The sequence below is a fragment of the Caballeronia novacaledonica genome (assembly GCF_900258035.1).
Lineage (GTDB): Bacteria > Pseudomonadota > Gammaproteobacteria > Burkholderiales > Burkholderiaceae > Caballeronia > Caballeronia novacaledonica.
In genome coordinates, this window is sequence record NZ_OGTP01000006.1 from 1 (window position 1) to 57671 (window position 57671).

Annotated in this window: 46 protein-coding genes (1 of these 46 running past the window's edge); 13 read left to right on the forward strand and 33 right to left on the reverse strand. The window is 64.9% G+C overall.

The window, feature by feature from the left end; translation table 11 throughout:
- Positions 1–236: 236 nt before the first annotated feature.
- Positions 237–1781: an FGGY-family carbohydrate kinase gene (locus tag NOV72_RS11000; protein ID WP_106854632.1), complete on the reverse strand. Its 1545-nt coding sequence runs from the start codon at positions 1779–1781 to the stop codon at positions 237–239.
- Positions 1782–2105: 324 nt separating this feature from the next.
- On the opposite strand from NOV72_RS11000, the gene dalD reads away from it, so the two are divergent.
- The 3 genes from dalD (at position 2106) to NOV72_RS11015 (ending at position 6756) form a co-directional block, all read left to right on the forward strand.
- Positions 2106–3485, forward strand: coding sequence for a D-arabinitol 4-dehydrogenase (gene dalD / locus NOV72_RS11005; protein ID WP_106854633.1), 1380 nt, complete (start codon positions 2106–2108; stop codon positions 3483–3485).
- Positions 3486–3656: 171 nt separating this feature from the next.
- Entirely contained in the window at positions 3657–5138 is a 1482-nt protein-coding gene (gene xylB, locus NOV72_RS11010; RefSeq protein WP_106854634.1) for a xylulokinase, read from the forward strand.
- A gap of 670 nt (positions 5139–5808) precedes the next feature.
- The gene (locus NOV72_RS11015; RefSeq protein ID WP_106854635.1) at positions 5809–6756 is read left to right on the forward strand and encodes a sugar-binding transcriptional regulator; all 948 of its coding nucleotides are present in this window, start codon (positions 5809–5811) and stop codon (positions 6754–6756) included.
- A 35-nt stretch (positions 6757–6791) separates the two neighbouring features.
- On the opposite strand, the gene NOV72_RS11020 is transcribed toward NOV72_RS11015, so the two are convergent.
- The 6 genes from NOV72_RS11020 to NOV72_RS11045 form a co-directional block, all read right to left on the reverse strand.
- On the reverse strand, positions 6792–7928 hold the full coding sequence (locus NOV72_RS11020; protein ID WP_106854636.1) for an ABC transporter ATP-binding protein: 1137 nt from the start codon (positions 7926–7928) through the stop codon (positions 6792–6794).
- A 44-nt stretch (positions 7929–7972) separates the two neighbouring features.
- Positions 7973–8686, reverse strand: a complete 714-nt coding sequence (locus NOV72_RS11025; protein WP_106854637.1) for an HAD family hydrolase — start codon at positions 8684–8686, stop codon at positions 7973–7975.
- 10 nt (positions 8687–8696) lie between these two features.
- Positions 8697–9548, reverse strand: a complete 852-nt coding sequence (locus NOV72_RS11030; protein ID WP_106854638.1) for a carbohydrate ABC transporter permease — start codon at positions 9546–9548, stop codon at positions 8697–8699.
- On the reverse strand, positions 9545–10483 hold the full coding sequence (locus NOV72_RS11035; protein WP_106854639.1) for a carbohydrate ABC transporter permease: 939 nt from the start codon (positions 10481–10483) through the stop codon (positions 9545–9547). Before NOV72_RS11035 ends, NOV72_RS11030 begins: the two co-directional genes overlap by 4 nt.
- Positions 10484–10551: 68 nt before the next feature.
- Positions 10552–11919, reverse strand: coding sequence for an ABC transporter substrate-binding protein (locus tag NOV72_RS11040; RefSeq protein WP_245932987.1), 1368 nt, complete (start codon positions 11917–11919; stop codon positions 10552–10554).
- Positions 11920–12130: 211 nt separating this feature from the next.
- Complete coding sequence (locus tag NOV72_RS11045) at positions 12131–12904, reverse strand: L-iditol 2-dehydrogenase (RefSeq protein WP_106854847.1); 774 nt, start codon at positions 12902–12904, stop codon at positions 12131–12133.
- Positions 12905–13221: 317 nt separating this feature from the next.
- On the opposite strand from NOV72_RS11045, the gene NOV72_RS11050 reads away from it, so the two are divergent.
- From NOV72_RS11050 to NOV72_RS11065, 4 genes are read left to right on the forward strand one after another with little or no spacing between them, the layout of a single operon-like run.
- Complete coding sequence (locus NOV72_RS11050) at positions 13222–13680, forward strand: Fur family transcriptional regulator (RefSeq protein ID WP_106854850.1); 459 nt, start codon at positions 13222–13224, stop codon at positions 13678–13680.
- A gap of 41 nt (positions 13681–13721) precedes the next feature.
- The gene (locus NOV72_RS11055) at positions 13722–14603 is read left to right on the forward strand and encodes a metal ABC transporter solute-binding protein (protein ID WP_106854849.1); all 882 of its coding nucleotides are present in this window, start codon (positions 13722–13724) and stop codon (positions 14601–14603) included.
- Entirely contained in the window at positions 14600–15478 is an 879-nt protein-coding gene (locus NOV72_RS11060; RefSeq protein WP_106854848.1) for an ATP-binding cassette domain-containing protein, read from the forward strand. The genes NOV72_RS11055 and NOV72_RS11060 overlap by 4 nt, the downstream gene beginning before the upstream one ends.
- A gap of 8 nt (positions 15479–15486) precedes the next feature.
- Positions 15487–16266 (forward strand): metal ABC transporter permease, encoded by a 780-nt coding sequence (locus tag NOV72_RS11065; RefSeq protein WP_106854641.1) that lies wholly within the window; start codon positions 15487–15489, stop codon positions 16264–16266.
- Between the two features lie 683 nt (positions 16267–16949).
- On the opposite strand, the gene fghA is transcribed toward NOV72_RS11065, so the two are convergent.
- The 4 genes from fghA to NOV72_RS11090 form a co-directional block, all read right to left on the reverse strand.
- Entirely contained in the window at positions 16950–17798 is an 849-nt protein-coding gene (fghA, locus tag NOV72_RS11075) for an S-formylglutathione hydrolase (protein WP_106854643.1), read from the reverse strand.
- A gap of 14 nt (positions 17799–17812) precedes the next feature.
- Complete coding sequence (locus tag NOV72_RS11080) at positions 17813–18919, reverse strand: S-(hydroxymethyl)glutathione dehydrogenase/class III alcohol dehydrogenase (protein ID WP_106854644.1); 1107 nt, start codon at positions 18917–18919, stop codon at positions 17813–17815.
- A gap of 27 nt (positions 18920–18946) precedes the next feature.
- Positions 18947–20161, reverse strand: a complete 1215-nt coding sequence (locus tag NOV72_RS11085; RefSeq protein WP_106854645.1) for an AGE family epimerase/isomerase — start codon at positions 20159–20161, stop codon at positions 18947–18949.
- 108 nt (positions 20162–20269) lie between these two features.
- Complete coding sequence (locus NOV72_RS11090; RefSeq protein WP_106854646.1) at positions 20270–21703, reverse strand: xylulokinase; 1434 nt, start codon at positions 21701–21703, stop codon at positions 20270–20272.
- Positions 21704–22038: 335 nt separating this feature from the next.
- On the opposite strand from NOV72_RS11090, the gene NOV72_RS11095 reads away from it, so the two are divergent.
- Positions 22039–23430, forward strand: a complete 1392-nt coding sequence (locus NOV72_RS11095) for a nucleobase:cation symporter-2 family protein (RefSeq protein WP_106854647.1) — start codon at positions 22039–22041, stop codon at positions 23428–23430.
- Positions 23431–23533: 103 nt separating this feature from the next.
- On the opposite strand, the gene NOV72_RS11100 is transcribed toward NOV72_RS11095, so the two are convergent.
- The 6 genes from NOV72_RS11100 to NOV72_RS11125 form a co-directional block, all read right to left on the reverse strand.
- Entirely contained in the window at positions 23534–25000 is a 1467-nt protein-coding gene (locus NOV72_RS11100; protein ID WP_106854851.1) for an efflux transporter outer membrane subunit, read from the reverse strand.
- 1 nt (position 25001) lies between these two features.
- Complete coding sequence (locus NOV72_RS11105; protein ID WP_106854648.1) at positions 25002–28181, reverse strand: efflux RND transporter permease subunit; 3180 nt, start codon at positions 28179–28181, stop codon at positions 25002–25004.
- 16 nt (positions 28182–28197) lie between these two features.
- Entirely contained in the window at positions 28198–29364 is a 1167-nt protein-coding gene (locus NOV72_RS11110; protein ID WP_106854649.1) for an efflux RND transporter periplasmic adaptor subunit, read from the reverse strand.
- Between the two features lie 388 nt (positions 29365–29752).
- Complete coding sequence (locus NOV72_RS11115; RefSeq protein WP_106854650.1) at positions 29753–31282, reverse strand: efflux transporter outer membrane subunit; 1530 nt, start codon at positions 31280–31282, stop codon at positions 29753–29755.
- A 1-nt stretch (position 31283) separates the two neighbouring features.
- Positions 31284–34448: an efflux RND transporter permease subunit gene (locus NOV72_RS11120; protein ID WP_106854651.1), complete on the reverse strand. Its 3165-nt coding sequence runs from the start codon at positions 34446–34448 to the stop codon at positions 31284–31286.
- 18 nt (positions 34449–34466) lie between these two features.
- On the reverse strand, positions 34467–35711 hold the full coding sequence (locus NOV72_RS11125) for an efflux RND transporter periplasmic adaptor subunit (RefSeq protein ID WP_106854652.1): 1245 nt from the start codon (positions 35709–35711) through the stop codon (positions 34467–34469).
- 454 nt (positions 35712–36165) lie between these two features.
- On the opposite strand from NOV72_RS11125, the gene NOV72_RS11130 reads away from it, so the two are divergent.
- Entirely contained in the window at positions 36166–36810 is a 645-nt protein-coding gene (locus NOV72_RS11130; protein ID WP_106854653.1) for a TetR family transcriptional regulator, read from the forward strand.
- Here the strand turns inward: NOV72_RS11130 and NOV72_RS11135 are convergent.
- Positions 36793–37431, reverse strand: coding sequence for a cysteine hydrolase family protein (locus NOV72_RS11135; protein ID WP_106854852.1), 639 nt, complete (start codon positions 37429–37431; stop codon positions 36793–36795). The genes NOV72_RS11130 and NOV72_RS11135 overlap by 18 nt on opposite strands.
- Before the next feature lie 123 nt (positions 37432–37554).
- Here NOV72_RS11135 and NOV72_RS11140 point away from each other — a divergent pair, with 123 nt between their 5' ends.
- Entirely contained in the window at positions 37555–38511 is a 957-nt protein-coding gene (locus tag NOV72_RS11140; RefSeq protein WP_245932988.1) for a helix-turn-helix domain-containing protein, read from the forward strand.
- Positions 38512–38514: 3 nt separating this feature from the next.
- Here the strand turns inward: NOV72_RS11140 and NOV72_RS11145 are convergent, their stop codons facing one another.
- The 6 genes from NOV72_RS11145 to NOV72_RS11170 form a co-directional block, all read right to left on the reverse strand.
- On the reverse strand, positions 38515–39306 hold the full coding sequence (locus tag NOV72_RS11145; RefSeq protein WP_106854655.1) for an SRPBCC family protein: 792 nt from the start codon (positions 39304–39306) through the stop codon (positions 38515–38517).
- 74 nt (positions 39307–39380) lie between these two features.
- Entirely contained in the window at positions 39381–39758 is a 378-nt protein-coding gene (locus NOV72_RS11150) for a DUF427 domain-containing protein (protein WP_106854656.1), read from the reverse strand.
- Positions 39759–39903: 145 nt separating this feature from the next.
- The gene (locus NOV72_RS11155) at positions 39904–40386 is read right to left on the reverse strand and encodes a hypothetical protein (protein ID WP_106854657.1); all 483 of its coding nucleotides are present in this window, start codon (positions 40384–40386) and stop codon (positions 39904–39906) included.
- 136 nt (positions 40387–40522) lie between these two features.
- Positions 40523–42025 (reverse strand): DegQ family serine endoprotease, encoded by a 1503-nt coding sequence (locus tag NOV72_RS11160; RefSeq protein WP_106854658.1) that lies wholly within the window; start codon positions 42023–42025, stop codon positions 40523–40525.
- A 196-nt stretch (positions 42026–42221) separates the two neighbouring features.
- A complete protein-coding gene (locus tag NOV72_RS11165; RefSeq protein WP_106854659.1) occupies positions 42222–43523 on the reverse strand; it encodes an ATP-binding protein in 1302 nt (433 codons plus the stop codon).
- Complete coding sequence (locus tag NOV72_RS11170; RefSeq protein ID WP_062260179.1) at positions 43523–44185, reverse strand: response regulator; 663 nt, start codon at positions 44183–44185, stop codon at positions 43523–43525. Before NOV72_RS11170 ends, NOV72_RS11165 begins: the two co-directional genes overlap by 1 nt.
- Before the next feature lie 241 nt (positions 44186–44426).
- Between NOV72_RS11170 and dacB the strand changes: the two genes are divergently transcribed.
- Together dacB and NOV72_RS11180 are read left to right on the forward strand one after the other, a co-directional pair.
- A complete protein-coding gene (gene dacB, locus NOV72_RS11175; protein WP_106854660.1) occupies positions 44427–46025 on the forward strand; it encodes a D-alanyl-D-alanine carboxypeptidase/D-alanyl-D-alanine endopeptidase in 1599 nt (532 codons plus the stop codon).
- A 233-nt stretch (positions 46026–46258) separates the two neighbouring features.
- A complete protein-coding gene (locus tag NOV72_RS11180; protein WP_106854661.1) occupies positions 46259–47365 on the forward strand; it encodes an SGNH/GDSL hydrolase family protein in 1107 nt (368 codons plus the stop codon).
- A gap of 146 nt (positions 47366–47511) precedes the next feature.
- Here NOV72_RS11180 and NOV72_RS11185 read toward each other — a convergent pair whose 3' ends face one another.
- From NOV72_RS11185 to NOV72_RS11225, 9 genes are all read right to left on the reverse strand, one after another.
- On the reverse strand, positions 47512–48543 hold the full coding sequence (locus NOV72_RS11185; protein WP_106854662.1) for an L-threonylcarbamoyladenylate synthase: 1032 nt from the start codon (positions 48541–48543) through the stop codon (positions 47512–47514).
- A gap of 30 nt (positions 48544–48573) precedes the next feature.
- A complete protein-coding gene (locus NOV72_RS11190) occupies positions 48574–49761 on the reverse strand; it encodes a 5-(carboxyamino)imidazole ribonucleotide synthase (RefSeq protein ID WP_106854663.1) in 1188 nt (395 codons plus the stop codon).
- 46 nt (positions 49762–49807) lie between these two features.
- The gene (gene purE, locus NOV72_RS11195; protein ID WP_106854664.1) at positions 49808–50320 is read right to left on the reverse strand and encodes a 5-(carboxyamino)imidazole ribonucleotide mutase; all 513 of its coding nucleotides are present in this window, start codon (positions 50318–50320) and stop codon (positions 49808–49810) included.
- A 14-nt stretch (positions 50321–50334) separates the two neighbouring features.
- On the reverse strand, positions 50335–51225 hold the full coding sequence (locus NOV72_RS11200; RefSeq protein WP_106854853.1) for a phosphoribosylaminoimidazolesuccinocarboxamide synthase: 891 nt from the start codon (positions 51223–51225) through the stop codon (positions 50335–50337).
- Between the two features lie 136 nt (positions 51226–51361).
- The gene (fba, locus tag NOV72_RS11205; RefSeq protein WP_035497826.1) at positions 51362–52426 is read right to left on the reverse strand and encodes a class II fructose-bisphosphate aldolase; all 1065 of its coding nucleotides are present in this window, start codon (positions 52424–52426) and stop codon (positions 51362–51364) included.
- Between the two features lie 182 nt (positions 52427–52608).
- On the reverse strand, positions 52609–54405 hold the full coding sequence (pyk, locus tag NOV72_RS11210; protein WP_245932989.1) for a pyruvate kinase: 1797 nt from the start codon (positions 54403–54405) through the stop codon (positions 52609–52611).
- A gap of 4 nt (positions 54406–54409) precedes the next feature.
- Positions 54410–55600, reverse strand: a complete 1191-nt coding sequence (locus tag NOV72_RS11215) for a phosphoglycerate kinase (protein ID WP_106854665.1) — start codon at positions 55598–55600, stop codon at positions 54410–54412.
- A gap of 395 nt (positions 55601–55995) precedes the next feature.
- Positions 55996–56319: an AzlD domain-containing protein gene (locus NOV72_RS11220; RefSeq protein WP_106854666.1), complete on the reverse strand. Its 324-nt coding sequence runs from the start codon at positions 56317–56319 to the stop codon at positions 55996–55998.
- On the reverse strand, positions 56316–57086 hold the full coding sequence (locus tag NOV72_RS11225) for an AzlC family ABC transporter permease (RefSeq protein WP_106854855.1): 771 nt from the start codon (positions 57084–57086) through the stop codon (positions 56316–56318). Before NOV72_RS11225 ends, NOV72_RS11220 begins: the two co-directional genes overlap by 4 nt.
- Before the next feature lie 359 nt (positions 57087–57445).
- Between NOV72_RS11225 and NOV72_RS11230 the strand changes: the two genes are divergently transcribed.
- On the forward strand, positions 57446–57671 hold the 5' portion of the coding sequence (locus tag NOV72_RS11230; protein ID WP_106854667.1) for a branched-chain amino acid transaminase. 695 nt of this gene lie beyond the right edge of the window; only the first 226 of its 921 coding nucleotides appear in the window; the start codon lies at positions 57446–57448; its stop codon lies off the right edge, out of view.

Consider the following 57671-nt stretch of genomic DNA (forward strand, 5'->3'; position numbering starts at 1 on the left):
CGCTGCCGCTCCGCTTTGCCCATCCAAGCCTTTCTCTGTCGACTCATCGATGCTCCCACACCCTTTCCCGATAATTAAACCAGAGGTGTTGCATCGACCGGTTGAATCCGCCGCTGCTTTCTTTGGTTACTTTCTTTGCAGCAGCAAAGAAAGTGACTGCCGCCCCGCACAGGGGCAACGCTTATAGACCACTAAGAAAACGGGATCCGGCAACAAGCGAGAGCAAGAAAGCAGCATCACCGCCCCCGCAACCGATGCATCAGCGGCTTCAACGCCGGATAAAGATCGATATAAACCCCGAACCGCTCGGCATAAACACCCTGCCGCTCCGAGTCGGGTCGCGCGCGGTCAACAAGCGTGACCCACCCGCCCTCGGCGGTTTCCCGAGAGACCAATCCGACGCCAAGCGCGGCAAGCAACGCCGCCCCCATCGCCGCTTCGACATCCTGCTCGATCGACAAAACCGGATAGCCGGTCACTTCGGCGATGATCTGCATCCACAAATCCGAATGCGCCGCGCCGCCGACGACGATCAACCGGTCATCGAGCGACTGCGCCCCGCGCCGCCCCGCCTCGATGTTGTGCTTCAGCGCGAACGCGACGCCTTCGAGCACCGCGCGATAAAGCGTCGCGCGCGTATGAAAAAGATTGAGCCCGACGAACGTGCCGCTCGCCCGCGCATCCCAGACCGGACTGCGTTCGCCCATCAGATACGGCAGGAACACGACGCCGTCCGAACCGGCCGCGACCTTCGACGCCGCCTCTTCCAGCAACCGATGCGGATCGCCGTGCGGCATCGTCTTCGCCGCGGCGATTTCGCCCTGGCAGAACTGATCGCGATACCACGCGACGCACTGCCCCGCCGTGCTCGCGCCGCCGAACACATAGAGATCGTGCTTGCCGTTGTACACATGCGGCATCGACACGAGTCCGTGACTCGCATCGACAGTCTGGTTGACATAGCCCCAGCACATGCTCGTGCCGATCATCGCGACGTGATGGCCCGCCTTCGTGACGCCCGCCGCGAAAGTCGCGACCGCCGCATCGACACCGCCCGCGACGACCGGCGTGCCTGTCGCGAGCCCGAGCTTGTCGGCCCATTGCGGCTTCAATCCGCCCACCACTTCCGACGATTCGACGAGCCGCTGCGGCATCATCGATGCGGGAATGCCGAGCATGTCGAGCGCTTCCTGCGACCACGCGCGTTTCCCGATGTCGTACACGCCGCCGATATTGCCCGCCGAACTGTGATCGACGGCCAGCTCGCCCGTCAGACGCTGAATCACGAACGCATTCGGCGGCAGGAAATAGCGCGTCTTGTTCCAGACGTCGGGCTGATGGCCGCGCAGCCACAGCATCTTCGTGAAGCCGTAGTAACTGTCGACGCCGTTGCCGGTGATCTTTTCCAGCCGCTTCATGTCGACGTGTTCGCGCACCCAGTCGACTTCGGCCGTCGCGCGCCGGTCCATCCAGATGAGGCACGGATACAGCGGTTCCATGTGCTCGTCGACGGGAATGCCCGAGCCGCCGTACAGACTGCTCACGCAGAGCGACTTCACATCGCTCGCGGCGACGCCCTTCTCGCGCGCCTTCGCGACGACCGCCGCAATGCACTCCGTCACGGCGTCGAACCATACCGACGGCCATTGCTCCGCCCACAACGGCTTGGGCGTGTCCGGATGGTAAGCGCTCGAATGCTGCGCGACGATCGCGCCGCCGGTGTCGACGAGCAACGCCTTCGTGCTCTGCGTGCCGATATCGATGCCGATCACGTAATCCATGTCCGTCTCCCGCGTTCTGTTTTTAGCGCCTATCGTTAAAGGCAATTGGCTCACGCACCTTCGTTCATTGCCCGTCACGTTGCCTATACGGGTTATTCCCGATCCGCGCGCGTCCAGCGCATGCGCCGTTCACGAGGCGCGCAAATTGCGCCGCGCAGGAAGCTTCCCGGAAGGCATCGCGCCTTGACTTTCGTCCGGGCGAATACGATCATTCGATCATCGATAGAGCAAATGCTCACTTCATCCGCGTTGAGCGACTCGCGCGCCATCGCGACCCGCCGTCCGCGAAGAACGGACGCGCAGCCAATCAGAGGAAGAGACGACATGACTAGCGAAGCCAACGTGATCCTGCACATCGGCGCCGGGTCTTTTCATCGCGCGCATCAGGCGTGGTATCTGCATCGACTGAACGAGACAGGCGATGAGAGCTGGTCGCTCGCCGTCGGCAATATTCGCGGCGACATGAACGCCGTGCTCGATGCCCTCGCCGCGCAAAACGGCGAATACACGCTCGAAACCGTCACGCCGAAGGGCGAGCGCGAATACGAGACCATCCGCGCGATCAAAAAGGTCGTGCCGTGGTCCGCCGATCTGAACGAACTGATCGCGACGGGCGCGGATCCGAAGACGAAGATCGTCTCCTTCACCGTCACCGAAGGCGGCTATTACCTCGACGAGCACGACAAGCTCGACACCGCCAATCCCGATCTCGCCGCCGATCTCAAAGGCGCGAAAACGACCATCTACGGCGCGCTTGCCGCCATCCTCGACGCGCGCATGAAAAACGGCGCGGGCAAGGTGTCGCTGCAGAACTGCGACAACCTGCGCAGCAACGGCGACCGTTTCAAGGCGGGCATGCTCGAATTCCTGGAGCGGCGCGGCGAGACCGCGCTGCGCGACTGGATGATCGCGAATACGTCGTGCCCGAACGCGATGGTGGATCGCATCACGCCACGTCCGACGCCCGACGTCGCCGAGCGCGTGAAGGCCGCGACCGGCTTCGACGACAAGGCGCCCGTCATGGGCGAGAAGTTCATCCAGTGGGTGATCGAGGACAACTTCATCGCGGGGCGGCCGGCGTGGGAGAAGGTCGGCGCGGAGATGGTCGAATCGGTGCATCCGTACGAGGAAGCGAAAATCCGCATCCTCAATGCGAGCCATAGCTGTATCGCGTGGGCGGGCACGCTCGTCGGGCTGCAATACATCCACGAAGGCACGCAGGACATGGAGATTCGCGCGCTCGCGGACGCCTATGTCACCGACGACGTGATCCCCTGCCTCACGCCGAGCCCGATCGATCTCGCGAAGTATCGCGATGTCGTGCTCGACCGCTTCAGCAATCCGTATATCAAGGACACGAATCAGCGCGTCGCGGCGGACGGCTTCTCGAAGCTGCCCGGCTTCATCGCGCCGACACTCTCCGAATGCTTCGCGCGCGACGTCGATCCCGATTCGACCGCCATCCTGCCCGCGCTCTTCTTCCGCTTTCTCGAACGCTGGCACGAAGGCAAGCTGCCTTATGCCTATCAGGATGGCGTGATGGACCCGGCGAGCGCGCACGCCTTCTTCACGGCGCCCGATCCCATCGAGGCGTTCACGGCGGACAAGCTGCTGTGGGGCAGCATGGCGCAGACCGATGGTCTCGAACGCGTGATGCGCGCGGCGATTTCGAAGGTCGATGCGTGGCTCGCGAATCGGCCATAAGCGCGGTGTTATCCCCGTCCTGATCGCAGGTTAAAACCGGCGCCGCGCCGCTCGGGTAATGTGCCCATGGCGCGCCGCGCCGCGTGGCGTTAAATTAGCGCCTCCCGCTGCATTGGCGTCACGCCTCGTTTCTGGCCGGGCTCGAACCCGGCAACGACAAAGGGTCCGTTCATGTACTTAGGCATCGACCTCGGCACCTCCGAAGTGAAAGTGCTGCTGCTCGCGAGCGACGGCAGCGTCATCGGCACGGCGGGCACGCCGTTCACCGTATCGCGTCCGAAGCCGCGCTGGTCGGAGCAAAATCCGCTCGACTGGTGGGAAGGCACGCGCGCCGCGCTCTTCAAGCTGCGCGAGAAGTTTCCGAGTGAATTCGCGCAGGTGCGCGGCATCGGTCTCTCGGGCCAGATGCACGGCGCGGTGCTGCTCGATTCGCAAGACAACGTGCTGCGCCCCGCGATTCTCTGGAACGACATGCGCAGCGACAAGGAGTGCGCCGAGCTCTACGAGCGCGCGCCGAATCTGCACGAGATCGCCGGCAATCTGGCGATGCCCGGCTTCACCGCGCCGAAGCTGCTCTGGGTCGCGCACAACGAGCCCGAAATCTTCAAGCAGACCGCCTGCGTGCTCTTGCCGAAGGATTACTTGCGCATGCATCTGACGGGCACGAAGGTGTCCGATCCGTCCGATGCGGCGGGCACGCTCTGGCTCGATGTCGCGCGCCGCGACTGGTCCGACGAACTGCTCGCCGCGTGCCGCATGTCGCGCCAGCAGATGCCGTCGCTGGCCGAGGGCAGCGAGCCGTCGGGCACGTTGCGGCCTGCGCTCGCGCGGGAATTCGGCCTGAGCGATGGCGTGGTCGTCGCGGCGGGCGGCGGCGACAATGCCGCGAGCGCGGTGGGCATCGGCGCGACCGATCCGGGCGACGGCTTTCTGTCGCTCGGCACATCGGGCGTGCTGTGCGTGATCGGCGATCGTTTCCGGCCGAATCCGGCGTCGGCGGTGCATGCGTTTTGTCACGCGATTCCGGATCGCTGGCATCAGATGAGCGTGGTTTTATCGGCGGCGAGTTGTCTGCGCTGGGTGTGCAAGCTGACGTCGACGGACGAGCCGACCTTGCTCGCGGAAATCGAAGCCTTGCCGGGCGATGTGCTGCCTTCTGCGCCCTTGTTTCTGCCGTATCTGAGCGGCGAGCGCACGCCGCACAACGATCCGTACGCGCAAGGCGTGTTCTTCGGCATGACGCACGCGACCGACCGCGCGTTGCTCGGCTACTCGGTGCTCGAAGGCGTGACGCTCTCGCTGACCGACGGCCTCGACGCGCTCGAATCGGCGGGGACGCAGGCGCGGGCGTTGTCGATGCTGGGCGGCGGTGCGCGCAGTGCGTACTGGGCGCAGATGTTCGCCGATGCGCTGGATACGCCGACGCGGACGCACGGCGGCGGCGAGACCGGCGCGGCGTTGGGCGCGGCACGGCTCGGATGGCTTGCTGCCGGCGGCGATCCGGCGACGGTTTTGGCCAAGCCGGCTATTAAGCAGGAATTTACGCCTGACGGCGAGCGGCATGCCATGCTGCGGCAGCGTCTTAAGGGATTCCGCGAGCTTTATCAGCACGTGAGGCCGTTGTTCGATCCCGCTCGGCCGCGGTTGGCTTGATTTTGTGGTTGTCGTGGGCTTTCATGGAACTTGTTTTCGTGTCGGTTTATTGGCGTTGCCCCTGTGCGGGGCGGCAGTCACTTTCTTTGCTGCTGCAAAGAAAGTAACCAAAGAAACAGCTTTCCCCATCCAAAGTGCCTCACGCCGGCCGCGGCACAGGCGATTGGCCGAATGGAACGGCACTAGCGAGCGCCCTCACAAAACTCACACGGCTTGGCCCGCGCACGATCGGACGAACCAGAAGTCATAACGCACTGGTTCAGCACGAAATAGCTCCGGCACAGCGCTACGCGCTGCCGTTGGGTATGCAAGGGAAACCAGCGAGAAAGAAGCGTGCGCCGACCCGATTGACCGGTCGGCCGCGATGCGGGCCGGAGCCGTTTTGTGCTGAACCAGTGTGTTGTGTGGCGCGATGTGTCGGACCGTGCGCGAGCCAGGCCCGATTCTGCTTGTGAGGGCACTCACTAATGCGGGGCCATTCGGTCAATCGCCTGTGCCGCGGCCGGCGTGAAGTGCTTAGGATGGGGATAGCTGCTTTCTTTGGTTACTTTCTTTGCAGCAGCAAAGAAAGTGACTGCCGCCCCGCACAGGGGCAACGCTTATAAACCAAAAACAAAACGGGATCCGGCGAAACCCAACGCAAACCCAAACCACTCAAAAAAATCCCCCCGTGCCCAAATCCACCGAAAAACTCGATCTCGCAACACGCGCAGCGTGGCTCTACTACGTTGCCGGCAACACCCAAAACGAGATCGCGGAAAAGCTGCAGATCTCCCGTCCGGTGGCGCAACGACTCGTCGCGTTCGCGGTAGAAAAGAACCTGATCCGCGTGCGCGTCGATCATCGCATCGCCGATTGTCTGTCGCTCGCGAAGGCGCTCAGCGACCGCTACGGCCTCGCGATGTGCGAAGTCGTCCCCATCGACGGCGATGCGCCCGAACAAGTCGACCGCAAGCTCGCCGTCGCGGGCGCGCAGGTGATGGAGCGCTATCTGCTCGAAGAGAAACCGCTCGTCGTGTCGATCGGCAGCGGACGCACGTTGAAAGCCTGCGTCGCGCAGATCGGGCAGATCGACCGGCCGCAGCATCGTTTCGTCTCGATGGTCGGCGCCATCGCGCAGGACGGATCGTCGAATCGTTACGACGTCGCGCAGCAGCTATCGGAAAAGACCGGCGGCAAGCACTTCATGCTGCCCGCGCCGCTCATGGCCGACAGCGAAACCGAGCGCGCGCAGTGGGTCAATCACCGGCTGTATCGCATCGTCAGCGAACTCGCGCAGCAGGCGGATGTCGCGTTCGTCGGCATCGGCAATGTGGGCGTGAATTGTCCGCTGCACCAGGACGGCTTCATCACGCGCGCGGAAGTCGATGAAATGATGTCGGCGGGCGCCGTCGCCGAATGGCTCGGCCTGCCGATCGATTCGGACGGCAAGCGCGTCACGTCGAAAACCGGCGCGCGCGTGACGAGCCTCAAGCTCGATGCGCCGCCCAAACGCCCGACGATCGGCTTCGCGGGCGGCGAGCGCAAGCGCGAGGCGCTGATCGCCGCGCTGAAAGGGAAATGGCTGTCGGGACTCGTGACGGACGAATTGTGTGCGAAGGCCGCGCTCGACGCGTGAATCGATCGTGTCGAGCGCCGTGCCTGCGCGCAAGCTCACGCCGCCGTCGCGTGCTCACGCGTCCATGCATCCACGACCTTGCGCGTGAACGCCTGCCCTTCCGCGTTGAACAAATGGCAATGCTCCGGCGTCGTGCCGAGCTTCAGCTTCTCGCCGCGCGCGTGCTTCTCGAGCGGCGGAATGCGCGAAATCAATCCGTCCGGCGCGACATCCGTTTCGGCGTAGAGATAGGCCGCGTCGCCGAGCGTTTCGACCGTCATCGCCGATGCGGAAACGCCGTAGTCGCCCGCATCGGACGCGTTCGGCTGCAAGTGCTCCGGACGAACGCCGACCGTCACCGCATCGCCCGGCTTCGCGTTGCCCGGCAGCACGCCGACGAGTTGCGTCTCGCCCGTCGCGTACTTCACGAGCACGCCGTCGTTCTGAATCTGCGCGACCGTGCCCGACAGAAAATTCATCTTCGGCGAGCCGATGAAACCCGCGACGAAGCGGTTCGCCGGCGCGTGATACAGCGTGTTCGGCGTGCCGACCTGCTCGATGTTCCCCGCCGACAGCACGACGATCTTGTCCGCGAGCGTCATCGCCTCGACCTGATCGTGCGTCACGTAGATCATCGTCGTCTTGAGGTCGTCGTGCAGGCGCGCGAATTCGAGGCGCATCTTCACGCGCAACGCGGCGTCGAGGTTCGAGAGCGGCTCGTCGAACAGGAACACCTTCGGCTTGCGCGTGATCGCGCGCCCGATCGCCACGCGCTGACGCTGGCCGCCGGACAACTGCTTCGGCTTGCGATCGAGCAGATGGTCGATGTGCAGGATTTTCGCGGCGTTCTTCACGGCGGCGTCGATCGCGGGCTTCTTCTCGCCCGCGAGCTTGAGGCCGAACGCCATGTTGTCGTAGAGCGTCATGTGCGGATACAGCGCGTACGACTGGAAGACCATCGCGATGCCGCGCTTCGCGGGCGCAAGCTCGTTCACGCGCGCGTTGTCGATCATCAGGTCGCCGCCGCTGATGTCTTCCAGACCCGCGATCATGCGCATCAACGTCGACTTGCCGCAGCCCGACGGACCGACGAACACGACGAACTCGCCGTCGTTGATGTCGAGGTTGATGTTGCGCATCACCTCGGTTTCTTCATAACGCTTGCTGATGTTGCGCAGTGTCAGGCTAGCCATGGTGTGTCTCCAGTCTTCATTAGCGATGCGTCGCGCGCGTTTCGCTATCTGATTTCGAACGTCGCGTTCTGCAGCCATTGCTCGACGAGCGCAGGCAATCGCGTCATGTCGTCGAATACCTTTTGCGCGCCCGCCCTTTCGAGCGCGCCGATCTGTCCTTCGGTCGCGTGCCCGCCGCCGATGAAGCCGAGCACCGACATGCCCGCCGCCTTCGCCGCCGTCACGCCGGTCACGCTGTCTTCGACGACGAGACAGCGCAGCGGATCGATGCGCATCGCGCGCGCCGCCGCGAGATAGACGTCGGGCGCGGGCTTCGGATTCGCGACCATGTCGGCGCAAAAACGCCGCTCGCCGAAAAAGCGCAGGAGGCCCGTGCGTTGCAGCACGGCATCGACGTAGGTGGAAAAGCTGTTGCTCGCGCACGCTTTCGTGAACGGCACGGCCGCGAGCGCCTCGGCGATGCCCGGCACCGCCGGCGCCTCGACCGCCGCCGCTTCCACGGCGCGCCGGATCGCGAGGACCTGATCGTGCGTGAGCGTGCGGTTCACCGTGTCGGCGGCGCTCGCGAGCACCGCCTCGATGCGCAGGCCGAGCAGCGGCATCACGACCGGCTCGACATCGACGCCCGGCCACAGCGCCTGCAACTCGCCAACGAGCATGCGCGCCGCCACCGCTTCGCTGTCGATCAGCACGCCGTCGCAATCGCAGATCAGCAGACGATCTTCGACATTGGCCTCGTGGGAAGGAGTGAGATTCACGCTCGCATCCTCACTTCACCGCGCCAAACGTGAGGCCGCGCACGAGCTGTTTCTGCGAGACCCAGCCGACGATCAGGATCGGCGCGACCGCAAGCAGCGAAGCCGCCGAGAGCTTCGCCCAGAAAAGCCCCTCCGGACTCGAATACGACGCGATGAACACCGTGAGCGGCGCCGCGTTCGAGCTCGACAGATTGATGCTCCAGAACGCCTCGTTCCACGACAGGATGATGAGCAAGAGACCCGTCGATGCGAGACCGGGCAGCGCCATCGGCATCAGCAGATAGACGATTTCCTGCCACGTCGTCGCGCCGTCGATGCGGCCGGCTTCGAGAATGTCCTTCGGCACTTCGTTGAAGTACGTGAAGGCCATCCACACGGCGATCGGCAGGTTGATGAGCGTGTACACGATGACGAGCCCGGACACCGTATCCAGCAGGCCCGTGTTCTTCCAAAGAAGATAGATCGGCACGAGCACGCCGACCGACGGCATCATCTTCGTGGAGAGCATCCACAGCAGGACCGACTGCGTTTTCTTCGTCGGGAAAAAGGCCATTGCGTAGGCGCACGGCACGGCGAGAATCAGGCAGAGCAGCGTGACGCCGACCGAGATCAGCACCGAATTCCACGCGAAGCCGAAATAATTGCTGCGCGCGAACACTTCGCGGAAACTTTCCAGCGTCGGCGTGAAGAACAGCGACGACGAATACGCCTGCTGCTCGGTCTTGAACGCGGTGATCGTCATCCAGAAGATCGGGAAGAACAGCAGGATGGACACGATCCACGCGACGATGCCAGGCACGATGTTCTTCGCATGGCCGAGCGCGGTGGTCCGGGGACGGACGTTGACCGTTTGCGTGCTCATGACTCGTACTCCCCTTTGAGGTTCTTCGCGAGCATTCTCACGAGGAAGAACGCGACGATGTTGGCGAGAATCACCGCGAGAATGCCGCCCGCCGACGCGAGGCCAACGTCGAACTGCTGCAGGCCGAGCGCGTAGATCAGGTACGACAGGTTGGTCGTCGCGGTGCCGGGGCCGCCGCCCGTCGTCGTGTAGATTTCCGCGAAGATCGACAGCAGAAAGATGGTTTCCATCATCACGACCACGGCGACCGCGCGCTTCAGGTGCGGCAGCGTGATGAAGAAGAACATCGCGAACGGACCCGCGCCGTCGATGCGCGCCGCTTCCTTTTGCTCCTGATCGAGCGACTGAATCGCCGTGAAGAGAATCAGGAACGCGAACGGCAGCCATTGCCACGCGACGATCACGATCACCGCGAACAGCGGATAGTCGGCGAACCAGTCGATCGGCTGCATGCCCATCGAACGCATCAGGCTGGCGATGAGGCCGTACACCGGATGCAGGATCATGTTCTTCCAGATGAGCGCGGAGACCGTCGGCATCACGAAGAACGGCGCGATCACGAGCAGACGCGCGATGCCTTGCCCGAAGAACTTGCGATCGAACAGCACGGCGAGCAGCACGCCGCCCACGACCGTGATGACGAGCACCGAAATGATCAGCGTGAGCGTATGGCCGATGGACGGGCCGAACGCCGGATCGGTGACGAGGAACTCGAAGTTGTCGAAGCCCGCGAAGCCTTTGACGTCGGGATTGAGCAGGTTATAGCGCGAGAACGAAAACCAGATCGTCATCGCGAGCGGAATGGCCATCCACAGGAAGAGCAGTCCGGTCGAAGGCGTGATCAGCCATCGCACCGACTTCGCGCGCCGCTTGTCGCGTTCGGCGGCGGACTCCTCCAGATGATGATCGGTGATGGGGGGATTCAGTTGACTCATCGTTTCACCTCTCGATGATGATGCCGGCGGACCGCATCAGACGACGCGGCCCGCGTACTGCGGAAGAGTTACTTCTGATAGCCCGCCTGCTTCACGGCGCGATCCGCGGCGGCGTTCGCCGCCTTCAGCGCATTGTCGACGCTCGTCTGGCCCGCGACGACACCCGCGATCGACTGGCCGACCACCGTGCCAAACGACTGAAACTCCGGAATGCCGACGAACTGGATGCCGCTATACGGCACCTTGTGCAGCGTCGCGTCGTTCGGGTCGGCGGTTTCGATCGCTTTCAGCACGAAGTCGCCGAACGGCGCGGCCTGCTTGTACTCGGGGCGCGCGTAGGTCGACTTGCGCGTGCCCGGCGGCACCGACGCCCAGCCTTCGTCCTTGCCGACCATCTCGATGTATTCCTTCGACGTCGCCCACGCGGCGAACTTCTTCGCGGCGTCCTGCTGCTTCGACGTCTTCGGAATCGCGAGCGACCACGACCACAGCCAGTGCGAGCCCTTCGGCGTGACGGCGACGGGCGCGGCGGCAAAGCCGATCTTGTCCGACACCTGCGACTGCGACTTGTTGTAGAGCATGCCCGCGGCGACCGTCGCGTCGATCCACATCGCGCATTTGCCGGAGGACATCAGCGTGAGGTTCTCGTTGAAGCCGTTCGAGCTCGCTCCCGGCGGGCCGTCGTTCTTCAGCAGATCGGCGTAGAAGCCGACCGCCTTCTTCCATTCGGGCGTGTCGAGCTGCGCCTGCCACTTCTCGTTGAACCATTCGCCGCCGAACGTGTTCACGACCGTCGACACGTACGCCATGTTCTCGCCCCAGCCCGCCTTGCCGCGCAGGCAGATGCCGTACTGGCCTTTGGACTTGTCGGTGAGCTTGTCGGCGAACTGCTTGATCTGGTCGTAGGTCGGCTGGTCGGGCATCTTCAGGCCGGCCGCCTGGAACAGATCCTTGCGGTAGTACGTCATCGAGCTTTCGACGTAGAACGGCAGCGCATAGAGCACGCCGCCGGACGAGAGGCCGTCACGCGCGGTCTTCACGACATCGTCGAGATCGTAGTTGGCGGGCAGGCCGGTCATCGGCGAGAGCCAGCCGCGCTTGCCCCATTGCGGCGCCTCGTACGTGCCGATGGTGATCACGTCGAACTGGCCGCTGTTGGTGGTGATGTCGGTCGTCGCGCGCTGACGCAACACGTTCTCTTCGAGAATCACCCATTTGAGCTGGATGTCCGGATTGGCCTTCTCGAAGGCCGGCGCGAGCTTCTTAAGCTCGATCATGTCCGGGTTGTTCAACGTCGCGATCGTGATGGTCGTCGCGGCGTGCGACGACAGCGGCACGAGCGCGGCCACGGCCAGCGCGGCCGACAGCGCGCCGCTCACGAACGGAGCGCGACGCGCGCGCGGTTGTGCTCGAACGATGCGTTGGGTGCGTTTCATATCGGTTCGTCTCCTTTTTGTTGGCACGGGCGCAGCGGACAGGGAATGCATGACCGCAAGCGCCGTGGATGCCGCTGCCTGCTTTTGAGGTTGCGCGATCCGAAGATCGCGTGGTTACCGGGTTATTCTTTGCCGCGCCTGCCTTCGTCGTCGTGGAGATGCCGTTTCACTATAGACGGTGCTTCCCGCGCTTCAAGGCGCATGCGGTGCGTCAGCTCATCCAGTTGCCACCGTCGACGTTGATCGTCTGCGCGGTGATGTAGTCCGAATCCGATGACGCCAGAAAGAGCGCCGCGCCCGTGAGATCGGCGGGCACGCCCATGCGCCCGAGCGGCACTTCCTCGCCGACGAGCCGCTTCTTCTCGCCGAGCGGACGATTCTCGTAGCGCGCGAAGAGCGCGTCGACTTCCTTCCACATCGGTGTATCGACGACGCCCGGCGCGATGCCGTTCACGTTGATGCGCTCTTTCGCGAGCGCGAGCGCCGCCGATTGCGTGTAGCTGATCACCGCCGCCTTGGTCGCGCAGTAATGCGACACGAGCGCCTCGCCGCGCCGCCCGGCTTGCGACGACATGTTGATGATCTTGCCGCCACGGCCTTGCTCGACCATGCGAAGCGCGACCGCCTGCATCAGGAAGAACATGCCTTTGACGTTGACCGCGAAGAGGCGGTCGTAGATGTCCCAGGATTCGTCGAGGATCGGGCGCATGTCGAAGAGCGCCGCGTTGTTGAAGAGAATGTCGATGCCGCCGAAACGCTCGACGGCGCGCGCCACGATGCGCTCGATGTCTTCGCGCCGCGTGACGTCGGCCTTGAGCGCGAGCACGCTCGCGGAAACGTCCGCGAAGCGCTGTGTCATGTCGTGCTCGTCTTTCACGTCGACGATGACGACCTGCGCGCCTTCATCGAGATAGCGCCGCGCGACCGCCTCGCCGATGCCGCTCGCCGCGCCCGTGATGATCGCGACCTTGTCTTTCAGTCTCACCGATGTCTCCGATTCTTCGAATCGCCCTTCGTGTGAGCGAACGCTCTGCAAATGAGCAATTGCTCTAACTTTGATCGAATGATCGGTGTTGCGCGTGATCGTGTCAAGGCGTCGACACAGGTTTCGATGTTGCGACGCGCAAAGGCCGGGAAGTTGGGGAAAACCTGTTTTGGTGAGGGGTGGGGGAGCAAACGGCGTACCGCGGCGCGCCGAACTCGACCGCCGCTCGCGAGCGCTTCATCGCGATACGTTATATCATCTCGAAATCGTCCGACGAGCGCTCCGCCCGCTCGCGTTACACCCCGAGATAGATGAACATGACCGCATCCGTCGAAACCATGCTGGCGCAAGCCGAAGCGCTCTCCGCCGAGCGCGGCGTCGCGCTCACGCCGCTACGCCGCCAGGTCTACGAACTCGTGCTGAAGGCGCACAAGCCGATCGGCGCCTACGACCTCATCGACGCGATGGAGCCGCAGCGCGGCGCGCGCGTGCCGCCGACCACCGTGTATCGCGCGCTGGACTTTCTCGTGGAAAACGGCTTCGTGCATCGCATCGAATCGAAGAACGCGTTCATCGCGTGTTGCGACGCCGGCAAGCCGCACGAAAGCCAGTTCCTCATTTGCGACGAATGCGGCGCGACGCTCGAAATCCAGGGCCGCGAACTCGCTTCGTCGCTGTCCGCGAGCCCGCCGGCGCACGGCTTTCAGGTCCATCACCAGGTCGTGGAACTGAGCGGTCTGTGCGCCGAATGCCAGAAAAAGCATCGCGACGCGTGATTCGCGTCACGTCGAAAACCACGCATCCAGAAAGGAAATCGATGAAACTCGCGTACGTCCTGACTTGCTTCGCCGTCGCGCTCGGCCTGTGCAACACGGCATCGGCGCAGACCGCGCGCGTGCCGGTCGTCGCGGCGGAGAACTTTTACGGCGACGTCATCCGCCAGCTCGGCGGCGATCACGTGCAGGTGACGAGCATTCTCAGCAATCCGGACGAAGACCCGCATCTCTTCGAAGCGAGCCCGAAGACCGCGCGCGCGTTGCAGCACGCGGCGCTCGTCGTCTATAACGGCGCGGACTACGATCCGTGGATGGACAAGCTGCTCGCCGCATCGAAGAGCGATGACAAGCGCACCGTGATCGTCGCGGCGAAGCTCGTCGGCAGAAAGTCCGGCGACAATCCGCATCTCTGGTACGACCCGGCGACGATGCCCGCCGTCGCGAAAGCGGTGAGCGCGTATCTCGTGAGCGCCGACCCGTCGCACAAGAGCGATTACGACGCGCGCCTCGCGACCTTCCTCGATTCGATGAAGCCGATCGATGCGAGCGTCGCCCGATTGAAGACGCATTACAAGGGCGTGCCCGTCACGGCGACGGAGCCGGTGTTCGGCTATATGGCCGATGCCATCGGCTTCGAGATGCGCAACCTGCGCTTCCAGATGGCCTCGATGAACGAGACCGAGCCGAGCCCCGCCGATATCGCCGCGTTCGAAAAAGACTTGCGCGAGCGCCGTGTGCACGTGCTCATCTACAACAGCCAGGCGACGGGCGCGCTGACGAAGCGCATGCTCGCCATCGCGAAGGACGCGCATGTGCCGAGCATCAGCGTGACGGAAACCTTGCCCGCGAACAAGACGTACCAGCAATGGATGCAGTCGCAACTGGACACGCTTTCGGGCGCGCTGCAAGGATGGCAACGATGAACGTCGCAACGTCGCAAGCCGCGCTCGAAGTGGATCGCGTGACGCTCGCGCTCGGCGGGCGCGAGATTCTCAACGACACGAGTTTCACGGTCACGAACGGCGAGTTCATCGGCGTGCTCGGGCCGAACGGCGCGGGCAAGACCACGCTGATGCGCGCGCTGCTCGGGCTCGTGCCGCTCAAGAGCGGGACGATCCGCGTGAATGGCGAAGCGGTCGTGCGCGGCAATGCGTCGATCGGTTATATGCCGCAGATCCGCACCGGACTCGCCAATCGGCGCGTGCTGGGCCGCGATTTCGTCGCGATGGCCGCCGACGGGCATCACTGGGGCCTGCCGCATCGCAACGCACGCATCCGCGCCGATGTCGAGCGCGTGCTCGAACTCGTCGGCGCGCATCAACTGGCATCGCGTCCTTTGTCGGAACTGTCGGGCGGTGAGCGACAGCGTCTGTTGCTCGCGCAATGTCTGCTCGGCAATCCGCGTCTTCTGCTGCTCGACGAGCCGCTCATCAGTCTCGATCCGCGTCATCAGACGGGCGTCGTCGAACTCGTGCGGCGCGTGCAGCGCGAACTGAACATCACCGTGCTGTTCTCCGCGCACGAGCTCAATCCGCTATTGAATTCGCTCGACCGCGTGCTGTATCTGGGCAGCGGGCGCGCGGCGCTCGGCACCGTCGATGAAGTCATCTCGAAGCCGGTGCTGTCGCGGCTGTATGGATCGCCCATCGACGTGATGCGCGTGAACGGCCGCATCTTCGTGATGTCGGGCGATGTCGAAATCGACAAGCTCGATCACGCGCACGAAGAAGGCGATGAGCATGAACACGAGCATGAGCACGGCCATGCGGACAGTCACGGCCACAGTCACGTCAAATAGAAATCACAATGTTCGAATATGACTTCATGGTGAATGCATTCGCGGCGTCGGGAATCGTCGCGGTGCTGTCGGGGATCGTCGGGTATTTTCTCGTGCTGCGCGGGCAGACGTTCGCGGGTCATGCGTTGTCGCACGTCGGGTTCACCGGTGCCACGGGTGCCGTGCTGCTCGGCATGCCGCCGCTCTGGGGGATGGTCGGATTCACGCTCGCGGCGGGTGTCGGCATGGGCGCGCTCGGCGAGCGCCTTTCGGGACGCGATGTCGCCATCGGCGTGATTCTTTCGCTATCGCTCGGTTTTGGCTTGCTGTTTCTGCATTTCTTCACTGCGTATGCGACGCAGGCTACGGCATTGCTCTTCGGCAACGTGCTCGGTGTGAGTCATGAGACGTTGATCGTGCTGGCGGGTCTTGCCGCCGTTAGTCTTGGCGCGCTGGCGTTCATCATGCGGCCGTTGTTGTTCGCGTCTTTGCAGCCGGAGCTTGCGGAAGCCAAAGGCGTGTCGTTGCGGCTCGTTTCGGTGCTGTTTCTCGCGATCACCGCGCTCGCGGTCGCGGCTTGCACGCAGATCGTCGGGGTGCTCTTGGTGTTTGCGTTGATGGTCGGGCCGGCGGCCGCTGCGCAGAATGTGACGACGCGGTTGTCGTCGGGATTGGTGCTTGCAGCTTTGTTTGCGCTCGCGCAGGCGTGGGGGGGGCTCACGCTCGCCTATTACACCGATTGGCCAACCAGTTTTTGGATCACCATGCTTGCAGCGGTTGTTTATGGGGCGAGTTTGCTTCGGCGGTAGGGGCATTAGGTTTTTTTTGCCGGGTCCCGTATTCGCGTCGGTCTATTAGCGTTGCCCCTGTGCGGGGCGGCAGTCACTTTCTTTGCTGCTGCAAAGAAAGTAACCAAAGAAACAGCTATCCCCAGCCTAAGCACTTCACACCGGCCGCGGCACAGGCGATTGACCTAATGGCCCCCAGAGTAGCGAGTGCCCTCACAAAACTCTCGCGACTTGGCTCGCGCACGGTCCGACACATCGCGCCACACAACACACTGGTTCAGCACAAAACGGCTCCAGCCCGCTTCGCGGCCGACGGGTCAATCGGGTTTGCACGCGCACGCGTACTTGCTACACCTCTTTCTCACCGCGTCGCCCCGCAGACCGACGGTTTCCCTTGCAGACCCGGCGGCAGCGCGCAGCGCTGTGCCGAAGCTATTTCGTGCTGAACCAGCGCCCTAAAACATGTGGTGCGGCAGACCGTGCGCGAGCCAAGCCCTATTCTGCTTGTGAGGGCACTCGCTACTGCCGGGCCATTCAGCCAATCGCCTGTGCCGCGGCCGGCGTGAGGCACTTTGGATGGGGAAAGCTGCTTTCTTTGGTTACTTTCTTTGCAGCAGCAAAGAAAGTGACTGCCGCCCCGCACAGGGGCAACGCTAATAAACCAATAACAAAACGGGATCCGGCGAAAACAAACAAAAAAAACGTCAAAAACACAAAACCCGAGCATGATGCGCAACATGCTCCCCGACGAAAGTCGAAATAAAGAAATACCCATGATCGTAGCCCTCATGCCGCCGCACGGTCACGTTGTGCCCCGCCTTCTGCGCGTTGCGCTCCAACACCTCCGGATGCAACTGCTCGGCAAGAAACTGATCCGCGAGCCCTTGATCGATGAGAATGCCGCCTTCAAAGCGCCCCGCCGCATCACCCAGAATCAATTCGCTCGCATCGTATTGCGCCCAGGCGGAGCGATCGTCGCCGAGATAGCCCGAGAACGCCTTCACGCCCCACGGACACCGCGAAGGCGCCGCGATCGGCGCGAACGCCGACACCGACCTGTATAGATCAGGATTGCGCAACGCCAGCACGAGCGCGCCGTGACCGCCCATCGAATGCCCGAAAATGCCGATGCGATCTTCGCGAACCGGCAATGCCTTGAGCACGACCTCGCGCAATTCCTGCGTGACATACGAGTACATGCGATATCGCTTCGCCCACGGCTCGCGCGTCGCATCGACATAAAAGCCGGCGCCCGCGCCGAAGTCCCACGCATCTTTCTCGCCGGGAATATCCGCGCCGCGCGGACTCGTATCCGGCGCGATCAGCGCGATGCCGTGCTCCGCCGCGTAACGCTGCGCGCCCGCCTTGATCGGAAACGTCTCTTCCGTGCAAGTGAGGCCGGCGAGATAAAACAACGCAGGCACCTTTCCGGACGACGCCCGCGCCGGCAGAAAGACCGAGAAACGCATCGGCAGGCCGATCGTCTCCGATTCGTGCCGGTAAATGCGCTGCACGCCGTCGAAGCAACGATGTTCTTCCACGAGTTCCAGCATCGCTCTTTCCTCGCTCAATAGATGACGACGGAACGGATCGACTCGCCCTTCTTCATCAGGTCGAAGCCGTCGTTGATCTGCTCCAGCTTCAGATGATGCGTGATCAGATCGTCGATGTTGATCTTGCCTTCCATGTACCAGTCGACGATCTTCGGCACGTCCGTGCGCCCGCGCGCGCCGCCGAACGCCGAGCCTTTCCATTCGCGGCCCGTGACGAGCTGGAACGGACGCGTGCTGATCTCTTCGCCCGCCGCCGCCACGCCGATGATGAACGACTGTCCCCAGCCCTTGTGCGTGCATTCGAGCGCCTGACGCATGAGCTTCACATTGCCGACGCACTCGAACGAATAATCCGCGCCGCCATCGGTGAGTTGCACGATATGGTCGACGACGTTCTCGACCTCCTTCGGGTTGATGAAGTGCGTCATGCCGAACTTCTTCGCGAGTTCGACGCGGCCCGGATTGATATCGACGCCGATGATCTTGTCCGCGCCCACCATCTTCGCGCCCTGAATCACGTTCAGCCCGATACCGCCCAAACCGAACACGACGACATTCGCGCCCGCCTCCACTTTCGCCGAATAGACGACCGCGCCGACGCCCGTCGTCACGCCGCAGCCGATGTAGCAGATCTTGTCGAACGGCGCGTCTTCACGCACTTTCGCCACCGCGATCTCGGGCACGACGATGTAATTCGAAAACGTCGAGGTGCCCATGTAGTGAAACAAGGGCTTGCCATCGAGCGAGAAACGCGAAGTCGCATCGGGCATCAGGCCCTTACCTTGCGTCGCGCGAATCGCCTGACAGAGATTCGTCTTGCGCGACAGACAAAACTTGCATTGACGGCATTCCGGCGTGTACAGCGGAATGACGTGATCGCCCTTTCTCAACGTGCCGACGCCCGGCCCGACATCCACGATCACGCCCGCGCCTTCATGGCCGAGAATCGCCGGAAAGATGCCTTCCGGGTCCGCGCCCGACAGCGTGTAGTAATCGGTGTGACAGATGCCCGTCGCCTTGACCTCGATCAGCACTTCGCCCGCGCGCGGGCCTTCGAGATCCACTTCCTCGATCGTCAACGGCTTGCCGGCTTCCCATGCGATTGCTGCTTTCGTTTTCATCGTTCAATTCCCAAGGTTGTGAATGTCTCAGCGCACGACGTTCAGGACTTCGTAGCATGCGCCCATCGTGTGATAGTCGGTCTTTCCGGCCGGGCTTTTTTCGTCGCTGTACTGGCGGTTGTCGCGCGTGAGAATGCGATACCACGCGCCCCACTTGTGATCGACGAAATGCTCCCAGCTATATGTCCACAAGCGGTCGTAATCGTTCCAGTAACGCACGGCGAGCGCGGCGTCGCCGTCGCGTTGCGCGCGCTCCGCAAGCAGCGCCGCCGCCGCGAGCGATTCCGCCTGCACCCAGAAATACTTGTCCTCGTCGTAGAACTTGCCGTCGGGATCGAAGCCGTACACCATTCCGCCGTGCTCGTCGTCCCACGAGCATTCCAGCGCGCGGTCGAACAGCTCGCGCGCACGCGTGACGTGCCACGCTTCCGGGCGATGACGGTCGAGGATCAGCAGCAGCTTCGCCCATTCGGTCTGATGCCCAGGCTGAAAGCCCCACGGCCTGAAGATGTTGCTGCGGTCGCCCTTGTTGTAGTCCCAGTCGATCGACCAGTCCGGCTTGTAGTGCTCCCAGACCAGGCCGCCCGAAAGTGCGGCCTGACGGTTCACCATGTTGTCGGCGAGCAGGGCCGCGCGGTCGAGATAGCGCGCTTCGCCCGTTGCCTCGAACGCGGCGAGCAGCGCCTCGCACGCGTGCATGTTCGCGTTCTGGCCGCGATAGTCGGACACCTGCCAGTCGGCCGTCGCTTCGTCCTTGTAGAGGCCGTGCTGCGCGTCCCAGAAGCGCGTTTCCATCACGTTCCAGGTTTCGTCGAGCCACGCGCGCGCCTCGTCGAACCCCGCTTCGACCGCCTTCGCATACGCCAGCACGACGAACGCAAGGCCGTAGCAATGATTGGTCGCGTCCGTCACGTCGCGTCCGTTCAGCGTCCACGCATAGCCGCCCGTTTTCGGATTGCGATGAAACTCGCGCAGATATTCGATTCCATGCGCCACGCCGCCGCGATATTCGTCGAGGCCGAAGTGCTTGTACGCCATCGCGTAGTTGAACACGAAGCGCGTGCTCGACACGAGATGGCGAGACGTGCGGTCGTAGATCGTGCCGTCGTTCTTGTAGTAGTGGAAGAAACCGCCCGCCGGATCCATGCAGTGCGGGTGATAGAAGGTCATCGTGCGCAATGCGTGGTCGAGCAGGAACGCGCGCGCGCGGAAATCGGGATGTGACGGTGAAGGTGCGGGCATGGCTGAGTTCGATGTTGTCTTGACGAAGCGCGCTTCAGTTGCCGCTCATATGAAGCGACGCTTCATGATCCCCGACGCGGATGGCATCGGAATTAAGGCTACGAAAGTTTAAGCGGACTCGTTCCTGATCGCGAACCAGTCTTCGGCACGCCTGTACAGATCGATGAAACGCGCGAGCCGTGCGTCGAGCGAAGCGTCCGCGCGCGGCGTCGCGACGAGCGTCGACGTGGGCGCGAGCGAAGCGAGATCGTCGATGCGCCAGTGTCCCGCCGCGATGCCGCCGAGGATCGCCGCGCCGCGCGTCGCCGCGTTCGGGCAATCGACGGCGTGCAGTTCCACGCGCAACGCATCGGCGAGCAACTGACGCCAGCGCGCATCGACAGAGCCGCCGCCCGCGAGCCGCATCGAATCGAGCGGCGTGCCGTTCGCGCGGATCGCGTCCAGTCCGGCACGCAAGGCGAATGCCACGCCTTCGAACGCGGCGCGCATCATCGTCGCACGCGTGTCGTCGAGGCCGAGTCCGAGCCAGCCGCCGCGCGCGTCGGGGTTCATCCACGGGGAACGTTCGCCGCTCAGATACGGCAGGAAACTCACGGACGCGCTGGCGTTCGCGGCGAACGCGTCGTCGTAGGCTTCGCGCCACGACGCATAGCCGAGCCAGCCGCGCACCGCTTCGAGCGCGACGCCGACGTTCTGCATCGCCGCCATGCGATACCACGCGGGCGTGGCCGCACGATACGTGTGCAAGCCGTGCACGGGCGCGGGCGCATCGGCGCACATCACGACGATCTGTCCGCCGGTGCCGGTGGTGAGCAGCGCGTCGCCGTCGGACGACAAACCGCTGCCGAGCGCGGCGCATGGCGTATCGCCCGCGCCGACGGCCAGCGCAATTCCCGCGCGCAGGCCGAGTTCCGCCGCCGCTTCGTCCGACAGCGCGCCGCCGCGCTCATGCGATGCCGCCAGCGGCGCGAACCATGCGCGCGGCAGGCCGAGTGTGTCGATGAGCGCATCGTCCCATTCGCCCGATGGCTTGGCGAGCGCGGTCGCGCACGAGTCGGATGCGTCGCTGACGAACGCGCCGCCGAGCTTCACGCGCAACCAGTCTTTCGGCTGCAACGCCCGGCGCGTCGCGTCCGCGATGCGCGGTTCGTTCGACACGAGCCAGCGCAGCAACGGCCCCGCCATGCCCGGCGCGACGGGATTCGGCTGCGGCGCGCGCCATGCGTCGAGCAGATCGCGGGCGCGCGTGTCGGGCCAGAGCATCGCCGCGCGCAGCGCGCGGCCATCGGCTGCGGCCGGCACGACGCCGTGCATCTGGCCGGAAAAGCCGATTCCGCCCACCGCTTCGCGCTCGTTCGCGGGCAGGCGCGACGCGGCGCCGACGAGCGCGCGATACCACGCATCGACCGTCGTTTCCGCCCAGCCGGGCTGCGCGCTGGTCACCGGATACGCCGCGCTCGACGATGCGATTTCGCGCCCGTCTTCATCGACGATGGCGAGTTTCAGGGAGCCCGTACCGAGATCGATGCCTAAAAACCGCATGGGATTCCGAGTCTGAAAAAGCCGTTAGGGAAAACGCGTAAAACGCGGGTATACCCCGCGATCGCGCGATGAACACGAAAAACGGACTATACGCGCGGCGTGATGAACATCATAACGAGCACTCGAAGAAAGCGGCCTTTCGTCACGCGACTAATTTCCGGCGATGTGCGTCAAACCCCTTGCGGCAAGGGCTTGCGCGGGTTCGCTCCACCGATGGCGCGCGAAACCCATATCGACACGCGAACGCGACGTATAGCGCCGCGTGGTCTTGTTCACGCGTTCCGATGCACTTAACTTGGAGGCCATTCAAATGGAAGGTGACATAGGAGAGAGACATGGCTTCAAGTTCGGTGAACCGGTCCGTGCATCCGTGCGACGAACGGCTGCCCGCCGGTCAACTGCTGACGCTCGGCATACAGCACGTGCTCGTGATGTACGCGGGCGCGGTCGCGGTGCCGCTGATTCTCGGCGCGGCGATGGGACTGCCGAAAGACCAGGTCGCGTTCCTCATCAGCGCCGATCTGTTCTCGTGCGGCGTCGCCACCTTGATTCAGACGCTCGGGCTGTGGATCTTCGGCATTCGCCTGCCCGTCATCATGGGCTGCACGTTCGCGGCCGTCGGCCCGATGGTCGCGATCGGCACGAATCCTTCGCTCGGGATTCTCGACGTGTTCGGCGCGACCATCGCGGCCGGCGTGATCGGCATCTTCCTCGCGCCGATGATCGGCAAGCTGCTGCGATTCTTCCCGCCGGTCGTGGTCGGCACGGTGATCGCGGTGATCGGTCTCTCGTTGATGGGCGTCGGCATCAACTGGGCGGCGGGCGGCATCGGCAATCCCGAATACGGCAATCCGGTGTATCTGCTGCTGTCGTTCATCGTGCTCACGCTGATTCTGCTCATCAACAAGTTCGCGCGCGGTTTCATCGCGAATATCTCGGTGCTGCTCGGGATCGTCGTGGGCTTCGTGATCGCCGCGATGCTCGGCCGCGTGAACATGGACGGCGTCGCGCACGCGCCGTGGGTCGGCATCGTGCTGCCGTTCCACTTCGGCATGCCGCATTTCGATGCGCTCTCCGTCGCGACGATGGTCATCGTCATGTTCGTCACCTTCATCGAATCGACGGGCATGTTCCTCGCGGTCGGCGATCTCGTCGAGCGTCCGGTCGATCAGAAGGCGCTCGTGCGCGGCCTGCGCGTCGATGGGCTCGGCACGCTGATCGGCGGCATCTTCAACTCGTTCCCGCATACGTCGTTTTCGCAGAACGTCGGCCTGATCGGCGTGACGGGCGTGAAGAGCCGCTTCGTCTGCGCGACCGGCGGCGTGATTCTCGTCGTGCTCGGCCTCTTTCCGAAGATGGCGCAGGTCGTGGCGTCGGTGCCGCCGTTCGTGCTCGGCGGCGCGGGCATCGTGATGTTCGGCATGGTCGCGGCGAACGGCATCAAGACGCTGTCGCGCGTGGACTTCTCGAAGAACCAGCACAATCTGTTCATCGTCGCGGTGAGCGTCGGCATGGGCATGGTGCCGGTCGTCGCGCCGAAATTCTTCACGCAACTCCCGCACGCATTGGAGCCGATTCTCCATAGCGGGATTTTGCTGGCGTCGGTGTCGGCGGTGGTGTTGAACATCGTGTTCAACGGCGTGCGCAAGGAACGCGATGCGCGGCGTGACGCGCGTGAAGCCGCGCATGAGTTCGAAGGCGCGGCCCACGCGGGCGACGCGCACTAAGGAAGTCGCAAGGCTGGAAGTGTCTGCTGGATGTTTGCGTTGGGCGCCGCGGTGTGAGCCGCGGCGTTTTTTTTTGCTTCAGCCGCCGATGAAACGCGATGCGCTAACCCGCATCCGCGGCGCGCGGGGCATCGCCCGTGCGCTCGATCCACCCGCCTCCCAGCGCCTGATACAGCGTCACGAGATTCGCGAGCCGCTGCGTCCGCGCGACGATCAGCGTTTGCTGCGCCGCGTACAGATCCTGCTGCGCGGTCAGCACGCCGAGATAGCTGTCGACACCCTGCCTGTACCGCAACGTCGACAGATCCAGCCGGCGCTGCTGCGCCGACGCATCGCGTTCGAGCGCCGCGATCTGCTGGTCGAAGGTGCCGCGCGCGGCGAGACCGTCGGCCACGTCGCGGAACGCCGACTGAATCGCCTTCTCGTAGTGCGCGATTTCGATCTGCTTCCCGATGTTCGCGGCATCCAGATTCGCGAGATTCTGCCCGCCTTCGAAGATCGGCAGCGTGATGGCCGGCGCGAAACTCCAGGCCGCCGAGCCGGGCTTGAACAGCCCGCCGAGCGTCGGACTCAGCGTGCCGAAACTGCCGGTCAGCGAAATGCTCGGGAAAAACGCCGCACGCGCCGCGCCGATATTCGCATTCGCCGCGAGCAGATTCTGCTCGGCCTCCATGATGTCCGGCCGGCGCAACAGCAAATCCGACGGCAAGCCCGCCGGAATATCCGTGAGCAGGTTTTGCGCGTCGAGCGGCATGCTGCCGGGCAGATCGTCCGGCATCGGCTCGCCGACGAGCAGCACGAGCGCGTTCACCGCCTGCGCTCTCGCACGTTCCTGAGCCTGAAGATTCGCCGCCGCGCTTTCCATCACCGTGCGCGACTGAGTCAGATCCAGTTCCGACGTCACGCCGTGATCGAACTGAAGCTTCACGATGCCGTAGGAATCGCTCGCGCTCTTGAGCGTCTGCCGCGTGACGGCGAGCAGGTCATCGGCTTGCAGCACTTGCAGATACTGCGTCGCGACCTGCGACACCAGCGACATTTCCGCCGCCTTGCGCGCATACGCCGTCGCGAAATACTTCGCGAGCGCCTGATCCTTCAGGCTCTGCACGCGGCCGAACAAGTCGAGCTCCCATGACGCGTTCAGTCCCACGTCATACGTGTTCGAAATGGTCCGGTCGAGGAACGACAGATTCGCCGGCGTGCGCGATTTCGACTGGCTCGCCTGCGCGCCGAGCGCCGGGAACAGCCCGGCGCGCGTGATGCGGTATTGCGCCTGCGCGGCCTGCACGTTGAGCATCGCCACGCGCAGATCGCGGTTGTTTTTCAGCGCGATGTCGATGAGCCGCTGCAGCCGCGCATCGACGAAGAAATCGCGCCAGCCGATATCGGCCGCGGCCACGCCGTTCGCGCTGCGTGCGCCGCCGTTCGTTGCGTGCGGTTGCGCCGCGTACACGCCGTCCGCCGGGAAGCTCGCCGATGCGGGCATCGCGGGCCGCTGGTACGTCGGCGCCAAGGTGCAGCCGCTCGCCAGCACGGCGACGGCCAAGGCAATCAGGGAAAGTCTACGCATGTCAGTGTCCTTCGTTGCCGTGTTGCGCGCGCCGCTGCGCTTCGTAACGCGCGAGCGCGGCTTCGGTGTCTTCCTTGTCGCCGCCGAAGCGGGCACGCACGACGACGAAGAACATCGGCACCATGAAGATGGCGAGGAACGTCGCGGTCAACATGCCGCCGATCACGCCGGTGCCGATCGCGTGCTGGCTGCCCGAACCCGCGCCGTTGCTGATCGCGAGCGGCAGCGTGCCGAGAATGAACGCGAGCGAGGTCATCAGAATGGGCCGCAGACGCAGACGCGCGGCTTCCAGCGCCGCCGCGATCGGACCCATCTTTTGCGAGAGCTGAAGATCGCGCGCGAACTCGACGATCAGAATCGCGTTCTTCGCGGACAGCCCCACCGTGGTGAGCAGGCCCACCTGGAAGAACACGTCGTTCTCCAGTCCGCGCAACGACACGGCGAGCAGCGCGCCGATCACGCCGAGCGGCACCACCATGACCACGGAGAACGGAATCGACCAGCTCTCGTACAAGGCCGCTAGACACAGGAACACGACGAGAATCGAGATGCCGTAAAGAATCGGCGCTTGCGAACCGGACTGGATCTGCTGATACGAAAGTCCCGTCCATTCGTATCCGATGCCGGCGGGCAGCTTGCCGGCGAGCGCTTCCATCGCGGCCATCGCCTGGCCCGTGGATTTGCCCGGCGCCGCAACGCCCTGTATTTCGATCGACGACTGGCCGTTGTAGCGTTCGAGCTTGGGCGAACCGTAGGTCCACTCGGTCGTCGCGAACGACGAGAACGGCACCATCGCGCCGGACGCATTGCGCACGTACCAGCTATCGATGTTCTCGGGCGACATGCGAAACGGCGCGTCGCTCTGCATGTAGACCTTCTTGATGCGGCTGTCGGTGTCGAGGAAGTTGTTCACATACTTCGACGCCCACGCGATCGAGAACGTCTGGTCGATCATCGCCGGATCGACGCCCTGCGCGAGCGCCTTCTGCCGGTCGATGTTCACCTTGAACTGCGGCGCGTCGTTCAGGCCGTTCGGCCGCACCTGAGCCAGCGACGGGTCCTGCGCGGCCATGCCGAGCAGCATGTTGCGCGCTTCCATCAGCTTCGCGTGACCGACGCCCGCGCGATCCTGAAGTTGGAAATCGAAGCCCGCCGCCGTGCCCAGTTCCGGAATGGACGGCGGATTCACCGGAAAGACGAGCGCGTTCTTGTAGCCCGCGAACGCGCCGAAGGTGCGGCCCACGAGCGCCTGAATCTTGCCGCTGGCACCCGTGCGTTTGTCGAAGTCCTTCAACCGCACGAAGACGAGACCCGAATTCTGCCCGTGGCCCGCGAAGCTGAAGCCGTTCACCGTGAACACCGATTCGACGACCGCGCTTTCCTTTTCCAGCAGATAACCGGCGACGTCGTTGAGCGCGCGCTGCGTCATTTCCTGCGTGGCGCCGGCGGGCGTAGCCACGAGCACGAACATCGTGCCCTGATCTTCATCCGGCAGGAACGCCTTCGGCAGACGCGCGAACAGCATGCCGACCGCCACGATCACCACGAGATAAATGATGAGCCAGCGCCCCGAGCGCCGGATCACGTGCGCCACGGCGCCGTGGTACTTCACCTGTCCCTTCGCGAACGTGCGGTTGAACCAGCCGAGGAAGCCCGTCTTCTTCTCCTCGTGGCCCTGCGGATGCGGCTTGAGCATGGTCGCGCACAGCGCCGGCGTGAGGACCATCGCGGTGAGGACGGAGAGGCCCATCGCGGAGACGATGGTCAGCGAGAACTGGCGATAAATCGCACCGACCGAGCCGCCCGAAAACGCGACCGGCACGAACACGGCCGCCAGCACGAGCGCCACGCCGATGAGCGCGCCGGTGATCTGGCTCATCGCCTTCTTCGTGGCTTCCTTCGGCGGCAGACCCTCTTCGGTCATCACGCGCTCGACGTTTTCCACGACCACGATCGCATCGTCGACGAGCAGGCCGATCGCGAGCACGAGGCCGAACATCGACAGCGTGTTGATCGAGAAGCCCGCCGCCGCCATGATCCCGAAGGTGCCGAGCAGCACGACCGGCACGGCGATGGTCGGGATCAGCGTCGCGCGCAGGTTTTGAAGGAACAGGTACATCACGAGGAACACGAGCACGATCGCCTCGAAGAGCGTCTTGACGACGTCGGCGATCGACTGCTTCACGAACGGCGTCGTGTCGTACGGATATTTCACGACGAGGCCGTGCGGGAAGAACTTCGAAAGCTGATCGATCTTCGCGCGCACGGCGCTGGCGGTCGCGAGCGCGTTCGCGCCGGTCGCGAGCTGAATGCCGAAGCCCGCCGCCGGACGGCCGTTGTACTCCGTGCGGAAGTTGTAGCTCTCGCCGCCCAGACCGACACGCGCCACGTCGCGCAGGCGCACCTGCGAGCCGTCCTGGCGCACTTTCAGGAGCACGTTGCCGAACTCCTCGGGCGTGCGCAGCAGCGTCGCTTCGGTGATGGTCGCCTGCATCGACTGGCCGGGCACGGCGGGCACGCCGCCGAGCTGCCCGCCCGCGACCTGCACGTTCTGCGACTGCAGCGCGTTCTGCACGTCCAGCGGCGTGAGGCTGTATTGAGCCAGCTTGTTCGGATCGAGCCAGATTCGCATGGCGTATTGCGAGCCGAACAACGTCACGGTGCCGACGCCGTTCAGACGGCTGATCGGGTTCTGCACGTTCGACGCCACGTAGTTCGCGAGGTCATCGCGGGTCATGCTGCCGTCTTCGGACACGAACGCCAGCACGAGCAGGAAGCTGCTGCTCGACTTGGTCACGCTCGTGCCCAGTTGCTGCACGATGGCCGGCAGATTGGGCGTCGCCAGTTGCAGCTTGTTCTGCACCTGAACCTGCGCGATATCGGCGTTGGTGCCCGCCGCGAAGGTCAGCGTGACGGTGGCGGTGCCGCTGTCGTCGGAGGTCGATGCGAGATACAGCAGATGGTCGAGGCCGCTCATCTGCTGTTCGATCACCTGCGTGACGGTGTTTTCCACCGTCTGCGCCGACGCGCCCGGATACGTCGCCGAGATCTGGATGGACGGCGGCGCGATGGTCGGATACTGCGCGACGGGCAGCGTCGAAACCGACGCGATGCCCGCCAGCATCAGAAGGATCGCGATCACCCACGCGAAAATGGGGCGATCGATGAAGAACTTGGCCATGAAGCGTTCCCCGTCCTTACGCGCCGGCGGCGGACGCGGGCGCTTCGGGCAAGTGCGCGGGCACCGCTTTCACGTCCATGCCCGGACGCGCCTTGTCGATGCCCTCGACGATCACGCGGTCGCCGGGATTCAGGCCGCTCTCGACCACCCAGTTCTGGCCGTGCGTGCCCGAGGTCACGAGCGGACGCATCGCGACCTTGTTGTCCTTGCCGACGACCATCGCGAGCGCGGTGCCTTTCTGGTCGTGCGTGACGCCCTGCACCGGCACGACGAGCGCATTCGGATTCACGCCTTCCTCGAAGCGCGCGCGCACGAACATGCCCGGCAACAGCACGCGGTCCTTGTTCGGGAAGATCGCGCGCACGGTGACCGAGCCGGTCGACGGGTCCACGGTGACATCGCTGAATTGCAATCTGCCCTGTTCGGGATAGACGCGGCCGTCTTCCAGAATCAGCGTGACCTTCGCGGCGTTCGGGCCGCTCGTCGAGAGGCGCCCTTCCTGAATCTGACGGCGCAGCCTGAGGCCATCGAGGCTCGATTGCGTGAGATCGACGTACATCGGATCGAGCTGCTGAACCGTGGCCATCCACGTCGCTTGCGCCGCCTGGACGTAAGCGCCGGGCGTGACCTGCGAGATGCCCGTCTGCCCCGAAACCGGCGCCGTGACATCGGTATGGCCGAGGTTGATCTGCGCGGCGTCGATCGCGGCCTTCGCGGCGGCGACGTCCGCTTCGGCCTGTCCGAGCGCCGCCACGGCGTTGTCGTAGTCCTGCTTGCTGACCGCGTTCGACGCGACGAGCACCTTGTAGCGATCCGCCTGCGCGGTCGTCGACACGAGGTTCGCCTGCGCCTTCGCAAACGACGCCTTCGCGTTGTTCAGTTGTGCGATGTACGGCGCCGGATCGATCTTGTAGAGCCGCTGCCCCGCCTTGACGACGCTGCCTTCGGTGAATTCGCGGCGCAGCACGATGCCGTCGACGCGGGCGCGCACCTGGGCGTCGAGAAACGCGCTCGTGCGGCCCGTGAGTTCCGAGGTGACCGGCACCGCGACGCTCGCGAGCGTGACGACGCCGACTTCCGGCGTATGCGACGCCATCGCGGGAGGCTTCTCCCCGCAACCGGCCGCGATCAGCGCGGCCGTCGTGATACCGATGAGGCGGTATGGAATCCGTTTGAAACGCATGGGACGCAAGGCCTCTCTGTTTGCTGAAGATGAAAGGCGCGCGCGTCCTCGCGTCATGGCGGGCCGCGCACGCGGCGTGTTCTCGTGCGATGCGAAAGTCGCGGATCGCGGCGCCCGGTGCGGCCGGGCGTCGGAGAGGTTGATCGCCTCGAAGGAGGCGATATTTTTGGGATAACTAAATTGTCAAAACGCGTCGTCGCGTGATGACGAGCCGTCGATTATATTGATCGATCGCGGCGCGGACGCTCGATCCAACGGCGGTTCTGTCAAAAATTGATGGCAGCTAAAACAAATCTGCCGAATGCGCAGAGAAGTGAGACATCGCGGAAAACGCGCATGAAAAAGCCCGGCGCTTGGCCGGGCTTCGTGTGCAACACGCCGGGGCGGATCAGCTCGCCGCGGGAGCCGAGGCTGGCTGCGGCGGCGTGCCCTGCGAGCCGTAGTCGACGGGCGCATCCGCGGGGCGCGGCGCGTCGCCGGCACGCTCGATCCATCCGCCGCCCATGAACTGATACAGATCGACGAGGTTGGTCAGGCGATTCAGCCGCGCCGTGATCAGCAACTGCTGCGCCTCGTACAGTGCCGTCTGCGCGGTCAGGACCGCGAGATAGCTGTCGACGCCGTTGCGATAGCGCAGGTCCGACAACTCCAGACGCCGGCTCTGCGAATTCACGAAGCGTTCGAGCGATTTGATCTGCTCGTCGAACGTCCCGCGCGCGGCGAGACCGTCCGCGACTTCACGGAACGCCGTCTGGATCGCCTTCTCGTAATTGGCGATCTCGATGCGCTTCTGCACGTTCGCCAGATCGAGGTTGGCCTTGTTCTCGCCGCCCTCGAAAATCGGCACCGTGATCTGCGGCGCGAACGACCACGCGGCCGAACCGGGCTTGAACAGGCCGCCGAGCGTCGGCGACAGCGTGCCGAAGCTGCCCGTCAGCGAGACGCGCGGGAAGAACGCCGCGCGCGCCGCGCCGATGTTCGCGTTGGCCGCGAGCAGCGACTGCTCCGCCGCCGCGATGTCGGGGCGGCGCGTCAGCAGATCGGACGGCAGGCCCGCCGGAATGTCCGAGAGCAGGTTCTGCGTGTCAAGCGGCATGCCGGCCGGCAAGTCCGCGGGCAACGGCTCGCCCACGAGCAGCACCAGCGCGTTTTCCGCCTGCGCGCGCAAGCGCGACTGCGTTTGCAGATTCGCCTGCGCCTCTTCGACGACGCCTTCCGACTGACGCAAGTCCAACTCGGTGCCCGTGCCGTTGTCGTACTGCAGCTTCGTGATGCGGAACGACTCCTGCGCGGTCTTGAGCGTGTTCTGCGTGACGGTGAGCTGATCGTCGAAGGCGATCATCGTCAGATACTGATCCGCCACCGACGACACCAGCGCGATTTCCGCCGCCTTGCGCGATTCGGCCGTCGACAGATATTGCGCGAGCGCCTGGTCCTTCAGGCTGCGGATGCGCCCGAAGAAGTCGATTTCCCACGACGCGTTCAGGCCGACCGAGTACGTGTTCGAGATCGTCTGGTCGAAGAACGACAAGTTCCGCGGCGTGCGCTGCTTGCTCTGCGACGCCACCGCGTCGAGCGTCGGGAACAGGCCCGCGCGCGTGATCTGATACTGCGCGCGCGCCGCCTCGACGTTGAGCACCGAGACGCGCAGGTCGCGATTGTTCTTCAGCGCGAGTTCGACGATCTTCTGCAGGCGCGCATCGGCGAAGAAATCGCGCCAGCCGATCTCGGGCGCGCTCTGCCCGTTCGCGGTGCGGCCATTGCTCGCCGTCGACGACGCGTCCGGCTGGTTCGCGTACACGCCGCCTTCCGGGAAGGTCTGCGCGACGGGCGCCGCCGGCTGCTCGTATTTCGGCTGGAGCGTGCAGCCCGCGGCGAATACCGCCACGGCGGCCGCGATCAAGGAATGTTTAAGCATCTCAGTGTCCTTCCTTACCGTTCGGGCCTTCGATGTCGCCCGATGTACCCGGCGACGGCACGTCCTTGCTCTTGCTGAATTTCGAGATCACGACGAAGAACATCGGGATCATGAAAATGGCCAGGAAGGTCGCGGTCAACATGCCGCCGATCACGCCGGTGCCGATCGCGTGCTGGCTCGCCGAACCCGCGCCGTTGCTGATCGCGAGCGGCATCACGCCGAGAATGAACGCGAGCGACGTCATCAGGATCGGGCGCAGCCGCAGCCGCGCCGCTTCCATCGCCGCTTCGACCGTCGACATGCCCTGTATGCGCAGCTCGCGTGCGAATTCCACGATCAGAATCGCGTTTTTCGCCGAGAGGCCCACCGTCGTCAACAGGCCGACCTGGAAGAACACGTCGTTTTCCAGACCGCGCAGCGTCGCGGCGAGCAGCGCGCCGAGCACGCCGAGCGGCACGACCATGATGACCGAGAACGGAATCGACCAGCTTTCATACAGCGCCGCGAGACACAGGAACACGACGAGAATCGAGATGCCGTACAAGATCGGCGCCTGCGAACCCGACTGACGTTCCTGATACGACAGACCCGTCCATTCGTAGCCGATGCCCGCCGGCAGCTTCGCCGCGATCGCTTCCATCGCCGTCATTGCCTGGCCGGTCGATTTGCCCGGCGCCGCCGCGCCCTGGATTTCCACCGCCGAGATACCGTTGTAGCGCTCGAGCTTCGGCGAACCGTAGGTCCAGGCGCCGGTTGCGAACGCGCCGAACGGCACCATCGTTCCCGCGCCATTGCGCACGTACCACTTGTTGATGTCGTCCGGATTCATGCGGAACGGACCGTCGCCCTGCACGTAGACCTTCTTGATCCGGTTATCGACGTCGAGGAAGTTGTTCACGTACTGCGACGCCCACGCGATCGAGAACGTCTGGTCGATGTCCGAAATCGCGACACCGAGCGCGTTGGCCTTCTCGCGGTCGACGTTCACCTTGAACTGCGGCGTGTCGTTCAGGCCGTTCGGGCGCACCTGCGCGAGCGTCGGGTCTTTCGACGCCATGCCGAGCAGCATGTTGCGCGCTTCCATCAGCTTCGCGTGGCCGAGGCCCGCGCGATCCTGCAGCTCGAAGTCGAAGCCCGCCGCCGTGCCGAGTTCGGGAATCGAAGGCGGATTGACCGGGAAGATCAGCGCGTCCTTGTACGGCGCGAAGTGCATGAACATGCGCCCCACGAGCGCCTGCACCTTCTGGTCGCCGTGCTGGCGGTCCGCGTAGTCCTTCATCCGCACGAACACGAGACCGGAGTTCTGGCCGCGGCCCGCGAACGAGAAGCCGTTCACCGTGAACACCGATTCGACGATCGCCTTCTCGTCCTTCAGCAGATATTCCTGCACGTCCTTCAGCACGTGCGCCGTGTATTCCTGCGTGGAACCGGCCGGCGCCTGCACGAGCACGAACATCGTGCCCTGGTCTTCGTCCGGCAGGAACGACTTCGGCAGACGCAGGAACAGCATGCCCACCGCGACGATCACGACGATATAGATGATGAGCCAGCGCCCCGAGCGCCGGATCACGTGCTGCACGCCGCTGTGGTACTTCTCCTGGCTCTTGTTGAAGGTGCGGTTGAACCAGCCGAAGAAGCCCTTCTTTTCGGGCTGATGCCCTTCCGGATGCGGCTTCAGGATCGTTGCGCACAGCGCCGGCGTGAGAATCAGCGCGACCATCACCGAGAGCACCATCGCCGCGACGATCGTGAGCGAGAACTGCCGGTAGATGGCGCCGACCGAGCCGCCCGAGAACGCCACCGGCACGAACACCGCCGACAGCACGAGCGCCACGCCGATCAGCGCGCCGGTGATCTGGCCCATCGCCTTGCGCGTCGCCTCTCTCGGCGATAAATGCTCCTCGGACATCACCCGTTCGACGTTTTCCACGACCACGATCGCGTCGTCCACGAGCAGGCCGATTGCCAGCACGAGGCCGAACATCGACAGCACGTTGATCGAGAAGCCCACCGCCGACATGATCGCGAACGTGCCGAGCAGAACGACCGGCACCGCGATCGTCGGGATGATCGTCGCCCGCAGGTTCTGCAGGAACAGATACATCACGAGGAACACGAGCACGATACCTTCGATCAGCGTCTTGACCACTTCCTCGATCGACAGGCGCACGAACGGCGTCGTGTCATACGGATACTTCACGACGAGCCCGTGCGGGAAGTACTTCGAGAGGTCGTCGATCTTGGCCCGGACCGCCTTCGCCGTGGCGAGCGCGTTCGCGCCCGTCGCGAGCTGGATACCGAAGCCGGCCGTCGGCGCGCCGTTGTACTTCGTGTCGAAGTTGTAGTTCTCGCCGCCGAGGTCGATCTTCGCGACGTCCTTCAGACGCACTTGCGAGCCGTCCTGATTCACCTTCAGCAGAATGTCGCCGAACTGCCCGGGCGTGCGCAGCAGCGTTGCTTCCGTGATGGTCGCCTGGAGCATCTGCCCCGCCACCGCCGGCGTGCCGCCGAGACCGCCCGCCGCCACCTGCACGTTCTGGTTGGTGATGGCGTTCTTCACGTCAACCGGCGTGAGCGAATAGTTCGTCAGCTTGGTCGCATCGAGCCAGACGCGCATCGCGTATTGCGAGCCGAACAGCGTCGTGGTGCCGACACCGTCGATACGCGAAAGCGGATCCGCCACGTTCGACGCCACGTAGTTCGCGAGGTCGTACTTGCTCATGCTGCCGTCTTCGGACACGAACGCGAGCACGAGCAGGAAGCTCGAACTCGATTTCGTGACCTTCGTGCCGAGCTGCTGCACGACCTGCGGCAGCAGCGGCGTGGCGAGCTGCAGCTTGTTCTGCACCTGCACCTGCGCGATGTCGGGGTTCGTGCCCGCCGCGAACGTCAGCGTGACGGTGGCCGTGCCCGAGTCATCCGACGTAGACGAGAGATACAGCAAGTGGTCGAGGCCGGTCATCTGCTGCTCGATCACCTGCGTCACCGTGTTTTCGACGGTGCTCGCGGATGCGCCCGGATACGTCGCGCTGATCTGGATCGCAGGCGGCGCGATCGTCGGATACTGGGCGACCGGCAGCGTGAAGATCGACGCCATCCCCGCCAGCATTAGGATGATCGCGATCACCCACGCGAAGATCGGTCGATCGATAAAAAACTTTGCCATGTAACAGGCTCCCTTTTATTACGCGCCCGACGCCGCCGAAGCAGCCGACGCGGCTTGCGCACCGCTCGCGCCGCTGGCGCCGGCCGGCGCGGCTGCGCCCCCTGCCTGCGCGTCGGAAGCCGGATACGGGAATTTCGCGGCGACCGGCTTCACCTGCATGCCGGGCTTCGCCTTCTCCACGCCGTTGACGATCACGCGGTCGCCCGCGTTCAGGCCGCTGTCGACCACCCAGTTGTTGCCGTAGGTGGCGCTCGTGACGAGCTGGCGCAGTTCGACCTTGTCGTCCTTGTTGACGACGAGCGCGGTCGGCGTGCCCTTCTGGTCATGCGTGACGCCGATCTGCGGCACGACGAGCGCGTGATCGTTGATGCCTTCCTGGATGCGCGCACGCACGAACATGCCCGGCAGCAGCACGCGGTCCTTGTTCTGGAAGATCGCGCGCACGGTCACCGAGCCGGTGCTCTGGTCGACGCTCACGTCGGAGAACTGGAGCTTGCCCTGCTCGGTGTAGTTGCGGCCGTCTTCGAGCACGAGCGTGACCTTCGCGGCGTGGATGCCTTCGGTCTGAAGGCGGCCTTCCTGAATCTGCCTGCGCAGTTGCAGGCCCTCGACGCTCGATTGCGTCAGGTCGACGTAGATCGGGTCGAGCTGCTGCACGGTCGTCAGGAGCGTCGCGGCGCTCGCCTGCACGTAAGCGCCCGGCGTGACCTGCGACAGACCCGTGCGGCCGCTGATCGGCGAGACGACGTCGGTGTAGCCGAGATTGATCTGCGCCGTATCGACCGATGCCTTGCCCGCCGCGACATCCGCGACGGCCTGGCCTTGCGCGGCCACGGCGTTGTCGTAGTCCTGCTTCGACACGGCGTTGGCCGCGACGAGCACCTTATAGCGCGAGACCAGCGCGTTCTGCGACGCGACGTTCGCCTGCGCCTTCGCCAGCGACGCCTTCGCGTTGTTCAGCGCGGCGATGTACGGCGCCGGATCGATCTTGTAGAGCCGCTGACCGACCTTGACCTCGGAGCCTTCGGTGAACTCGCGGCGCAGCACGATGCCGTCCACCCGAGCGCGCACTTGCGCGACGAGATAGGCGTTGGTGCGGCCCGGCAAATCGGCGACGACCGGCACGCTCGTCGGCTGCACGGTGACGATGCCCACTTCGGGCGTTTGTGGCGGAGGTGCTGATTGTTTTTGTCCGCACGCTGCCAGGAACACGGCAGCCGTCGCGGCGGTGATTAAGCGGAGTGGAACCCGTTCGACGCGCATGGAGCGACCTCTGTCTAAGACTGAGAGTGAATTAGGTGCGCGGCGGCCTTCCCCGGGCAATGCCGCGCACGAGCGTCCGTTCAGGACGCTGCCAATAAACAAAACTTGTCCGACGATTGAGCCGCGCCGCCGGCCAGCAGCCGGCGTTTCATGACCGTGCGCGACGCTTCGGAAGCGCCGCCTGTGACCCAGGGACGGTCGGAACGGCAATGGAAACGAAAGCTTAATCGCAAACCGCTCGTCGGCTGAAATTTGTGAATATTGGTGAACGGGTGGTATTGTATATACATTCGTGGATGAATGTATAAAACCGTACGCGTTTGTACCCATTTGAGACGGGAAAGAATTCGCTCAGGGGAATCGATTACGGTCGACGGATCTTCGACAGGGGCGCAGGCGCGCGCCAGTTCAACGGCAGCAAGAGCAGGAGCAGACGGCCCGCAGGCCGCAAGTTATGGTCAGACGAACCAAGGAAGAAGCGCAGGCGACGCGCAATCGCGTTCTCGACGCGGCCGAGCGCGTCTTCTATGAGAAAGGCGTGTCGCGCACGACGCTCGCGGATATCGCGCAGGCGGCGGGCGTGACGCGCGGCGCGATCTACTGGCACTTCGCCAACAAGGGCGATCTCTTCAACGCGATGTTCGACCGCAGCCTGCTGCCGCTCGACGAGCTCATCGAAACCACGCTCGACGGCAAGGAAGAAGACCCGCTCACGCGCCTTCGGGAGCTTTTCGTCTGGTGCATGCGCAACATCACGACCGACGAGCAACGCCGGCGCATCTTCGACATCCTCTTCATGAAGTGCGAGTTCGTCGAGGAAATGGGACCGGTGCGCGAGCGGCATCAGAACAACATGCGCGACGGCATGGAGCGCATCGAGCGCGCGCTGCGCAACGCCGTCGAAAAGAAGCAGCTTCCGGCGACGCTCGACACGCGCCGCGCCACGACCATGCTCCACTGCCTCTTCACCGGCATCCTGCACGATTCGCTGATGCTGCCGGACCTCGTGCATCCGGAGCGCGACGCCGAAGCGCTCATCGATGCGTGCTTCGACGCCTTGCGTTGCAGTCCGTCGCTGCTCTTAGCGGCCGGCGCCTGAATTCGCGGCGCGCGCCCGCTGGTTCGACGCGTAGATGTTGTCGCGCGCGGGCGGTTCGCCGGTTTGCAGCGCCTCGATCCAGTCGTCCGTGCCGAGCACGGCGGCGAAACGCGACTGCATAACCACCGTGAAGACGCGGTGGATCTCTTCCGCACTCGCCCGCCCCGCGCTGTTTTCGTAGGGCACGGCGCCCGTCGCATCCACGAGAAACTCCACCGCGAGACCGGCGTGCACCGCGTGCCTGACGGTGGAATCGTCGCAATTGTGCGTCATGTAGCCCGCGATCACGATCGTGTCGATGTCGTGCGCCGTCAGCCAGTCGGCGAGATCGGTGCCGGCGAATGCGCTCGGCAGCGATTTCTCGACGTAATGCGCGCGCGGCCGCGACGCGACCGTTTCGTGCAGTTCGGCCATCGCTGAGCCGCGCGCGAAGACCGGCGCGGTCGGCGGCGCGAAATTCTGCACGACGACGACCGGCACGCCGTGCTTCTCGGCGGCATCCATCGCGCGCGCGATATTCGCGAGCGACACCTTCACATCGGGATATTCGATCAACAGGTTGCCGTCGACGTACTCGTTCTGCACATCGATGACGATCAGGGCGCGGCGCGGCATGGTCAGCTCCTTCGTGGATGATCGGAGCATTGTCGCCGCGCACGCACGGCGTCAAGAAGTGGCCCGATCGCCAACTTTCATCGGAATCGGGCCAAAATGCACGGATTGGATGTTTTGTTGGAGCCGCCCATGACCCGTCATTCGATCGCAGTCGTCGCATTCGACCGCATCAGCCCGTTTCATCTCGCGGTGCCGTGCATCGTGTTCGGCGAGGAGCGCGGGGGAATCGGCGTGCCGTCGTTCGACTTCCGCGTGTGCGCCGCCGAGCCGCACGCGCTCGCGACATCCGCCGGCTTCACGATCGCGGCCCGGCATGCGCTCGACGCCCTCGCTGACGCCGACGTGATCGTCGTGCCCTCGTGGCGCGATCCGGACGAGACGCCGCCCGATGCGCTGCTCGACGCGCTTCGCGCGGCGCACGCACGCGGCGCGCATGTCGTCGGGCTGTGCCTCGGCTCGTACGTGCTCGCGGCGGCGGGACTGCTCGACGGCCGCGCGGCCACGACGCACTGGGCGTGGGCCGACGATTTCGCGCGCCGATATCCGCGCGTGCGGCTCGATCCGAACGTGCTCTATATCGACGACGAAAACATCACGACCTCCGCCGGCACCGCGGCCGGACTCGATTGCTGTCTGCACGTGGTGCGCAAGCTGGCGGGCTCGCACGCGGCGAATCAGGTCGCGCGGCGGCTCGTCGTGCCGCCGCATCGGCAGGGCTCGCAGGCGCAGTTCATCGACGAGCCGATTCCCGAGCGCCACAACGGCGAAAAGCTCGCCGGACTGCTCGACTGGCTGCGCGCCAACCTGCAAACGGATCATTCACTCGATGCGCTCGCCGCGCGCATGGCGATGAGCCGCCGCAACTTCACGCGGCGCTTTCGGGAAACGACGGGGGCGACGGTCGGCGCGTGGCTCGTCGGACAGCGCGTCGCGCTCGCGCAGCGCCTGCTCGAAGACACGGATCTGCCGATCGATCGCATCGCGGAACAAAGCGGCTTTCGCACCGGCGCGACGCTGCGCCAGCAGTTCGCGCAGACGCTGAAGACGTCGCCGTCGGCTTATCGAAGGGCGTTTCGCGGCGCCTAGCCCTCACTGCAGCCCGACGTGCTGCGCCAAATACGCGAACAGCGCGACGCACACGAGCATTGCCGCCCACGCCCAGACGGGCAAGCCGAGCGGATGCGGATCGTGCGAATGATCGCGCTCGGGATGCCCGAAGCCGTGCCCGTGCAGACGATGCCGCAGCACGCCGCTCGCGTGGGCATCCGCCGACGGCGCGCGCATCGCGCCCGAGCGACGCGAGAACGCCGCGGACATCGCGCTCGGCCGCAGGAACACGTGCCGGCGCTCGGCGCGATCGCCCGCCGCGCGCATCGACGGCAAGCCGTGTTTCGCGCGCACCACTTCGCAGAATTCGGCGAAGAATTCGTCGGCGCCTTCGCGCAACGCGTTTTCGATCTGGCGAGCGGGCAGACCGGCGAGCGGTCCCGATACCGTCGCCCAGACCGTGTATTCGATCCACGTCGCGCCGCCGTCGTCGTCCGGATTCAACGCGACCGCGATCTGCCCGCGCAACGAGCCCACGCCCTCGCCGCGCGCCTTGAAGCTCAGCGTGCGGGCGTAGACGGCATCGTCGGATCCGGTCGTTTCGCCTTCCGCGTGCGCCGCCTGCCGCGTGCGTCCGGCGGCGTGCGCGCGGATCTCGTAGCGCGCCCGCAACGCGCCGAGCGGCACGATCAGCGTGAGGACATACTCGCCGCCGGGCGTGCGCGTGAACGATTCGCAATTGTCGAGGCTCGCGCGCAAGAGCGCGAGATCGCTCAACGCCTCCCGGACATGCGCCGGGTCGAGCGGAACGCACAAGGCATCGGTGACTTCCATTCGAGCCTCCGGCAAAAGGATCGCATGCGTCCGTTATGGCTGAGCGGGGTTGCGGTGTCTGTTCGGATGCGCGCCTACGACGTTTCGTCGATGCGATCGACGCGCGAACCGTAAAACGCGAGATAGCCCTTGATTTTCACGGCGGCGTCGAGCGGCGATTCGTAGCTCCACGCGGCGTTTTCCACCGGGCCATCTTCGGTCAGCAGGTGATAGTGCGTGGCCGGGCCCTTGATCGGGCAATGCGTGGTGTGGATGGAGCGCTCCAGACGCGCCATGTTCACGTCGGCGCGCGGGAAGTAGTGCACTTTTTCCGTACCCGGCTCGATGAGCGTGAGGGACGCGTGCGTATCGGCGTAAGTCACGCCCTGATGGATCACGCGGCAGCGCCGGCCATTCAGCGTGATCTCGATGTGATGCGCCGCCTGGTGCCCGTCGTTCAGTTCCGTGCCCATCGTGCTGCCCCTCCCGCGTGAGAACCGACATCCCAAGAAAAAGCCACGTGTCATCGAGACGACCGTGGCTTAATTATGAGACAAACTTCCGATGCTGCGTGAGCGCTTTCGATGCCCCGGGCGTATGTCCCTTCGACGCTCGCGGCTACTGAATGTTCCAGTGGAACGCCGCCTTGGCCTTGCCGGGTCCGGCGACCGTCACCGCCTGCTTTTTCTCCTGATCCTTGTACTTCGCGTAGACCGTGTAGCTGCCCGGCGGCAGCTTGACGAGCATATACGGTCCCATCGACTCGGTGGAGAGCGCCTCGGCGCCCTTGCCGTCGACGACGCGCACGTGCACGCCCGAAAGGTAGTCGGCGGTCGGGCCCGTAAAGCGCAGCGACAACGGCCAGTGCGCCTGTTCGCGCAACAATGCGCGCGATTCGTCGAGTCCCACGCCGCCCGACGTGTAGGAGACGTCGCCCTGCTGCTGAATTTGCGGCAGGCCGCCTCCGTTGGTGTTGCCGGCGCTCGAGTTGTCGGTGGTCGTGCCGCCGGTCGTCTGCGCCCAGGCGCCGCCCGCCATGCCTGCGCTCATCGCCGCAACGAGAACTGCGACGGCCAGCTTGCCCGTGGTCTTGCTCGTCATGTTTCCGCTCCTTTATCCGATGCCGCCGCGCCCGCGAGCCGGCGGCGTCACGCCCGATGCGCCGGTTTCGCGCGATGGGGCACCAGGGAACCGTGGAGCATGGTTCGTGCCCGCATCGCGCAGCGCGGCGAAGGCGTCAGCCGAGATCGACGGGAACGAAGATCTGCGCGTCGTCGCGCTGGATCAAGAGCGCGATGCTGTCGCCCGCGCGCTGAACCATCGCCTTCAGTTGCTGCACCGACGTGACCGGCTGGCCGTTCACGGCGAGAATCACGTCGCCCGGCTGGATGCCCGCGCTCGCCGCCGCGCCGTTCGACTGCTGCACGAGCAGGCCGCGCGCGAGCGAATCGTTTTGCCTCTCTTCCGGCGTGAGCGGGCGCACCGCGACGCCGAGCCGCGCGTCCTGCGCCGACGCGCCGTCGCCGCCGCCCGTGTTCGCGCTCGCGGTTTTCGCGTCCTTCAACGCGCCGATCGTCACGGAGAGATCCTTCGCGCTCTTGTCGCGCCACACCGTCACTTTCGCGGACGTGCCCGGCGCGAGACCCGCCACCTGCGACGGCAGCGAAGTCGAATCCGCCACCGGCACGCCGTTCAGCGCGGTGATCACGTCGCCCGGCTGCAGGCCCGCCTTCGCGGCCGGTCCGCCCGGCTCGACCGAGCTCACGAGCGCGCCTTGCGGCGACTTCATGCCGAACGAATTCGCGAGCGTCTGGTTCATGCCCTGCACCGTCACGCCGAGACGGCCGCGATCGACGTGACCCGTCTTGATGAGCGCGTCCTTTACCTTGATCGCCTCATTGATCGGGATAGCGAACGAAAGGCCCTGGAAGCCGCCCGTCTGCGAATAGATCATCGAGTTGATGCCGATCACTTCGCCTTGCAGATTGAAGAGCGGGCCGCCCGAGTTGCCCGGATTCACCGGCACGTCGGTCTGGATGAACGGCGTGTAGTTTTCGTTGGGCAGCGCGCGCGACTTCGCGCTGATGATGCCCGAGGTCACGGTGTTGTCGAAGCCATAAGGCGAGCCGATCGCGACGACCCACTGGCCGACCTTGCTGCCGTTGGGGTCGCCGATCTTCACCGTCGGCAAGTCCTTCGCATCGATCTTCAGCACGGCGACATCCGACTGCTTGTCGGCGCCGATCACCTTCGCGCGATATTCGCGCTTGTCCGTGAGCTTCACGGTGACGATGTTGGCGTTATCGACGACGTGCGCGTTCGTCAGAATGTAGCCGTCGCTGCTCACGATGAAACCCGAACCGAGCCCTTCGCTCGGCCGATCCGCGCCGGGGCCGCCATCGCCGCCGCCGAAGCCCGGCATGCCGCCGAAGCGCTTGAAGAACTGGTAGAAGGGATCGTCCGGATCCATCGGCACCTGATTCTGGCTGCGTCGATTCGACGTCTGCTTCACCACGTGCTTCGCGCTGATGTTCACCACGGCGGGCCCATAGGTCTCGACGAGACCGGAAAAGTCAGGAATGCCTGTTTTCGCAGCGGCTTCGGCGGGCATCAAGGCCGCTTGCGCGGGCGCGATGACCTGCGGCGCCGGGACGTTGTTGTGTCCAGCCACATAACCCGCCGACAAGGCAACGGCAACGGCCGCCGCGACGGCGCTGCGGGTGAGGATCTTCGCTTTCATCGTGTGTGCTCCTGACGGGATGCGATGCGCTCTGGGGTTCGCGCGATTCGATGAACGAAGATTACGGGGCGTCGCTTAAATGCTTCTTAAATGTTGAAAGTCGCGCGGAATACGCGATGCGAAAAGGGCCGCCCAGCGTTGGAACATGCAGCCGAAAGGCAAGCGCCCAAACGCACCGGCTTCGGCGCTTCGCTCATTACAGACTGATGCTGACTGAAAGGCCTCCGCTCGCTGCTTCGGCAAGCGCGACGCGAGCGCCGTGCTGATCCGCGATGCGCTTGACGATCGCAAGGCCGAGTCCGCTGCCCGCGACGTCCGTGCGCGCGCGATTGGCGCCACCGCCCACGCGATAGAACCGGTCGAACACGCGGTCGCGCTCTTCGGCCGGAATGCCCGGCCCGCTATCCGCGATCTCGACCACGGGCCGGCCATTTTTCACTGTGAGCGTGATGTCCACCCGCCCGCCTTTCGGCGTGTATTTCGTCGCGTTGTCGATGAGATTGTTGAACATCACGCGCAGCGCATCCGCATCGCCCTTCACGGTCGCCGGCTCGCTCGCCTCGATGCCGAGATCGACGCCGCGCGCCTGCGCGACCAGCACATAACCGCGCACGCAGCTTTCGAGCAGCGCGCTCAGATCGACTTGTGTCTCGACGCCCTTGCCGTCCGGCTCCGACCGCGCGAGCGCGAGCAATTGTTCGGCGAGCCGCGTGGCGCGCGCGATGCCTTCATGCAGATCCGCGAGCGCCTCGCGGCGCGTCTCGTCGTCCTGTGCGCGCGCGACGAGTTGCGCCTGAATCTGCACCGCCGCGAGCGGCGTGCGCAGTTCGTGCGCGGCATCGGCGACGAAGGCCTTTTGCGTATCGAGCGCAGCCGAGAGCCGCGAAAGCAGCGCATTCAACGCGCGCACGACCGGCCGCACTTCCTGCGGCAGACGTTGATCGGAGAGCGGATCGAGCGCTTCGGGATGACGCGTGTCGAGCGCGCGCGTCACGCGCTGCAAGGGCGCGAGGCCCAGCCCGACGATCACCCAGGTCGCGAGCCCGAGCAGCGGCAGCAGCAGCACGAGCGGCCACAGCGTGCGCCACGCGACGCCCGCCGCGACGCGATTGCGGATCGACAGCGGCTGCGCGAGCTGCACGACGTTGTCGCCGACGATCGCGCTATACACGCGCCATTCGCCGCGCGGCGTGGATTCGGTGGAAAAGCCCAGTTCGGCGTGCGGCGCGAGCGGCACGCGTGGATGCGAGAAGTACATCAGCGCGCCGTTGCGGTTCCATATCTGGATGACGACGCCTTCGTCGCTCTCGCTGCGCGAACTCAGCACCGACGAAAACGGCTCCGACGGCAGCGCGGCCGCGATTTGCTGCAACTGATAATCGAAGAGTTCGTTGGCTTCCGCGAGCGCCTGCCGATAGATGAGCCATCCCGCGAAACCCACGCCGACGATCACGAGCGCGAGCAGCCAGATCAGCAATTGCCGGCGGATAGACCGCATCAGGCGTCCTTCGCGACCATGTAGCCGAGGCCACGCACGTTGCGGATGAGATCGGCGCCGAGCTTCTTTCTCAGCGAATGGATATACACCTCGACCGTATTGCTGCCGATTTCTTCGCCCCAGCCGTAGATTTTTTCTTCGAGCTGGCTTTTCGACAGCACCGCGCCGGGCCGCGCCATCAGCGCTTCGAGCAGTGCGAATTCGCGCGCCGAGAGCGACACGGGCGCGCCCGCGAGCGTCACCTGATGACCGACCGGATCGAGCGTCAGTTCACCGTGCCGCACGAGCGATTCGCCCCGCCCCGCGTGCCGGCGGATGAGCGCACGCATGCGCGCGCCGAGCTCGTCGAGATCGAAGGGCTTGACGAGGTAATCGTCGGCGCCGGCGTCGAGCCCTTTCACGCGATCCGCAATGGCGTCGCGCGCCGTGACGATCAGCACCGGCAGCGAGTTGGCGCGCGCGCGCAACGTCTTCAGCACGTCGAGGCCGTCGCGTTTGGGCAGCCCGAGATCGAGCAGCATCAGGTCGTAAGACTCGCCCGCGACCGCCGTGAGCGCCGCCTCGCCGTCCTGCACCCAGTCGACGGCGAAACCGTCCGCGCGCAGCGCCTTGCGCACGCCTTCGGCAATCATCCGGTCATCTTCGACAAGCAGGATTCGCATGGCACAGTTCAGTTCGTAGTTGCATGGGCGGCCTCGAAGCCGCGACTCATTGTAGCCGTGCGTGCTCGCCGCAGGCTTAAACGGGACTTAACGTCGCGGATCGTCCGCTTTCGGAGGACATCGACTGTAGCGATCGATTTTCCCGCCGTACGATTTCCGCAAGCCAGCTTGTCTACAATAGCCGCTTCCCGCGCGGCCCCGCGCGCCGCCAGCCATTCAGCCCCAAGAACAACGCTCGTCCATGCCGCCTGTTTTTCGCTCCGTGTCCAGCCGTCTTACTTCCTTCGCGCTCGCCGCAGCCTTCGTTTGCGCGACGTCCGGTCATATGGACGATGCAAACGCGCGCGGCGGCGGCTCGAAGGCCGATTCGCAAGGCCACGCGCCGCAGCGCGCGGCGATAGGCGGCGCCAAATCGAAGCGCGCGAAGGCCGAGCGCGCCGCGCAGGCGAGCGTGCCCGCCGGGCCGCTGCCCGCATCGGTGATGACGGCGCTCGCGCACGCGCACGTGCCGCTTTCGTCGATGAGCGTCGTCGTGCAGCGCGTCGGCGCGCCGGTGCCGCTCGTCTCCGTCAACGCGAACGATCCGATGCTGCCCGCCTCGACGATGAAGCTCGTCACCACGTACGCGGGCCTCTCGATGCTCGGTCCGGACTATCGCTGGAAAACGACCGCGTACGCCGACGGCGAAGTCGATGCCCAGGGCGTGCTGCACGGCAATCTGTATATTCAGGGCACCGGCGACCCGAAGCTCGTGCCGGAAGAGCTGATCGATCTCGTCGATCAGGTGCGCAAGAACGGCATCACGGGCATCGAAGGCGCGCTCGTGCTCGACAAGCGCTACTTCGACGCCTCCACGCGCGACCTGCCCGCCTTCGACAACGACGACAGCGCGCCCTACAACGTCGGCCCGGACCCGTTGCTGTACGCATTCAAGTCGCTGTCGTTCACGCTGACGCCGAGTTCCGACGGACAAGTTTCCATCGACGTGCTGCCGCAACTCGCGCAATTGCAGATCGACAACGAACTGCGCGTCACGCGCGGCGCCTGCACGGGCTCGCTCCAGGCGGCGTCGCCGAGCGTGGCGCAGACGCAGGGCGGCTTCGTGCAGGCATCGTTCGTCGGCGATTATCCGTTGCGCTGCGGTTCGCGCACGATCAACGTCGCCGCGCTCGATCACTCGACGTTCTTCGCGGGCGGCTTCCTCGCGCTCTGGAAGCAGGCGGGCGGCACGTTCCAGGGCACGACGCGCGAAGGCCCGACGCCGTCGAATGCGCGGCTCGTCGGCACGCATCGCAGTCCGGTGCTGTCGGACGTCGTGCGCGACATCAACAAGTTCAGCAACAACGTGATGGCGCGCAACCTGTTCCTCACGATCGGCGCGGCCCAGTCGAAGCCGCCCGCGACGACCGCGAAATCGGCTGCGGCGATCCAGGCGTTCCTGAAGCGCAGCGCCCTGCCGATGAACGGCCTCACGCTCGACAACGGCTCGGGCCTTTCGCGCGACGAGCACATCACGGCGACGTCGCTCGCGGACCTGCTGATGGCGGCGAACGCGAGTCCGGTTGCGCAGGTGTTCGTCGAATCGCTGCCCGTCGCGGGCGTCGACGGCACGATGCGCAACCGCCTAACCAACGCGGGCGCGCTCGGCAACGCGCACATCAAGACCGGCACGCTGCGCGATGTGCGGGCGATCGCGGGCTATGTCGGCGCGGCGAACGGCGAGAGCTATGTCGTCGTGAGCTTCATCAACGATCCGCGCGCCGAAGCCGCGCGCGCCGCGCACGACGCGTTGCTCGAATGGGTCTACGAAGGCGCGCGCAAGCCGGGCGCGGCGGAGTGAGCCGCGCGCGCGGGCACGGCTGCCCGGCGGGACCGAAGATTTCTTCTACGAAGTGACGCCCGGGAAGACGCGCGCGGCGTGTACGCTGTCGGGCACGGCGCTCGGCCGGAGGCTTCGCGTGCCGGAAGGGGCGCGCGGCATCGCTTAAACTCGCAAGCTGGCGGCATGAAGACCGCAACACGGTCGGACGCCGCAATCAAACTAGAAAACACGTAAGAAGGGAGACGAGGTCCATGAAGAAGCAACGCTCGACGCGCGCCGCACTGGTGCGCTTTGCCCAAGTCGCGACGGCCAGCGCGGCCTTCGCCCTGATCGCCGCGTGCGGCGGCGGCGGCGATGACGACAACTCCACGCCGGCGGGCGGCGTGAAACTGCAGGTGGTTTCGTTCGGCGACAGTCTTTCCGATGTCGGCACGTATGCGCCGGTCGCGGCGGCGAACTTCGGCGGCGGCCGGTTCACGACGAATCCGGGTCAGGTCTGGGTGCAGAACGTCGCGCAGTATTACGGCGATACGCTCACGCCCGCGATGACAGGCGGCTTCGGCACGCCGCCCGCGACGCAAGCGGGCTTCGGCTATGCGCAGGGCGGCTCGCGCGTGACGAATCCGATCGGCATCGGGCACGCGACGACGGATCCGGCGAACTACACGGGCGCGCTGACGGTGCCGGTCGTGACGCAGGTGCAGAACTACATCAAGGCGCACGGCAGCTTCAATGCGAACCAGCTCGTCATCGTGAATGGCGGCGCGAACGACGTTCTGTTCAACCTGCAACTGGTCGCGGCGGGTCAGATGACGCAGCTCGCGGCGGCGGGCGCGATCCAGCAGGCGGCGAAAGACCTCGTGGGCGTGATCGGCACGATCCTGCAAAGCGGCGCGACGCACGTGCTGGTTTCGAACGTGCCGGACATCGGCACGACGCCCCAGGGCATGCTCAGCGACGCCACCACGCGCGGCGCGCTCTCCACCTTTTCGTCGATTTTCAATCAGACGCTCGACGGCGCGCTGCAGGCGGTCAATCTGAAGTCGAAGGTCATCTATCTGGATGTTCCGCCGAAACTCGCCAATATCACCGCGAACTATCAGCAGTTGGGCTTCACCGTGTCGAACACGGGAACGGCGTGCAATCTGAAGGCGATGGCCGAGGCGGCCCAGAAATTCGGCGAACCCGATCCGCAGGATTTCGCGACGAGCCTCTTCTGCTCGCCGGAGACGCTGACGGTCGCGGGCGCGGATCAGACGTACATGTACGCCGACACCGTGCACCCGACGACGCATCTGCATGCGCTCTATGCGCAGTTCGCGGAGCAGACGGTCGCGGGGACGGGGCTCGGGAAGTAAGCGGGTTCTTGCGTTAGTGGATGGGAAAACCGCCCGGCTGGGGATCGCCGGGCGGTTTTTTGTTTTGAGGATGGGTTTCGCGAAAGCGGAGGGGACTTGCTGAAAATCCTAACCCACTGATCCCAAAACAAATCCCCTGCGACCCGTCACTCTTCCTCTTCGAACGCCGCCGCCGCTCTCCCAAGCCGATCGTTCACCGCGATCCACTCCACCGTCTCCGGCAGCTTCTCGATCAGAATCCGCTCGACATTCGCCCGATCCAGCGCACGCAGCAAGCCGTACAAATCGCGCGCATAACTCTGCGGATCTTCCGGCGCGGCGACGAAATGCACATGCCCCGCATGCGCCCACTCGCCCGCGCTCGACGGCCGCGCCACCAACGCGACCTTCCCGCCGCCCGATCGATCGAACGCCGCGATCAACGGCTCGATCGACGCAAACGGCAGCAACGCCAGCGGCGTGCGCGGCGCGTAATGCGCCTTCAGCGTCCCCGACGCGCGCGGCGCCGTGGCATCCGATCCATCCGGCAACATCGGCGCAACGCCGATCACATCCGCGATCTGCCGCGGACTCACATGCCCCGGCCGCAGCAGCGCCGGAAATCCGCGCGACAAATCCAGAATGGTCGATTCGATGCCGACATCCGCCGCCCCGCCATCGAGCACATGCACCGCGCCGCCGAACTCGTCGCGCACGTGCTGCGCGGTCGTCGGGCTGACGTGACCGAAGCGGTTCGCCGACGGCCCCGCCACGCCGCCCTGCTTGCCCGTCCCCATCCGCCGCGCATGAAACGCCGACAGCAGTTGCTGCGCCACCGGATGCGACGGACAGCGCACGCCCACCGAATCCTGGCCGCCGCTGACCGCCGCCGGAATATGCGACGCCCGCTTGAGAATCAGCGTCAAAGGGCCGGGCCAGAATGCATCGATGAGCTTCTGCGCATCGGCGGGCAGTTCGCGCACCCAATAGCCCGGATCGGCTTCGGGTGCGAGGTGCACGATCACCGGATGATTCGCCGGACGGCCCTTCGCCGCATAAATACGCGCGATGGCGTCCGGATTCTCGGCGTCGCCGCCGAGGCCGTAAACCGTCTCGGTCGGGAACGCGACGAGTTCGCCCGCATCGAGCAAGGCGGCGGCTTCGTCGATCTGCGCCGCGCTCGGATAGTTGATGGTCATTGCTTCTACTACAAAAAAGCTGCGAAAAACTCAGTCGAGCGGGATATGCAGCATGCGCGCGCAGTCACGCGCCGCCGTGCGCGCTTCCTCGAGCGTCGCCGCCGTGAAATTGATGTGGCCCATCTTGCGGCCCCGGCGCGCCTCTTCCTTGCCGTACAGATGCAGCCGCGCCGCCGGCATCGCCGCGACTTCCGTCCAGGCGGGCGAGCGCGCCTTGTCGCCGTCGAACCAGATGTCGCCGAGCAGGTTCAGCATCGCGGCGGGCGAATGCTGGCGCGTATCGCCGAGCGGCATGCCGGTCATCGCGCGGACCTGTTGCTCGAACTGGCTCGTCGCGCAGGCATCGACCGTGTAGTGGCCGGAATTGTGCGGACGCGGCGCCATTTCGTTGGCGATCAGCGTGCCGTCTTCCAGCACGAAGAACTCGACGCACAGCACGCCGATATAACCGAGCTTCGCGGCGATGGTCAGCGCGGCGTCCTGCGCCTGGGCGACGAGCGAAGCCGACGCATCGGGCGCGGGCACGACCGTCTTCGCGAGAATGCCGTTCACGTGCACGTTCTGCGCGAGCGGGAACACGGCCGACTTGCCGTCGCCGCCGCGCGCGATCAGCACGGACACTTCGTACTTGAGCGGCATGCGCTTTTCCAGCACGCACGGCACGCCCGACAACGACGCATACGCGTTGCGCACATCCGCGACATTGCGCACGCTGACCTGTCCCTTGCCGTCGTAGCCGAGACGCGCGGTCTTGAGGATACCCGGCAGCACCGCCGCGATCTTCTCGTCGGGCAGCGCGGCGAGCGCCTGCGGCGATTCGATCACGACATGCGGCGCGACCGGCACGCCCGCCGCCGCAATGAAGCGCTTCTCCGCGACCCGGTCCTGCGCGATCGCCACGCAGCCCGCAGCCGGACTGACGAACGTGCACGACGCGAGAAATTCGAGGCTCGCGGACGGCACGTTCTCGAATTCCGTCGATACCGCGGCGCACAGGCGGCCGAGCTCGGTGAGCGCGGCGCGGTCCTCATAGGTGGCGCGGATGTGGCGATCCGCGACGGCGCCCGCGGGACTCGTCTCGTCCGGATCGAGAACGGCGACGCGATAGCCCATCGACTGCGCGGCGAAGCAGAACATGCGGCCGAGCTGGCCACCGCCGACCATGCCGAGCCATGCGCCCGGCAGGATGGGAGAGATCGGGGAGTTTTGTGGGTTCATCGTGACTGAACGTGGGCTACGTTGCGAAGTGAGATTACAGCGATGCTCAAAGCGGCGGCAGCGCCATGTCCCGCGCCGCCTGATTCTGCTTCACGCGGAAAGCGGCGAGCGCATCGGCGTATTTCGCATCGGCGACGCTCAGCATCGACACCGCGAACAGCGCCGCGTTCGCCGCGCCCGCCTCGCCGATGGCGAAAGTCGCGACCGGCACGCCCTTGGGCATCTGCACGATCGAATGCAGCGAATCGACGCCCTTCAGATACTTGCTCGCCACCGGCACGCCGAGCACCGGCACGGTGGTCTTCGCCGCCAGCATGCCCGGCAGATGCGCCGCGCCGCCCGCGCCCGCGATGATCGCGCGCACGCCGCGCTCGCGCGCGCTTTCGGCGTAGGCGAACATCTCGTCCGGCATGCGATGCGCCGAGACGACTTTCGCTTCATACGGCACGCCGAATTCCTGCAGCATCGCGACGGCGTGCTTCATCACGTCCCAGTCGGAACTGGAGCCCATCAACACGCCGACGAGCGGCGCTTCGTGCTTGTGTACTTCGTTCGTCATCGAATCAACTTCCTTCAGTCGAGCGTCTTGCCCGTGAGACGTTGCAACGCTTCCTGATACTTTTCCGACGTCTTCGCGATCACGTCGTCCGGCAGCTTCGGCGCGGGCGGTTCCTTCTTCCACGGTTGCGTTTCGAGCCAGTCGCGCACGAACTGCTTGTCGAAGGACGGCGGATTCGTGCCGACCTGATAGCCGTCTGCGGGCCAGAAGCGCGACGAATCGGCGGTCAGCACTTCGTCCATCAGGAACAGTTCGCCCTTGTTGTCGAGGCCGAACTCGAACTTCGTATCCGCGATGATGATGCCGCGCGTCGCCGCGTACTCCGCCGCTTCCTTGTACAACTGGATGGAAATGCGCTTGATCGTCGCCGACAGCTCGGTGCCGATGCGCCGCTCCATCTCATCGTAGGTGATGTTTTCGTCGTGATGACCCATTTCGGCCTTCGCGGCGGGCGTGAAAATCGGCTCGGGCAGCTTCTGCGCATTCTGCAGGCCCGGCGGCAGCTCGACGCCGCACACCGCGCCCGTCGCCTGATAGTCCTTCCAGCCGCTGCCCGCGAGATAACCGCGCACGACCGCTTCGACGAGAATCGGCTCCAGACGCTTCACGACGACCGCGCGGCCCTTCACCTGCTCGATTTCATCGGCGGCGACGACGGTCGAAGGCTCGATGCCCGTGTTGTGGTTCGGCACGATATGACCGAGCTTCTCGAACCAGAAATCGGCCATCGTGTTCAGCACGCGGCCCTTGTTCGGAATCGGCTCGCCCATGACGACATCGAATGCGGAAAGGCGGTCGGTCGTGACGATCAGGAGCTTGTCCTGACCGACTGCGTAGTTGTCGCGGACCTTGCCGCGGCCGAGCAGCGGCAGCGATTTGATCGTGGATTCGTATAGCGTGGACATCGTCATGTACCGAAGAAGGACTGAAATGATGAGCCCCGCGCCTCGTGCACGAGACGCGGGGAAAGAAACGCGAACGGGCTCCGAACCCGGAACCCGTTGATTTTACTTTACAAATCCCGCCTGATTCAGATCGGTCTCATTTGACGATCTGCGCAAGCGCGCCGGACTTGTACTTCTCGGCGATTTTGTCGAGCGAAACGGGCTTGATCTTGCCCGCCATGCCCTCGCAGCCGAACTGCATGTAGCGCTGACGGCAGATTTCCTTGGCCGCTTCGCGCGCGGGCTTGAGGTAGTCGCGCGGATCGAACTTCGACGGATTTTCGAACAGATAGCGGCGGATCGCGCCGGTGATCGCGAGGCGCAGATCGGTATCGATGTTCACCTTGCGCACGCCGTGCTTGATGCCTTCCTGAATTTCCTCGACCGGCACGCCGTAGGTTTCCTTCATGTCGCCGCCGAATTCGCGGATCTCGGCGAGCAATTCCTGCGGCACCGACGACGAACCGTGCATCACGAGGTGCGTGTTCGGAATGCGCTGGTGAATTTCGCGGATGCGGTCGATGGCGAGAATATCGCCCGTCGGCTTCTTGGAGAACTTGTACGCACCGTGCGACGTGCCGATCGCGATCGCCAGGGCGTCGCACTGCGTCTGCTTGACGAAGTCGGCGGCCTGCTCGACGTCGGTCAGAAGCTGCTCGCGCGTCATCGTGCCTTCGGCGCCGTGGCCGTCTTCCTTGTCGCCCTTCATCGTTTCGAGCGAGCCGAGCACGCCCAGTTCCGCCTCGACCGTGACGCCGATCGAATGCGAAAACTCCACGACCTGCTTCGACACCGCGACGTTGTATTCGTACGACGCGACGGTCTTGCCGTCGGCTTCGAGCGAGCCGTCCATCATCACGCTGGTGAAGCCGGAGCGGATCGCGGCCATGCACACCGCCGGCGACTGGCCGTGATCCTGATGCATCACGACCGGAATGTGCGGATACGACTCGACGGCCGCTTCGATCAGATGGCGCAGGAACGCTTCGCCCGCGTACTTACGCGCGCCGGCGGACGCCTGCATGATGACGGGCGCGTTCACTTCGTTCGCGGCCGACATGATCGCCTGCACCTGTTCCAGATTGTTGACGTTGAATGCCGGGAGGCCGTAGCCGTGCTCGGCCGCGTGATCCAGCAGTTGACGCATTGATACGAGAGGCATTGTGGTGAGACTCCATGATGTGAAACGAATTCTTCAGCGCGCCCGATTTCCGCTCTTGGGCGGATCGTCATGTTCGTCGTCTTGCGCGCTTGATCGAGGCGCGCGCCGCTGCTGGATCGGCGCGCGCCTCGGGACTGCGACAAATCGCGCGGCGTTTGACCGCGCAGCCTTCTCAAAAACGCTCAGATATGGTCGCCGACGCGCACGATCTTGAGCGTGTTGGTGCCGCCCGCCTGACCCATCGGCTCGCCGACGGTGAGCACGACCATGTCGCCGCGCGCCGCATAGCCCTTCGACACGACCACTTCCAGCGCCGAATTCAGCGCGGCGTCGCGGTCCATGTTGGTGTCGACGTGCAGCGGCGTCACGTTGCGGTACAGCGACATCGTGCGCTCGCTCGACACGCGCGGCGTCAGCGCGAAGATCGGCACGTGCGACCAGTGACGCGACATCCACAGCGCCGTCGAGCCGGATTCGGTCAATGCGACCACGGCCTTCGCGCCCAGGTGATACGCGGTGAAGAGCGCGCCCATCGCGATACTCTGGTCGATGCGCGTGAACGTGCGGTCGAGGAAGTCGCGGTCGAGCTGCGACTCCTCCGACTTCTCGGCCTCGATACAGATCGCCGCCATCGTTTCGATGGTCGTCACCGGATACTTGCCGGCTGCGGTTTCGGCCGAGAGCATCACGGCGTCGGTGCCGTCGAGCACGGCGTTCGCGACGTCCGACACTTCCGCGCGCGTCGGCACGGGCGCGTGGATCATGGACTCCATCATCTGCGTGGCGGTGATCACGAGCTTGTTCGACTCGCGCGCCATGCGGATCATGCGCTTTTGCAGCGCCGGCACCGCCGCGTTGCCCACTTCCACCGCGAGATCGCCGCGCGCGACCATGATGCCGTCCGATGCGTCGAGAATGCCCTGCAGCGCCGGAATGGCTTCGGCGCGCTCGATCTTCGCGATCATCTTCGGCTTGATGCCGTACGGCGCGCCCGCGATGTTCGCGAGCTGACGCGCCATTTCCATGTCGGTCGCGTTCTTCGGGAACGACACCGCGACGAAATCCGCGCCGAGCGACATCGCCGTCTTGATGTCCTCCATGTCCTTCTCGGTCAGCGCGGGCGCGGTGAGGCCGCCGCCCTGGCGGTTGATGCCCTTGTTGTTCGAGAGCTCGCCGCCGACCTTCACGGTCGTGTGGATTTCCTCGCCGATCACGCGCGTCACGTCGAGCACGATGAGGCCGTCGTTCAGCAGCAGCACGTCGCCCGCGCGCAGATCGCGCGGCAGATCCTTGTAGTCGAGGCCGCAACGCTCGTTGTTGCCGAGCGTGCAATTCGCGTCGAGGATGAACGGGTTGCCCGCGACGAGCATCGTCTTGTTGTTCTCGAACTTGCCGACGCGGATCTTCGGGCCTTGCAGGTCCGCCATGATCGCGACTTCGCGGCCGACCTGACGCGCCGCCTCGCGGACGATTTCGGCGCGCTGGCGATGGTCGTCGGCGGTGCCGTGCGAGAAGTTGAAACGGACGACGTCGAGTCCCGCCTGCAGCATTTGCAGCAGGATGTCCGGGCTCGTGGAAGCCGGGCCGATGGTGGCAACAATCTTTGTAGCGCGATGCATGGAATTCCTCGTCTCAGTAGGATCGCCCGTAACTACGCTGCGAGCACGTTGCGCTTGCGGCGAGGTGTTGCTCACCGTTTGCGCGCGCGCGCCGGTTCGTGCCGGCGTCGCTTTGTCGATTTCTTTCAGGGCATGGGCGGGCACGCCGCCGATGATGACCGGAGGCGTGGCCGGAACGACCGCTTCGCCTTCGGGTATGGCCTGATCGGGTTGAGCCGCTTCCGCGATCGCGAGCGCTGCTTCAGCGGCGGCGTCGAGCGCGCCGCTGTCGATCACGTCCCGCGTCACATCGTCTTGCGCGCCGCCGGCTGCTTGCGCGCCCTTCTTGACTGCCTTCGCCGGATTGTCTCGGGCCGCCAACGCCTTAAGCCCGCGACTCGAGCACTTCCACCGCGGGCAGCGTCTTGCCTTCCAGGAATTCCAGGAACGCGCCGCCGCCGGTCGAGATATAGCTCACCTTGTCGTGGATGCCGTACTTCGCGATGGCCGCGAGCGTGTCGCCGCCGCCCGCGATCGAGAACGCCGACGAATTCGCGATGGCTTGCGCGAGCGTCTTCGTGCCGTTGCCGAACTGGTCGAACTCGAACACGCCGACCGGGCCGTTCCAGACGATCGTGCCGGCCGTTTCGAGCTGCGCGGCGAGCGCCTTCGCCGTGTCCGGGCCGATGTCGAGGATCAGGTCGTCGTCGGCGACATCCGCGACGGGCTTCGTTTCCGCCTTCGCGGTCGGCGCGAATTCCTTGGCCGTCACGACATCGCTCGGAATCGGCACCGATGCGCCGCGCGTGCGCGCCGCGTCGATGATTTCCTTCGCTTCGCCGACGAGATCGGCTTCCGCGAGCGACTTGCCGATCTTGAGACCGGACGCCAGCATGAACGTGTTCGCGATGCCGCCGCCGACGATCAACTGATCGACCTTTTCGGCCAGTGACTTGAGAATGGTCAGCTTGGTCGACACCTTCGAGCCCGCGACGATCGCGACCAGCGGACGCTTCGGGTTGCCGAGCGCCTTGCCGAGCGCGTCGAGTTCGGCGGCGAGCAGCGGGCCCGCGCACGCGACCGGCGCGTACTTCGCGATGCCGTGCGTCGTGGCTTCGGCGCGGTGCGCGGTGCCGAACGCGTCGTTCACGTAGACGTCGCAGAGTTTCGCCATTTTCTGCGCGAGGGCGTCGTCGTTCTTCTTTTCGCCCTTGTTGCAGCGGCAGTTTTCCAGCAGCACGACATTGCCCGGCTGGACCTGAACGCCGTCGACCCAGTCGGCGACGAGCGGCACGTCACGGCCAAGCAATTCCGACAGACGCTTCGCGACCGGCGCGAGCGAGTCTTCCGGCTTGAACTGCCCTTCGGTCGGACGGCCCAGATGGGACGTGACCATCACGGCCGCACCCGCGTCGAGGGCGGCCTTGATTGCCGGCACGGAGGCGCGCACGCGCGTGTCTTCGGTGATGTTGCCGTCATCGTCTTGCGGCACGTTGAGATCCGCGCGGATGAACACGCGCTTGCCGGAGACTTTGCCTTCGGCGATCAGATCGGTGAAACGCAGTACTTTCGTCATGGGAGTCAACGTAGGTAAGGAAGCGGTTCGGGCGGGGACGGCCGTCGGGGCGGCCGGTTCGTGGAGTCGCCGCGCGCGGGCCGCCGGGCAGGACGGCTCGCGCGCGGATCAGGCTGGAGGCGAAGGCCGCGCGCGGAAGCCGAACGCGCGTGCCGGAAGCGGGAGAAAGGGATCGGACAGATGAATCCGGAGATGCGCGCCGAGCGCGCTCGGGCGCGGGGACGCGGCCGGGAGCGGCGGATTTGAATATCGTAGCGCGGTGACTGCCGGACACACTTTCGACCTCGCTCCCTCGGGAAAGACCATCATTTTAACCGATCAACTTGACGGCTTTTAGCGTGCAATCGTTGATGACGCGTATTTGAGCGCCGACGCATGCGACACGCGCGGCGCGTTCACGCCGCGAGCCGCAGCAGCGTGAAAACGATCATGCCGACGGCGATCGTGCCCATCATGCCGCGCCGCCACAAGTAGTATGCGAGCCCCGCCGCCGACGCCCACAGCGCATGATTCGACAGCGCAAGCGAAAAACCCGTGGACGTCTCCAGCAAATCCGGCACGACGACGCCCGCGAGCGCCGCGGCCGGCGCGTAGCGCAGCACGCGCTGCACGCGCGGCGGCAGCACCATGCGCTCGCCGCCGATAAGAAAGAGCGCGCGTGTCACGGCGGTGACCATGCCCATGCCGAAAATCGCGAGCCAGACGTGCAGCGCGCTCATCGGAGGGGCCTCGTGGCGGCGGGCTTGTCGCCCTTCGCGGCATCGGCGGCCGGCTTCGGGCCGATGCGCTCCGCGATCACGTCCGCCAGCGTGCCCGCGAACAGCGCCGAGAACACCGCGAGCGGCAAGCCGAAGCGATACGGCAGATCGAACGCCAGCAGCGCGACCACGCTCGCGACGGCGACGGCAGCGAGCGTCGAACGCGTGGCGATCGCCGAAACGATGAGCGGAATCAGCGCGAGCGTGCCGGCGAGTTCGAGGCCCCAGTTATCGGGGATCAGGCTCGCGAGCAGAATGCCGATCACCGACGAACTCTGCCACGACACCCAGCTCGACACCGCCAGCCCCCAGAAGAACGCCTCCTTGCCCGGCTGCCAGCCGACCGGAAAATTCCGCTTCGAGAACATCAGATAGATGATGTCGCCGTTGAAATAGCCGAGCAGCAGACGGCGCTTGAGCGGCAGATAGGAGAAATGCGGCGCGAGTCCCGCGCTGAAGATGACGAAGCGCAGGTTGACCATCGCGGCGGTCAGGAGAATGGTCCAGAGCGGCAGCTTCGCGGCGAACAGCGGCAGCACCGCGAGTTGCGACGAACCCGCGTACACCGCGAACGACATGCCGAGGGCCTGCGGCACGGTGAGCACGGACTTCGTCATCGCGACGCCGGTCACGAGGCCCCAGGAGAATGTAGCCAGGACGGCGGGCGAGAAGGTGCGCACGCCCTCGAAAAACGCGCGGCGATTCGTGTCGGACAGCCGGTCGAGCATGAGCGAATGCGAGGCGAAGAAGACAACCCGTGATGCCATTGCGCGGCCTCGATCGATTGCGCGACGGATCGGGAAAAACCGGGAAAATCGGGAATGGTGAGCTTCGCCGTTTCGTTCCGCTGTTTTCAGCGGGCGGCGAAAGGCAAATTATAGCGTCGTGAAAGGCGCTCCAAGATCGGTTTCGTCGTGAAAAGACGCTAAAATGACGGACTTTTACCGCCTTCGCGCCCCTCGAAGGCGCGTTCTCACGGAGTCAGTCGCGCAGAACGCGCGCGAAAATGCGCACGAGCGCCGCCGCCCCGGACGCATCGGGCGGCTTGCCCCGAACTCACTTGAACCGAGACAGCTAGGAGAACCGTATGTCAATGGCCGACCGCGACGGCAAGATCTGGATGGATGGCAAGCTGATCGACTGGCGTGATGCCAAGATCCACGTTCTGACGCACACGTTGCACTACGGCATGGGCGTTTTCGAAGGCGTGCGCGCGTACAAGACCGCGCAGGGCACGGCCATTTTCCGCCTGAAGGAACACACGAAGCGCCTGCTGAACTCGGCGAAGATTTTCCAGATGGACGTCCCGTTCG

Bases quoted from the DNA above. Each gene is read 5' to 3' on its own strand.
- NOV72_RS11055 (WP_106854849.1), top strand. From the start codon at position 13,722: ATGAAACTCGCGTACGTCCTGACTTGCTTCGCCGTCGCGCTCGGCCTG.
- dalD (WP_106854633.1), top strand. From the start codon at position 2,106: ATGACTAGCGAAGCCAACGTGATCCTGCACATCGGCGCCGGGTCTTTT.
- NOV72_RS11060 (WP_106854848.1), top strand. From the start codon at position 14,600: ATGAACGTCGCAACGTCGCAAGCCGCGCTCGAAGTGGATCGCGTGACG.
- NOV72_RS11190 (WP_106854663.1), bottom strand. From the start codon at position 49,761: ATGAACCCACAAAACTCCCCGATCTCTCCCATCCTGCCGGGCGCATGG.
- NOV72_RS11225 (WP_106854855.1), bottom strand. From the start codon at position 57,086: ATGCTCGACCGGCTGTCCGACACGAATCGCCGCGCGTTTTTCGAGGGC.
- NOV72_RS11080 (WP_106854644.1), bottom strand. From the start codon at position 18,919: ATGAAAACGAAAGCAGCAATCGCATGGGAAGCCGGCAAGCCGTTGACG.
- NOV72_RS11180 (WP_106854661.1), top strand. From the start codon at position 46,259: ATGAAGAAGCAACGCTCGACGCGCGCCGCACTGGTGCGCTTTGCCCAA.
- NOV72_RS11085 (WP_106854645.1), bottom strand. From the start codon at position 20,161: ATGCCCGCACCTTCACCGTCACATCCCGATTTCCGCGCGCGCGCGTTC.
- NOV72_RS11165 (WP_106854659.1), bottom strand. From the start codon at position 43,523: ATGCGGTCTATCCGCCGGCAATTGCTGATCTGGCTGCTCGCGCTCGTG.
- NOV72_RS11155 (WP_106854657.1), bottom strand. From the start codon at position 40,386: ATGACGAGCAAGACCACGGGCAAGCTGGCCGTCGCAGTTCTCGTTGCG.
- NOV72_RS11170 (WP_062260179.1), bottom strand. From the start codon at position 44,185: ATGCGAATCCTGCTTGTCGAAGATGACCGGATGATTGCCGAAGGCGTG.
- NOV72_RS11120 (WP_106854651.1), bottom strand. From the start codon at position 34,448: ATGGCAAAGTTTTTTATCGATCGACCGATCTTCGCGTGGGTGATCGCG.
- NOV72_RS11030 (WP_106854638.1), bottom strand. From the start codon at position 9,548: ATGAGCACGCAAACGGTCAACGTCCGTCCCCGGACCACCGCGCTCGGC.
- NOV72_RS11110 (WP_106854649.1), bottom strand. From the start codon at position 29,364: ATGCGTTTCAAACGGATTCCATACCGCCTCATCGGTATCACGACGGCC.
- fghA (WP_106854643.1), bottom strand. From the start codon at position 17,798: ATGCTGGAACTCGTGGAAGAACATCGTTGCTTCGACGGCGTGCAGCGC.
- NOV72_RS11140 (WP_245932988.1), top strand. From the start codon at position 37,555: ATGACCCGTCATTCGATCGCAGTCGTCGCATTCGACCGCATCAGCCCG.
- NOV72_RS11105 (WP_106854648.1), bottom strand. From the start codon at position 28,181: ATGGCCAAGTTCTTCATCGATCGCCCCATTTTCGCGTGGGTGATCGCG.
- NOV72_RS11035 (WP_106854639.1), bottom strand. From the start codon at position 10,483: ATGAGTCAACTGAATCCCCCCATCACCGATCATCATCTGGAGGAGTCC.
- NOV72_RS11215 (WP_106854665.1), bottom strand. From the start codon at position 55,600: ATGACGAAAGTACTGCGTTTCACCGATCTGATCGCCGAAGGCAAAGTC.
- NOV72_RS11065 (WP_106854641.1), top strand. From the start codon at position 15,487: ATGTTCGAATATGACTTCATGGTGAATGCATTCGCGGCGTCGGGAATC.
- NOV72_RS11050 (WP_106854850.1), top strand. From the start codon at position 13,222: ATGACCGCATCCGTCGAAACCATGCTGGCGCAAGCCGAAGCGCTCTCC.
- NOV72_RS11020 (WP_106854636.1), bottom strand. From the start codon at position 7,928: ATGGCTAGCCTGACACTGCGCAACATCAGCAAGCGTTATGAAGAAACC.
- NOV72_RS11100 (WP_106854851.1), bottom strand. From the start codon at position 25,000: ATGCGTAGACTTTCCCTGATTGCCTTGGCCGTCGCCGTGCTGGCGAGC.
- NOV72_RS11040 (WP_245932987.1), bottom strand. From the start codon at position 11,919: ATGAAACGCACCCAACGCATCGTTCGAGCACAACCGCGCGCGCGTCGC.
- NOV72_RS11200 (WP_106854853.1), bottom strand. From the start codon at position 51,225: ATGTCCACGCTATACGAATCCACGATCAAATCGCTGCCGCTGCTCGGC.
- dacB (WP_106854660.1), top strand. From the start codon at position 44,427: ATGCCGCCTGTTTTTCGCTCCGTGTCCAGCCGTCTTACTTCCTTCGCG.
- NOV72_RS11160 (WP_106854658.1), bottom strand. From the start codon at position 42,025: ATGAAAGCGAAGATCCTCACCCGCAGCGCCGTCGCGGCGGCCGTTGCC.
- purE (WP_106854664.1), bottom strand. From the start codon at position 50,320: ATGACGAACGAAGTACACAAGCACGAAGCGCCGCTCGTCGGCGTGTTG.
- NOV72_RS11115 (WP_106854650.1), bottom strand. From the start codon at position 31,282: ATGCTTAAACATTCCTTGATCGCGGCCGCCGTGGCGGTATTCGCCGCG.
- NOV72_RS11000 (WP_106854632.1), bottom strand. From the start codon at position 1,781: ATGGATTACGTGATCGGCATCGATATCGGCACGCAGAGCACGAAGGCG.
- NOV72_RS11150 (WP_106854656.1), bottom strand. From the start codon at position 39,758: ATGGGCACGGAACTGAACGACGGGCACCAGGCGGCGCATCACATCGAG.
- NOV72_RS11095 (WP_106854647.1), top strand. From the start codon at position 22,039: ATGGCTTCAAGTTCGGTGAACCGGTCCGTGCATCCGTGCGACGAACGG.
- NOV72_RS11220 (WP_106854666.1), bottom strand. From the start codon at position 56,319: ATGAGCGCGCTGCACGTCTGGCTCGCGATTTTCGGCATGGGCATGGTC.
- NOV72_RS11185 (WP_106854662.1), bottom strand. From the start codon at position 48,543: ATGACCATCAACTATCCGAGCGCGGCGCAGATCGACGAAGCCGCCGCC.
- fba (WP_035497826.1), bottom strand. From the start codon at position 52,426: ATGCCTCTCGTATCAATGCGTCAACTGCTGGATCACGCGGCCGAGCAC.
- NOV72_RS11125 (WP_106854652.1), bottom strand. From the start codon at position 35,711: ATGCGCGTCGAACGGGTTCCACTCCGCTTAATCACCGCCGCGACGGCT.
- NOV72_RS11090 (WP_106854646.1), bottom strand. From the start codon at position 21,703: ATGCGGTTTTTAGGCATCGATCTCGGTACGGGCTCCCTGAAACTCGCC.
- NOV72_RS11145 (WP_106854655.1), bottom strand. From the start codon at position 39,306: ATGGAAGTCACCGATGCCTTGTGCGTTCCGCTCGACCCGGCGCATGTC.
- xylB (WP_106854634.1), top strand. From the start codon at position 3,657: ATGTACTTAGGCATCGACCTCGGCACCTCCGAAGTGAAAGTGCTGCTG.
- NOV72_RS11130 (WP_106854653.1), top strand. From the start codon at position 36,166: ATGGTCAGACGAACCAAGGAAGAAGCGCAGGCGACGCGCAATCGCGTT.